This is a genomic window from Acinetobacter sp. AOR43_HL (assembly GCF_027854635.1).
Lineage (GTDB): Bacteria > Pseudomonadota > Gammaproteobacteria > Pseudomonadales > Moraxellaceae > Acinetobacter > Acinetobacter pittii.
Genome location: NZ_JAKTHX010000007.1, coordinates 288,356 through 346,026, shown reverse-complemented (window position 1 = coordinate 346,026; position 57,671 = coordinate 288,356). Strand labels below are relative to the sequence as shown.

Here is a 57,671-nt window from a genome sequence, read left to right as displayed (position 1 = left end):
GGCAACCTCAAAGCGGTAAACTTTGGACGGTGGTTAATGAGCGCGATGAAATCGGTAGTGATCTAGTACCCGATTATATGACTTCGGTTCAAGACGGTGCTTTTTATGGTTGGCCTTATAGCTACTATGGTCAACATGTAGATGTGCGAGTAAAACCGCAAAATCCAGCAATGGTTGCTCGTGCAATTAAACCCGACTATGCGCTAGGTAACCATACGGCTTCTTTAGGCCTTGCATTTTATACAGCCGAACTGATGCCACAATTTAGAGGTGGGGCATTGATCGGTCAGCATGGTTCTTGGAACCGTAAGCCTCACAGTGGTTATAAAGTCATTTTTGTACCATTTAGAAGTGGTCAACCTTCTGGTACACCGCAAGATATCTTGACTGGATTCCTCAGCGATAAAGGCAAAGCGTATGGTCGTCCTGTGGGTGTGGCAATTGATTTCTCAGGTGCTGTGTTAGTTGCAGATGACGTAGGCAATACGATTTGGCGCGTTTCGCCAGTTGCAGAGACGACTTATGAAGCTCCAATGAAACATGCTATTGGAACCCCGCCAGGCACACCATAAAGTGTTTTAACGATCATTTATTAGCATGGGCGGTCTTTAAGCTTTATAAAGGCTCGCCCAAATGGCTATTATTTAATTTTTAAATAATTGAACGAAAAAAATACTAATTGGACTTTATAAGCCAACTTCTCAAAAATGAATATGTGAAAACGATAATGATGTTTAAGGAAGAAACACATGAATACACATATTCGAATTGCCGTGGTCGGTGGTGGTATTGCTGGTCTGGCTTTAGCAAGTAATTTAAGTAAATACGCCCATTTAGATGTCCAAATGTTTGAATCTGCACCTCAGTTTTCTGAAATTGGGGCAGGGATTTCTTTTGGTGCTAATGCAGTTAAAGCCATTGAACTGTTAGGTTTAGCTAACGAATATCATGCAATTGCAGATAAAGTATCGCCACCATTTCAAGATGTTTGGTTTCAATGGCGTAATGGTTATACCGATGAATATTTATCTGCATCTATCGCGACAGGTGTAGGGCAGTCATCTGTTCATCGTGCTGACTTTCTTGATGCCATTATTCCTCACATGCCTACGCAAAATGTCCATTTTTCTAAACGCCTTGAGGCGATTGAAGAACAAGATGATCAGGTGATTTTGCACTTTAATGATGGTGGTCAGCATGAGTGCGATTATTTGATAGGGGCTGATGGTATCCGCTCTGTGGCTCGCCAATATGTTTTAGCTTCTCATCATTTACCACCAGTTCATCCACGATTTTCAGGAACTTGGGCATATCGTGGCATTATTTCTCACGCTTCATTTAAAGAAGCTTTGCAACAAGTAAATGGCGATACAGATTTAGCAGATATTCCCCAAATGTTATTGGGCAAAAACAAACATATTTTAACGTTCCCAATTCGTAAAGGTGAGCAAATTAATATCGTTGCTTTCTGTTCAAACCGCGAAGATACAATACTACCAGCCGATACACCGTGGACTAAGCCTGTCGATAAAGCTCAAATGCTTTCCGATTTTTCAGACTGGAGTGAAAGCTGTCAAACATTACTCAATTTAATTGAACAGCCTACCATTTGGGCCTTACATGAAATTGAAGAACTTTCGACTTATCAAAGTACCTCAGGTCATATCATTGTCATGGGCGACGCTGCACATGCCATGTTACCTCATCAAGGTGCTGGAGCAGGCCAAGGTCTTGAAGATGCATTAATTCTCGCGGCCTTATTGTCGACAAAAAACTTACAAGCAGATCAATTAACTGATGTGTCTTCGATATATGAAAAGCTCCGTTTAAAACGTGCTTGTCATGTTCAGCAAACTTCTCGTGAGTCTGGCGAAATTTATGAGTGTTATTCGACTCAGTACCCAACGTTTGCCGAAATTGGCGAACATCTTGAGCATCGCTTTGACTGGTTATGGCAACACGACCTAGAACAGGATGTTGCAGAAGCACAGCAACAATTACATCAGCTAGGAATGGCAACGATTTAAATAAATTTTTGTTTTACACAATTTGCTAAGGAAAGCAATTATGGAAAAACTAAATGCAAATCAATTGATTGATGATGCAAGATTAACACCATTACATTGGCGAGTGATCTTGCTGAGTGCGCTCATTATTATTTTTGATGGTTATGATTTAGTCATTTATGGTGTTGCATTACCCAAGCTTATGCAACACTGGCAGTTAGATAGTATGACTGCTGGATTGTTGGGCAGTGTCGCATTATTTGGCATGATGTTTGGTGCCATGAGTTTCGGGAGTTTGGCCGACAAATTAGAGTCGTATGGCTTTAGCCGTAAACGTTTAATTATACTGTGTGTCTTCATTTTTAGCGGTTTTACGGTGTTATGTGGTTTTGTCAACAGTCCTAAAGAGTTTGCCATTTATCGATTTATTGCCGGTCTAGGTTTGGGCGGCGTAATGCCAAATGTCATTGCTATAATGACCGAATTTGCCCCAAAGAAATTACGATCAACTTTGGTATCGCTCATGTTTAGCGGCTATGCAATTGGTGGTATGAGCTCAGCGCTTTTAGGTATGTGGTTGGTTCCTAAATTTGGTTGGCAAATCATGTTTATTTTGGCGGGTATTCCACTCATTTCATTACCTATTATTTGGAAATTTTTACCCGAATCAATTGATTATCTGGTACGCCAGAAAAAATGGAATGAGGTGCGTGGTTTACTTCAACAGTTAGCACCAGAACAAAACATAGCTGATCATACGAGCATCATATTACATCAAGAAAATCAAAGAACTGCCACTCGACCTTTGGTTGCTCTATTTACCGAAAACCGTGCTTTAGTCACTGTATTTTTCTGGTTGAGTGTATTTATGGCTTTACTCATGGTGTACGCGCTCGGTAACTGGATACCCAAACTCATGGTCGAGGCGGGATATGATTTATCAACCAGTCTTGTCTTTTTACTGGCGCTAAACTTGGGTGGGATGTTGGGTGCAATCGGTGGCGGTTACTTTGCTGATCGTTTTCATTTAGGCAAAGTAATTTGTTCACTCTTCTTAGCGGGTGCAATTTCACTTTACTTGCTGAGCTATGCTTTACCTATGGTCATTTTATATCTCTGTATTGCCATTGCAGGAGCGGCGTCTATCGGCGGGCAAATTTTATTGCTAGCTTATATGGCTCAGTTTTATCCTTCACCAATTCGCAGTACTGGCATTGGTATGGCTTTGGGTGTAGGTCGTATTGGGGCGATTCTAGGTCCGATTTTATGCGGCTGGCTTTTAAGTTTACATCTACCGATTGAATATAATTTTATCGCGTTAGCCATTCCTTGCGTGCTGGCAACCTTAAGTGTTATTGCCATAAGTATTTGTAATCGAATTAAACTTGTAATGCTGAATTCAAGTATATCTTCATAAAAATTAAGCACTTTTATTCCCATAAAGGAACTAAACTCTAAGCAAAGAAGTTAAAGTCTTTGTTTAGAGTATTTAAAGGATCAGAACCATGGATTTAGGTTTGATTAAAGTTTTTGTCTGTATTTATGAGTCTCGGCATATTAGTAAAGCTGCTGATAAATTAAACTTGAGCCAGCCTTCTGTAACTTATAATTTGAACCGTTTACGCCGTCAGTTAAATGATGAATTGTTTACCCGAAGCAGAGGTGGCGTCGAACCTACAAAAGTTGCACATGAGCTTTATCCGATTTTTCATCAAACAATTTTTAATATTGAGTCAGCGATTGCTCAAGCACAGGAATTTCATCCTGAAAACTCAAATAAAACTTTCCGAATTGGACTCTCGGACGCTGGGGAGATTTGCCTCTTGCCTAGTCTTATGGCTTTTTTGCAGAAAACAGCACCCTATATTCAAATTGACATTGAAGAGATTCAGTCGTCTAAGGTTGAACAGTGGCTTATTGATGGCTTTTTAGATCTAGCCGTATTTAATAGTACGCAGACCATAATGCCTAAAATAGAAACACGTACTTTATTTGAAGAAAGATATGTATGCATTGCTAGAGCTGACCATCCACGGCTACAGCAGCAACTGACGTTAGAGCAATATTTGCAAGAAGATCATGTTGCCATCAAGTCATCGACAGGGCACATCCAAGTTGAGCAATATTTAAAAACATTGGATTTGAAGCGACGAATTCGTTTAGAAGTTCCACATTTTAGCGTTTTACAAGGTGTTTTGCAGAGTTCAGATATGTTGGTGACTTTACCATCGCGAGCAGCTCGGCATTATCTAGCTCATGGTAATGTCCAAATGTTTGAATTACCTTTTACTATGGATTCTTTTAAAGTGAGCTTGAATTGGTTTAATCGTAGTGATGATATTATTGCCAGAAAATGGCTGATTCAATCTGTCGGTCAAATATTTGAAGTTTTATAAGAATAATTTACAGCTATTTAAAATTTAGTTTCAGTAAGCACTTTGATCTGCGAAGTTAAAGTTCTTTCCAATTTATTATTAAATTTTGATAGCATTCGCGTTATACACAATAAGAATTGTATATGAATTATGACCGATCAATTAAGAGCAAAATTTGAAAATTTAGAACTTAACGCAGGTTTAGGGAAAATTAGCGCCTTTATTTCCATGTCACTCAGCTTACTTTGCTTATTTGGTGCATTATGTTTTTTATTTCCCAGTGTATTAACCACCCCAGAACTCCGTCCTATTTACGCAAAACACTATAACCTTTTTTATTATGGCCTCATCACAGGCATTATTATTAGTGCTGGTTTCGGTGCATTTAGTGCCATTATCCGTCAAAATCGTTATGGTTTTTACGGACTATGTTTTTCACTTGTAGCAGCAGTTTTGGGCTGTGGTGTAATTGAAGTACCCGTTTTGCCAAGTGTACCGTTTTATGCAGGTATCGATTATTTTGTACTAACTTTATTTATTTTAGCGTTCATTTTTATCCCCCTTGAAGGTTTTTTTGCTAAAAATCCTGAACAAAAAATATTAAGAGTAGGATGGGTGACCGATATGAAATATTTCATGGTCAGCCATATTGGCATTCAATTATTTAGCTTTTTAACGGTTATGCCAATTCAATATTGGATTACACATCTACCTGATAATCCAATTGTGCTTTATGTACAAGCTCAACCGATTTGGCTGCAATTTATTGAGTTGCTCATCGTGGTCGATTTTACGGTGTATTGGTTACATCGTGCCATGCATGAGGTTAATTTCTTATGGCGCTTTCATGCGATTCATCACTCGACTGAATATATGGATTGGTTAGCATCTTCTCGTTTGCATGTCATTGAAGTGCTCATGACTCGCTTTATTGCTACTTTACCGATTTTCCTGTTAGGTTTTCATACTTCAGCTGTTTTTGCTTATTTAATCTTTATTTCGTTTCACGCTATTTTCATTCATTCCAATGTACGTTTTCGTTTCCCATATTTGCGCTGGATTATCGCAACGCCAGAGTTTCACCATTGGCATCATTCTTCAGAAAAACCAGCCATTGATAAAAATTACGCTGCTTTTATTCCTTTATATGATGTCATCTTCAAAAGTGTATATATGCCAAATCATCTGGCAAGCGTGTATGGCACGGTAGGTTATAAAATTCCAAATAGTTTTATAAAACAATTTACATGGCCATTTAAAAAGTATGTAAAGCGGTTTTTAAAACCTTGGCGTGATCAATAAAATAAAAAAATAGCCTCTATAGAGGCTATTTTTTATAGGCTTATTTACTTTTAAAGTTTTTAAAAATCAGAAGAAGGGCAACAAGCGACAGTAAGACAATAAAACAAATATAACTATTTGCTGTACTCATCAGCCCAATTTTCCCAACAAAATAACCAGCTAAAATTGCAGGAATACTAAATGCTAAATAACTTTCAACAAAAAATGCAGCCATAAGTCCTGCGCGTTCTTCTGGTAAAGCTAGCGGCATTACTGTGCGGATTGCGCCCATAAAAGCTGTACCAAAACCCACACCCGTAATAATAGAACCGAGAAATAAAACTACTGCACTTGTAAGATTAATTGCTAAAAATAAAATGGTTGAACCAATAGCAATTGAAAGAGTACCTGTTAATAAAATACGGTAATTTGTCGACTTTCTAAGCGTCAATATACCTGTCGCACCAGAAAGGGCGAGCGCCATAAACATAATACCGTTTAGCCATGCCGATGAAGTATGGAAAATTTTTGCCAGTAAAGAGGGCATAAGTGATAGGAAGAAACCACTGACCATCCAAAGAGCAATATTAATCGGACTAATACTCAATAAAGCACTTTTTGTTTGTGGGGGAATAGCCATATTGGGTTTTAAAGAAGCAAGTGCACCCGATCTCTTTTGGGCTGTTTCAGGAGTAAAAAAACTTAAAATGAGTTCACAAATAAGAAGAAGACATAAAAATTCAAAAACAAGCTGTAACGGTTGGGCAGAGAATTGCAAAATAGAACAAGTTAGAAATATACCAACAGCCATGCCGACCATTGGTGCGATACTATTAATAAGCGAACCCTGAAGCTTACTAAAATCTAAAATTGCTGCGCCTATAGCCGAGACAGCAAGCCCTGTTGCGATTCCTTGTAAGCCCCGTGCAATAAATAACATCGAAACATCTGAAGCAAATAAGAAAAAGCTCATCGAAATAATTTGCAGAAAAATGGCTGCAATAATAACAGGACGGCGTCCAATATAGTCAGACAAAGAACCAATAATCAGTAATGAACCCAGCAAAGTAAAAGCATAAGTTGCAAAAATTAAAGTCAAAGTGACAGGTGAAAATTGCCAAAGCTGTTGGTATAGACGATAAAGTGGAGTCGGTGCACTAGACGCCGCCATAAAAGTCATGAGCGTGATTGTATTGAGTGTTAATGCATTTGCACTTTCTAACTGAAAAACTGATCCAGACCGTTTTGAACTTGAATTGTTCATATAAGATGAATAACATAAAAGCGAATATTTAGCTTTTATACATTATTTTTACACTAAAGCAAATCCTTAGCTTTAGTATATTTTGTATATAGATATAAATATTTATAAATTTTTTGATTCCTTTTACAGAGTTTATAAATGGCAAAAGTTGTTACTGGCTTACGTCCTGGCGGTCGTAGTGAAAGAATTCAAACTGCGGTGCATCAAGCGGTAAAAGAGCTTCAAAAAACCTTAGAGCAGACCCAAATTACCATACCTATGATCGCTCATGAGGCAGGAGTAACACCTTCGACAATTTACCGCCGTTGGGGCGATATTAATCAGCTATTTTCAGATGTAGCCCTAAATGAACTTAAACCTGATATGGAACCAAAAGATTTAGGTTCATTTCAGCTAGATATCACTGCATGGATTGAACAATATTTTGAGGAGTATTCTTCTGAAGTTGGTCAAACATTATTGCGTGATGTGCTATATACAGCCGACTCTTCAAATGCGAGAAAATGTGAAACCTTAATTATTCAACAACTTGATATTATTCAAGCCAGAGCTAAATCGCGTAATGAAACCACTATAAATAATGAAGAAATTATCGAAGCTGTGATTGCCCCTATGCTATTTCGCATCTTATTTACTGAACATACATTAAGCTTAGATTATGTCCATATTTTATTGGAACGGTTATTTAACCCCCCCTAATTTGAATTAATTATCAAAGCCTATTAGTGTAATTTTTTAACAAGAACTAGACACGTTATCTTGTTAAAAAATTATATATCAATTTTTCTTATTATTCTTAAACTAAATTTTCATAATTTATAATTTACATGTTTTTTATAAAATCATTTATTTAATAAATGTTGTGGTTGCATGAGACAATTAAACTTCTACAGCCATTTTTGTGTATGTTTTTACTTAAAATATTAATATTAAATAATGCTTTATAGCGAATTTTGGTTGTTTTTTTATTTTTTAAACCTAGAAAATTAAAATGATTTTATATAATTTATTGCATGATTATTGAATTTTACATTTTTTAAATTTATAACACAGGCCGTTTTTTATTCTTTACAATGGCTTTTCCTTGATAAAGCAGCTTGTGGTGCACGCTTTATATTTTATTTTTTTATCCCCATCGAAAAGGTATTTAGATAATGGATTTCAATACCCTTGACCAAGAAACGGTACAGAAAAAACAGAAGTTTCACCAAATTTTGTATGTACAGGTCATCTTTGCAATTATTTTGGGCATTTTAATTGGTCATTTTTACCCAGAACTTGGCGAAAGTTTAAAACCGCTTGGTGATGCATTCATCAAGATCGTTAAAATGATTATTGCTCCCGTCATCTTTTTAACCGTTGTTACAGGCATTGCCAGTATGACAAACATGAGCCGAGTCGGCCGTGTAACTGGTAAAGCTATGCTTTATTTCCTTACCTTCTCAAGCTTGGCGCTTGTGGTTGGTATGATTGTGGCAAATATTATCCAACCAGGTAAAGGTCTTAATATTGACCCCGCTACCTTAGTCAACGACAAAGTAAATACTTACGTTGAAAAGGCGCATGCAACAAATATTACTGACTTCTTCATGAATATTATCCCGCAAACTCTAGTTAGCCCTCTGGCAGGTGGCGAGATTTTGCAGGTTCTGTTTGTGGCGGTGTTATTTGGTATTTCTTTGGCTGCATTGGGTGACCGTGCACGTCCAATTACCGACTTCTTAAATAACTTAACAGCTCCAGTTTTTTACCTTGTTGGTATGTTAATGAAGCTTGCTCCAATCGGTGCTTTTGGTGCAATGGCTTTTACCATCGGTGCGTATGGAATCGAGTCAATTGGTAATTTATTACTATTAATTATGACGTTCTATATTACAGCGGTATTGTTTGTCATAGTGATTTTAGGAGCCGTAGCCCGTTACAATGGCTTCTCAATTATTCATTTAATCCGTTATATCAAAGATGAGCTTTGGTTGGTTTTAGGAACAAGTTCTTCTGAAGCAGCTTTACCATCTTTAATGGATAAAATGCAAAAAGCAGGTTGTGAAAAATCGGTGGTAGGTTTGGTGATTCCAACAGGTTATTCATTTAACCTCGATGGTACAAATATCTACATGACTATGGCGGCTCTGTTCATCGCACAAGCATGTAATGTTGACTTATCAATTAGTGAACAAATTGCATTGCTTCTTGTGGCAATGGTAAGTTCTAAAGGTGCAGCAGGGGTGACTGGCGCAGGTTTTATTACTCTGGCTGCAACTCTATCGGTTGTACCGGCGGTTCCTGTAGCAGGTATGGCTTTAATTCTTGGTATTGACCGTTTTATGTCAGAGTGCCGTGCATTAACAAATTTAGTTGGTAATGCTTGCGCAACAATTGTTGTAGCACGATGGGATAAAGCTTTAGATAAAGATCTTTTAGATAAAGCTTTAAAGAACCCTAAAGCAGAATAATCTTATAAAAAATCTGTAGCTGAGGGCAATTTGGGAGAGTAGCCCTGCTACAGATTTTTTGTTTAATGTCTAACAATATATTTTAATTAAACCATTCTAAAGTTCTGCAATATTACTTATCTTTCAAAAAGACAATACTGTAAATCGAGTCGTAAAAAAATTATGCTTTTAAGTGATCCTCAAACTCTTCACCTAATTGCATCGCTAATGAATTACCTGCTAAATCACAAGTCACTAAACCATATTCTTTTTTGAAACTAAAAGTAAAACCTTTTCCATCAGCAAGATTTTTAACTGAATACCCTAACTTTTCTAACCAAATACGAAACGCAATCAAATTTTTAGCTTTAACAACCTTTTTCACGTGAGAACTCCTTCTATCCGTGGCATTACATCTTATTTATTAATAGGGTTTTAATTAGATTTTTTAAAGGGGGAAAACTTTGTTTTATTTTGCAACTTGTAAAAAAAGTAAGATAGAGAAAGAACAGTTTTCATTTTTATAAAAATATGGTGGTGTTATGTAACTAAAAAATAAATACTTTTTATTTAATGGGGGTATTTATTGGCATGTTTTTAAGAAAATATAAATTTGAGAGAATTTTTAAAAAGATGAATAAATATGAAGAAAGTAAATGTAAAAAATAATTACGATCAACGTGCGCTATGCAAAAAGATACAGTTCTTAAAATGAAACTGTATCTCTTAAAAGGAGAAGCTTTAACTTTAAAAGTTATCTTTAAGTGCACGTAAATGAGCAAAGTTTTCAGCACTTTCTGCACGAAGAAAAGGATTGGTGGCTAATTCTAGTTCAATCGTACTCGGAAGGGTGATTGAACCTTGTTTACGTAGCTCACGAACTTCTTCAGCTCGTTCAGATAAGGCATGGTTATGCGGTTCTACCGTTAAGGCAAATTCGGCATTTGAAAGCGTGTATTCATGCGCACAATAAACTTTGGTTTGTGTTGGTAGCGCTGCTAAACGACTAAGTGAGTGATACATTTGTTCAGCCGTACCTTCAAATAATCGTCCACATCCCATTGCAAACAAAGTGTCACCGCAGAATACAGCTTCTAACTCTTCAATAAAATACACAATGTGCCCTAAGGTGTGACCTGGGGTCGCGATAATCTCTACTTTTAAATCATTAAATTTTAAATGATCGTCAAGTTGTAAGGGGTGAGTAATTCCCGGAATTTTTGAGAGCTCATCACGTGGACCATAGACAGTAATATTTTGGCCAGCCGTTAAATCCGCTACACCACCGATATGGTCTTTATGCCAATGAGTGAGCCAGATTTGTTTTAAAGTGAGTTGATAATTTTGACAAAATTGAGTCACAAGATCAGCTTCTGTTGGATCAACTGCAACAGCCTCTTGGGTTTCAGTATCTTCTAAAATCCAGATATAGTTTTGGAGGGCATTCTGTACATCAATAAAATGAATTCTATAACGCATTGTTTTATCCTAAAACCAAATCCAAAGAGTAAGTAATCACTATTTTTGATAATAACAGAAAATGGTAGTAAGCCACTCACTCAACCTTTTAATGAAAATGATGTATATAAAACAAAAAAGCCCCCATTTAGGGAGCTCTTTATATGAGTAATTTAACGGATCTTAGAGAGCCAGTTACCTAGTGTCTGTACAATCTGTACTAAGAGCAATAGAACAATTACTGTTAAAATTACAACGCTTGTATCAAAACGTTGGTAACCATAAGAGATTGCTAAGTCACCAATACCACCTGCGCCCACTGCACCAGCCATTGCTGTTGCACCAATCAAACTGATTGTCGCTGTTGTGAGGTTTAAAATGAGTGAACTGCGTGCTTCTGGCAAAATAAAGCGGTAAATAATTTGCCAAGGTGTAGCACCCATCGCCTGAGCAGATTCAATAATTCCTTCATTTACTTCGAGTAGGGAAGTTTCAATCAGACGTCCCATATATGGACCAACGTAAATTGTTAAAGGAACGATCGCTGCCCACGTACCAATTGAAGTACCTACCAATAACTTGGTAAGAGGAATCACTGCAATAAGTAAAATAATAAATGGGAGAGAGCGTAACGCATTTACAATTGGGTTGAGTAAATGATAGACGAATCTATTTGGCAAAATACCTTCTGGGCGAGTTACAAGCAGGATAACCCCTTGAATGAAACCCCAAATACCACCAAATAACAGCGCAAAAAACACCATGTGAAATGTTTCTTGTAGAGCCGTTACAAACTGGTCAATTGAAAGAGAACTGTGCCAGAAAGGTTGAGTTAGTTCAGTTAACCACTGTACGATTAAATCTCTCATACTTGATCTCCTGATTGAACTACACTCACTTCATTTTTCTCTAAAAACTCGATAGCCTGTTTAATCAACTGTGGCTCACCTAGAAGCTGTACAAACATTTGACCAATGACAGTACCGTTAATTTCAGTCATGTTAGCGAATAAGATATTTAAACTAATATCAAATTGTTTAATCAGTGACTGAATTACAGGTTCTTGAGCAGAACGGCCCAAAAACTGTAAACAGTAGATGCTATGGTGATGCTGATTTTCGAGTTGATTTAAAATATTCACAGGCAACTGTTGATGTAACACAGTTTGAATAAAGTTTTTAGTCGTCGGATGTTGAGGATTACTAAAGATATCAATCGTTGAACCTTGTTCAATGACTTTACCAGCTTCCATCACAGCTACATGATCACAAACAGTTTCAATGACATCCATTTCATGGGTCACCATAACGATTGTGATTTTTTGCTCTTGATTGATTTTCTTGAGTAACTCTAAAACAGACTTGGTTGTTTGCGGGTCTAGGGCAGAGGTTGCTTCATCACACAAAAGAATTTTTGGATGATTTGCCAAAGCACGAGCAATACCGACACGTTGCTTTTGGCCGCCAGAAAGTTCATCAGGATAAGCATCTTTTTTATGCTTAAGATCAATGAACTCCAATAACTCATTTAAGCGCTTTTCACGTTCTGCTTTATTGTAATTCAGCAGACGCATTGGCATTTCGATATTTTCAGCAACCGTTTTGGTTTGTAGCAAATTGAAGTGCTGAAAAATCATACCAATATTTGCACGTTCCTGACGTAATGAACGCGCATCCAAAGCAGTGAAGTCCTTTTGATTAATGATAACCTGACCTTCATTTGGTCGTTCAAGTAAGTTAATCAGGCGGATTAAAGTACTTTTACCTGCACCACTATAGCCAATAATACCAAAAATACTCCCTTCAGGAATTTCCAAATTAATTTGGTCCAGAGCTCGTATGGTTTGGCCTTTAAGCTGATAGTGCTTTGAAATGTTTTTAAATTGAATCATGTCGTCAAAAACTATGCTAAAAAGAAAAAACAGGCAAAGAGTCTTTGCCTGTTTCGCGTTGCAGCTATTATATTACTATTTAGCTTCCGTGAGGTAGCTGATTGGCTGATTCACGTCAACTTTTGTACCACCAAAGTGTTGTTCAACGTATTTTTTAACAGCTTCAGTGTGGTATAGCTGGCCAACTTTCTGAAGAATTGGGTCATCTTTGCGAGATTCAGCTGTTGCAAGGATGTTTACATTCAGTTTAGTGCTTTGGTCAACAGGTTCATAGTAGATAGAATCTTTAAGTACGTTTAGACCACCTTCTAAAGCTAATGTATTACCTAAAACAATTGCATCAACTTCATCTTTTACGCGTACAGCTGTCGCCATTTGGATTGGTTTGATATCAATTTTTTTACTGTTATCGATAATATCGCTTGGTGTGCCTTTAGCAGGGTCGAAGTCAGCTTTAAGTTTAATTAAGCCAGCACTTTGTAATAACAATAATGCACGAGCTTCATTCGCAGCATCATTAGGAATTGCAATGCTTGCACCTTGTTGGAATTCTTCTACTTTTTTATGTTTACTTGAGTAGATCCCCATTGGCTCAAGATAAGTTGTAGCAACTGGAGCAATTTTATCTTTATTTGATGCATTGAAAGCCACCAAATATGCATAAGATTGGAATGCATTTAAGTCAACTTCTTTATTTGCTACAGCTGTATTCATTGCAACATAATCAGTGAAATTTTTCACCTCAAGCTTAACACCAGCAGCTTTAGTTTCTGGTAAAGTCGAAATATAACGCCAGATATCAGCGTCAGAACCAGTTGAGGCAATAACCACAGTTTGAAGTTGTGATGAATCACCACTCTTTCCAGCTTGTGGTTCACTTTGTTGTTTACCGCAAGCTGCAAGTAATAGCACAGACACGCTTAAAAAAAGACTGATCAGCTTTTTCATGTAAAAAAAGTCCTGATTAAGAGAGATATCAACTATTTAGTTGGCTCTCTAGAAAAGAGAATGAGTTTTGTTGTCACGTCACAAAGTTTTGAATGCTAAAAGTTATAGCTTTTAGCTCTTTTCTAATTCCTCAGATACTTGTTTTACCGTTTTTGATCTGTACTAAATAAAACTATTTGCACAACAGTTCTATCATGAGTTGACAGTCTTTAAGCGATTTCTAAAAGTATTCAATGTTAAAAATAACTATTATCCCTAACAGAATTAGATGATGAGCCTCAATATTTAAAGGCACAATAACTTTGTGGAAAGTTCCAACGCTTTATCTAATCATATCAATAAAAACATATTCAATATAGTGGACATGTTTCGATCTTATTGATTGGAAGTGAATAAAAACTGGGATTTATATAAAATTTTCTGATAAATAAGAATGAAATATAAAAAGCCCTCTTTAATAGAGGGCTTTTTATCAGTTGAGAGTTTTTTACTCAGCTTTTTCGCGTGCAATTGCGCGATAGCCAATGTCACTACGATATTGCATACCTGTAAAGGTTACTTGTCCGCATACTTCAAGTGCATTAATTTGTGCTTCAAGCACGCTGTCGCCTAGCGCAGTTACACAAAGAACTCGACCACCAGAAGTCACGATGTGACCATCTTCACGAGTTGCAGTGCCTGCGTGGAAAATTTTAGTATCTTCAGGTGATTGTCCAATACCTGAAATTACATCACCTTTGCGTACGCTATCAGGATAGCCTTCGGCTGCAAGTACGATACCGATTGACTTACGCTCATCCCATTCAGCTTCTTTTGGCAAGTTGCCAGCAATACCAGCTTCTACCAATTCAACAAGAGATGACTTTAAGCGCATCATGATTGGCTGAGTTTCAGGATCACCGAAACGACAGTTGAACTCGATCACACGCGGTTGACCTTGTTCATCAATCATTAAGCCAGCATATAAGAAACCAGTGTAGACATGTCCGTCAGCAGCCATACCTTCAACAGTCGGACGCATGATTTCAGTCATAACACGTTCGAAAATGTCAGAAGTTACCACCGGAGCAGGAGAGTAAGCACCCATACCGCCAGTATTAGGACCTTGGTCACCTTCAAAAATACGCTTGTGATCTTGTGAAGTTGCCATTGGTAAAATATTTTTACCATCAATCATACAAATGAAAGAAGCTTCTTCACCTGCAAGGAACTGTTCAATTACAACACGTGAACCAGCATCACCGAATTTGTTGCCTGCAAGCATGTCATCAATTGCTGCAAAAGCTTCTTCGTTGGTCATTGCAACGATTACACCTTTACCAGCAGCAAGACCGTCTGCCTTAATTACAATTGGTGCACCATTTTTTTCAACATAAGCTTTAGCTGCATCAACTTCCGTAAATACTTCATAAAAAGCAGTTGGAATGTTATGACGCTTTAAAAAATGCTTAGCAAATGCTTTTGAGCCTTCAAGCTGCGCAGCATATTGAGTTGGTCCCCAAATTTTTAGACCTGCTTCGCGAGCAGCATCTACCACACCATTCACTAAAGGTGCTTCTGGACCAACAATAATAAGTTCAACATTATTTTCTTTAGCAAAAGCGATAATGGCAGGGTTGTCTAAAATATCAAGCTGAACATTAACGCATTTATCTTCAGTTGCAGTTCCCGCATTTCCCGGTGCAACGAAAACTTGAGTAACTTTGGTATCTTGCGCGATTTTCCATGCCAAAGCATGTTCACGACCACCACTACCTAAAACTAAAATATTCATTTTTAATTTGTTCCTTAACTTTAATCCTTTTCATCCCCCTCTATTCCTCAAGGTGGAGTTTAGCTCCATTATTGTGGAAAACCCTCCTGAATAAAAGGAGGGTTATTAGGGAGGACTAAATTTAAATTAGTGGCGGAAATGGCGCATACCAGTGAACACCATTGCAATACCAGCTTCGTCTGCTGCAGCGATTACTTCTTCATCACGCATAGAACCACCTGGTTGAATGATGCATTTAATGCCAGCTTTAGCAGCATTATCAATGCCGTCACGGAACGGGAAGAATGCATCAGAAGCCATTACAGCACCTTCAACAACCAAACCAGCATGTTCAGCTTTAATGGCAGCAATACGCGCTGAGTTAACGCGACTCATTTGACCTGCACCTACACCAATAGTTTGGCGGTTTTTAGCATAAACAATTGCGTTTGATTTTACATATTTTGCAACTTTCCAAGCAAAGATAAGATCATCAATTTCTTGTTCAGTTGGCGCACGTTTAGTAACTACTTTAAGATCATCTTTAGTGATCATGCCCAAGTCTTGATCTTGAACAAGTAAGCCACCATTTACGCGTTTATAGTCGAGTTGCGGTGCACGTGCATCAATTGCAGGTAACTCGCCACATACTAAAACACGTACATTTTTCTTAGCGCCAGTTACTTCAAGTACGCCATCAGCAATACTTGGAGCAATAATCACTTCAACGAATTGACGCTCTACAATTGCTTGAGCAGTTGCAACATCTAATTCACGGTTGAATGCAATAATACCGCCAAAAGCAGATTCTGGATCAGTCGCATAAGCTAAATCATAAGCAGCTTTAATGCCGTCTAAAGAAACCGCAACACCACAAGGGTTAGCATGTTTCACGATGACACAAGCAGGTTTTGCGAATGATTTAACACATTCAAGTGCAGCATCTGTATCTGCAATGTTGTTATAAGACAATTCTTTGCCTTGTAACTGTTTTGCAGTAGAAACTGATGCTTCTTTTGCATTAGCTTCGACATAGAAAGCAGCCGATTGATGTGGGTTTTCACCGTAACGTAAATCTTGTGCTTTGTTCAATTGAGTATTGAATGTACGAGGGAATAAGTCAGCTTCACCTTCGGTCTTACCAACGCGAGCGCCTAAGTAAGAAGCGATCATGCCGTCGTATTGAGCTGTATGTTCAAATGCTTTAACTGCTAAATCAAAACGCGTTTCATAAGAAAGCGAACCAGCAGTTTTTAATTCATTAATTACAGTGTCGTAATCAGAAGCATTAACTACAATACCTACTGAAGCATGGTTTTTAGCAGCTGCACGAACCATTGTAGGACCACCGATGTCGATATTTTCGATTGCATCAGGAAGAGTACAGTCAGGTTTTGCAACAGTTGCAGCAAATGGATAAAGGTTTACAACAACAAGATCAATCGGATCGATGTTGTGTTCTTCCATAACTGCTTCATCTAAACCGCGACGAGCAAGAATACCGCCATGAATTTTTGGATGTAAGGTCTTAACACGACCATCCATCATTTCAGGGAAGCCAGTATGTTCAGATACTTCTACAACCGCGATATTATTATCTTTAAGCAACTTATATGTGCCGCCTGTAGATAATAGTTCTACCCCTAGAGCTGCAAGGTTTTGAGCAAATTCGACAATTCCTGTCTTATCAGATACAGAAATCAAAGCACGTTTAATAGTCATGATGTTTAATTCAACAATTTCAAGTCTACGGATTAAAACCAATAAGCATAAAAAAATGCCCACGACGTCGTGAGCATTTTATCATTTATTCACTCATTAAACCGTGAGCTTTTAACTTTTTACGTAAAGTGCCACGGTTGAGTCCAAGAATTTCTGCAGCACGCGTTTGATTACCACGTGTATATTCAAGAACTACAGATAAAAGAGGTTTCTCCATTTCTGCTAGCACCATGTCATATACCTGAGATGGTTGCTCACCTTGCAATTGTGCAAAATAATGGCGAACTGCGCGATCCACGTGGATGCGAAGAGCAACATCAGATTGTGCAGTAAAAATAGGAGATTTGCTATTCATGCGAGTTAATCCGAAAATCAAATACTAGCTTGGGTAAAGTAGTATATAAATGTGGTCTAAAAATACGGAGTCCTGTTTTAGATCCTAAAACAGTGACTCTAAAACATAAGAACAATTAGCTTGCCATATTTCTTCGTATTGAATAAAAAATAAGCGTAACAATAATTAAATATTTGTTACAGCCCCCTCAAAAACAAAAAAAGTTAGGCTATGCGCTTAAAGTAGAAAAGCACACATGCTTAACAGTATTTTTTTTGGATTGAGAGCGAGGAGTATATGAGTCAAAGCTTTCGTGGCGCGTATCATACCATTGTCTAGGAAAAAGTGAGCAAATTAACTGCATTTTTTTTTATTTTTTTTTCACTTTTTTTACATTTTAGGGGTGGACAATTTCTAATCGATAATTTACTAGCCTTTTTTTGCTTTTGTTTAGCTCAAATTGGAATCGGAAAGGAGTGTTTGATGGAATACGTTGAATACCCCTTAAGTTTTCAACTAGATATTGTTGAGGAGTTAATATGATTTCCTCTGTTTTGTCTGGCTCTGTTGCAAAAATCAACTTTAGGTTAGGAAGCTCAATACTTTTATCATTCTGGTTGAGCAATATGCCTGAGAACTGGGTATGGTTCGCATCGATCTTGCGGACTTTTAACTTTTCTATATAGATAAGTTGATAAAGTTCTGCTGATTTGTTGCAGTGTAGTATTTGGCAAACGTAATTAAAAGCATGGCTAACGGTTGGGCTTGCATGCATGAGCTTAGGGTTAAACCAGAGGATTTGAAAAGTAAAGACTAAAATTAAAATAAGGTTGGCAGAGCTCCAGAGCGTATAGTACAACCAACTATGCTTTTTATTATTGTCTTGTTCTTGTGGGGATGCCTGCTCAGCTAAATTAAGGTTTGGTAGAGCATTAATAGGTTCGTTGTGAAAGTAATTTAAGTTGTTGAGATAAGTTAAAAGATCAATATTAGAGTTTTCTACTTTTTGGTCAAAGATATCTAGTACGTGAGAATGCGTCATATATCTTGTCTGCATTGAACCATGGGCTAACGTCGTTGAGTTGACCATAACTGGCTGTTCAATATTGATTAGATGGGTTAAGGCATTAAAGCTTGAATTACATTTAGGGCAACAAACCATACCCTGAGCAACAGTCAATTGAGTAAGAGATACTTTATAAACTGTTAAACATTTAGGGCAGCGGGTTTGTTTTTCATTCATGGGTTAAAAATCTCAATTTATTGTTTTACGTTTTCCTGAAATGCGACACCAGTTTTCTTCGCGCTTTTCGACATCTAATATATCAAAAAAATCAGAATAAACACGTGAAACATCAGCAACTTGCTCTTCAATCACACCAGCAAGTGCGAACTCGCCCTCAGATTTGATTAAATTTGCAAATTCAGGCGCAAGCATCATTAAAGGTCCTGCTAAAATGTTTGCAACTAAAACATCGGCTTGTTTAGGTTTGAATTCTTGATCAAACTCTTCAGGAAGACCTACATATAGTCGATCTAATACACCATTGAGCTCTGCATTTTGTTTTGTTGCTAAAACAGCCTGAGGATCAATATCGGTAGCGTATACTTTTTTAGCGCCTAATAATAAAGCTGCCACGCCTAAAATGCCTGAACCACAGCCATAATCAATCACGATTTTATCTTTAACGTCAGTTTTACCCAGCCATTGTAAGCATAGGAAAGTACTTGCGTGATTACCTGTACCAAATGCAAGACCTGGATCTAACTTAATGTTAGTTGCGTCTGCTTCTGGTGGCTCTAGCCATTCAGGCACGATCCAGAACTTTTCTCCAATCTGAATTGGCTCATAGTAATCCATCCATGCGCGTTCCCACACTTGATCTTCAAGTTCTTCATGACGCATAGGAACATCTGGAAGTTGAGCTTTTAAGAAAGCTTCTAAAGTGTCGACATCAATAGGGTCTTGTTCGTCTTGTTGATAGATGCCTGTCACAATAACTTTGTTCCATAAAGGTGTTTCACCTGGTAATGGTTCAAGTAAAGCCTGATCTTCAGCATCATCCAGCGTTACGCTTACCGCACCTAGAGACATTAAAAGTGTTTCTGTGAACTCAACTTGTTCTTGATCAACGGTAATGTGTATTTGTAACCACTTCACGAAAAGGACCTAAAAATTTTATTTAAAGGCGTATTGTAGCGGACTAGACCATTTTAAAAAAGAAAGCGGCCCATCTTTAATGGACCGTCTTTGAAAATACTGATGAGATATAGCGGAAAATAAATGACTTCTTCTATACCTATGTCAAAACAGATTAAGGAGCAGGGGCCTTAAATTGTAACTTGCCATTTTCGTTTGGTTGGCAAGTACCGTTAAAGGTTACACCGTTGTGATTGTATGAAACCCATTCACCTTGCTGTTTTTTTGCACAGACTCGAATTTGTTTTTGCATTTCAGCTTTGCTCGTGTCAGCAGCATGGGTAAAAGTTACGCCTGAAAAACAAATTAGAGATGCAGTTAAGATTTTTAACATGGTCGTTTTCATTTTGTATTCCTTCTCGTTGCGTTAATTTTAAAGTCATAGAAGTGCTGTACGTTTTTTATTCTAAGATGAATTAATTTTAAAAACATTCACTTTGTATTGAATTCATGAAACAAAATGTCAAATCATGTGGCATAGCGTAAATTATGTGAAGACAATTTTGTAATTATGTACATCAATAAGCAGATAATTTTGCTATAATGTTCCGTCTTTTTTTTCTGGTGTTTTTGTACTCATGCACTATCCTAAAGTTTATGATGTTATCGTTATCGGTGGCGGTCACGCAGGTACGGAAGCGGCCCTTGCTGCTGCGCGTATGGGACGACAGACTTTGCTTTTGACCCATAACATTGAGACTTTGGGCCAAATGAGTTGTAACCCAGCAATTGGTGGTATTGGTAAGTCTCACCTAGTCCGTGAAATTGATGCACTTGGCGGTGCAATGGCTCTGGCTGCTGATAAAGGTGGTATTCAGTTCCGCATTTTAAATTCGCGTAAAGGTGCAGCTGTGCGTGCAACACGTGCTCAAGCTGACCGCGTGCGTTATAAAGCTGCTATCCGTGATACTTTGGAAAATCAAGCAAATCTTGACATTTTCCAGCAAGCAGCTGATGACCTGATTGTTGAAGGCGATACCGTTAAAGGTGTTGTTACCCAAATGGGTATTCGCTTTGATGCTAAAACTGTTGTGTTGACTACAGGTACATTCTTGGGTGGTGTAATCCACGTTGGTTTAGAAAAATCAAGCGGTGGCCGTGCGGGAGATCCTCCTTCTATTGCACTTGCTCAGCGTTTACGTGAATTAAAATTACCAGTAGGACGTTTAAAAACTGGTACTCCGCCACGTATTGATGCACGTTCAGTTGATTTTTCAGTCATGATTCCGCAACCGGGTGATTTCCCATCTCCAGTGATGTCATTCATGGGTGATGCTTCTATGCACCCTGAGCAAGTAAACTGTTATATCACTCATACAAATGAAAAAACCCACGATATCATTCGTGGTGGTTTAGATCGCTCACCAATGTACACTGGTGTTATTGAAGGTGTAGGTCCGCGTTACTGTCCATCAATCGAAGATAAAATTCATCGTTTCGCTGATAAAGACTCACATCAAGTATTCTTAGAGCCAGAAGGTCTAGATACACACGAGCTTTATCCAAACGGTATTTCAACTTCTTTACCGTTTGATGTTCAGTTCGAGCTTGTACGTTCAATCCGTGGTATGGAAAATGCCCATATCTTACGTCCAGGCTATGCAATTGAATATGACTATTTCAACCCGCAAGCTTTGAAATTTACACTTGAAACTAAAGCGATTAATGGCTTGTACTTTGCTGGTCAAATTAATGGTACAACAGGTTACGAAGAAGCTGGTGCCCAAGGTTTACTTGCAGGTTTAAATGCTGCGCGTCGTGCGTGGGAGCAAGAAGAATGGACGCCTAAACGTGACCAAGCTTACATGGGTGTGCTAGTTGATGACCTCATCACGTTAGGTACTAAAGAACCGTACCGTATGTTTACCTCACGCGCTGAATATCGTTTGATGTTGCGTGAAGATAATGCGGATCAGCGCTTGACTTCTATTGGTCGTGAACTTGGTTTGGTTGATGATGTTCGTTGGGCTGCTTATTGCGAAAAAATGGAAGCGGTTGAGCGTGAAACCTCTCGTTTACAACATTTATGGGCAGCACCAAATAACCCTATGGGTAAAAAATTCGTTGAAATGACGGGTGCTGATTTGAGTAAGGAATGTAGCGCGATTGATTTGCTTAAGCGCCCTAATATTACCTTTGGTCAAATTGCTGAACTTACTGGTTCTGAAGTTTCAGAACAAGTGGGTGAGCAAATTGAAATTGCTGTGAAATATGAAGGTTACATTAACCGTCAGCATGAAGATGTTGCTCAATTGAAGCGTCTTGAAGAAACTAAAATTCCTACCGATTTTGACTATGATGCAGTGTCAGGCTTATCACGTGAAATTACACAGAAGTTAAAAACTGTTCTTCCAGAAACTTTAGCTCAAGCAAGTCGTATTCCTGGTGTTACACCAGCTGCAGTTCAACTCGTAATGATCACAATTCGTAAGAATAATATGATTAAGAAAACAGCTTAATCATTTAAATGTACAAAAAGCCCAGTTAAGACTGGGCTTTTTTGTGAGTCAAAATTTGTAAAAATCAGTGATTTGTATTGTAAAAGTATGTGAATTATTAAGACGAAATTATAATTTAAAGTGAAATTTTTAAGTTTTTATAATTAATGTTAAAAAAATTTTATTATTAAATATTTGAAAATTAATATTATTTTTATTTATTTGGTAATGATTATTATTTTCTTCATTTTTTATCCATTTTTCCATGCTTATGGATGAGTAAAATGTATGCGACAAAATCGATAGACATTTGGAATGATCAAGAATGAATCACCTATGAAGAGTGGCAAAGGTGCGGTTGCGGTTTGAGCTTTCAACATATGTGGAAGGGGTAATCAACAGTGCGAGTATTGTGATCAACATATCAGTAAGCATTATTAAACTTACACAGTAAAATAAGCATATGTTAAACGTGCTATTAGTGTGAAGTCTAATATTACTGAAACTGTTATTAACAACAATCCTAAATAATATATCTGATTTTCTTTTTCTTATTTAAGAACAGGAATATTGATAAAAGAAGCGGGCTCATAAATCATTAAGCTTGCTATTTTTGTTTCGATTTTAAAAATATAATTTTTTATATCTTAAGCTATTGAATTTTAATAATTAAATAAAATAAATGAGAACGATTATCGATTTTATTTGTATTTATTTTTTTATTTGTTACTATGCGTTAACTCATTATTTGCAGTTGCAACTCATCATTAATCTCTGAGGGGAGGCATAGTATGTCCGCATTCAATATTCCACGTTCTGTTTTAGCTGCTTCAATTTTATTTAGTATGTGCTCCATAGCTGAGTCGGCAGAGGCAACGGACAAGGAAGTAGAAACGGAAACTGTCAAGTTGAATACCATTGTCGTAACTGCTGAAGAACAGGTGAAGCAATCTTTAGGTGTGTCGGTAGTCACCTCTGAAGATTTAGAAAAAACACCTGTTGTAAATGATATCTCTGAGATTTTACGTCGCATGCCAGGTGTTAATCTCACTGGAAACAGTTCTACAGGCCAACGCGGAAACAATCGTCAAATTGATATTCGTGGAATGGGGCCAGAAAACACACTCATTTTAATTGATGGTAAACCCGCGACTTCACGTAATTCAGTACGTTACGGTTGGCGTGGAGAGCGTGATACTCGTGGTGATTCTAATTGGGTACCTGCCGATGCGATTGAATCGATAGAAGTTTTACGTGGCCCTGCTGCTGCTCGTTATGGAAATGGGGCAATGGGTGGTGTGGTTAATATTATTACCAAAAAAGTCACCAATGAAACACATGGCTCAGTCGAGGTATATACCAATCAACCAGAAGACAGCAAAGAAGGTAGCAGTAGCCGCGTTAGTGCAACACTTAGTGGCCCAATCATTAAAGATGTTTTGTCCTATCGCGTATATGGAAATTTCAACAAAACTGATTCGGATGATCCCGATATTAATCCTGTAACTGAAAGCGGTACTCGAGCAGGGGCGCGTGAAGGAGTAGAAAACAAAGATATTAATGCACGTTTAGCGTGGCAGATGACGGATCAGCAAACCGTTTTATTAGATGTCGCATCAAGTCGCCAAGGTAATGAATATACAGGTGATACTCAAAATAGTAATGTTGATGCAACAGATCCTGAAGCGAATGCTTTATTAAATTCACTATTAGGTACTGAAACCAACACGATGTACCGTGATAGTTATGCATTAACGCATGAAGGGGATTGGACTTGGGGTAAAAGTAAATTTGTAGCTTCGTATGATCAAACGAAAAACAAGCGTTTGACAGAGGGGCTTGCGGGTGGACCGGAAGGGCGTATTAACAGTACTGATCGTTCAACTTCACTTCTGGAAACATTACGTTTTAATGCTGAAGCAAATATTCCTTTTGAAGTTTGGCGCCCACAAAATCTAACTGTTGGTGCTGAGTGGGTTGAAGACGATTTTACCGATTCGGCTAATACTACACAAACCGATGCATCAGGTATTATTAATTTACCAGCAGACCGTACAAAGATGAATTCGCGGATTGCTTCGGCATATGTTGAAGACAATTTACAGCTGACTGATAGTACCAATGCGGTATTGGCGGTACGTTTTGATGATCATAATAAATCTGGCAGTAACTGGAGCCCTAGCTTAAACCTTACTCAAAAGCTTGGTGAATATTTCACTTTAAAAGGTGGTATTGCAAAGGCATACAAAACTCCAAACTTATATCAAACAGCTGAAGGATATTTATTATTTACCCGAGGAAATGGTTGCCCTATATCTGTAGATAGCGGCAGTTGCTATTTATTAGGTAACCCTGATCTAAAACCTGAAACATCTATTAATAAAGAGTTGGGAATCCAGTTTGAGAAAGATATTGTCAATGCTAGCTTGGCATGGTTCCGTAACGATTATAAAGATAAGATTACCTCAGGTACATCCGTATTAGATTCTGTTGAAGTGGGGGGGTCAACATATCGACTTCTACAATGGACAAATATTCCTAAAGCGCTGGTACAAGGTCTTGAAGGAAGTATTGGTCTAGATTGGGGGAATATTCGTTGGACAAACAACTTTACTTGGATGAAAGACTCAATTAATAAAGAAACTGGGAATCCCTTATCGATTGTACCGAGCTACACTATTAATTCTATTCTTAACTATGACATTACCGATGCTTTGGATGTCAATTTCGTATATACCCAATATGGTCGTCAAAAGCCAATGCAATATGAAGAGACTCGTAATGCTTCGCTGAATCGAGAGACTATTAAAAGTTACAGTATTGCTGGTATTAATTTTGGTTATAAATTTAATCAAAATCTAAGCGGTCGTCTTGGTATTAGCAACTTGTTTGATGAGCAGAAGTTGCGCGATACGTCTATAAATCAAACTTATAATGAACCAGGGCGTGCTTATTATGCATCCTTGAAGTATTCATTCTAAACTTATAAAAGCTAGCTATATGTTCTAGCTAGCTTTTTCATATCAAATTGCAAAATGAATATTGCCTCTAAACTAAGATCAAATGGATTAACTGCTACACGTACACGTGTTGTAATTTTCCATTTGCTTATAGAAAATCCGCAAGGTTTAACTGCAGAAGATATGTATGTGCTGCTTGCTGGAAAAGAAAAGATCAGTATAGGTTCTATTTATCGTATTTTAGCCGATCTAGAAAATCATGGCTTAATCAAGCGAATATTCTACGGTAAAAACAAAAGTATTTATAAATCTGCAGATCAACGAGTAGGTATTAATATTTTTGATTCAAAAACAGGCTTATCTGTTTTATTTCATGATGAAAATATTAATAAGAAACTTGAAAAAATACTTGAAGATTTACCTCCGGATATTATAGGTCTAGAACTGACTTTATATAAGCAATAGTTTTAAATTAAAGTTATCTCGGTGTCTCATATGTTAACGACTGAACCATGCAATTTAATTGCAGAAGAAAGTTCGATTAAAAGAAAAGTAAAACATAAAGTAGTTCCTGCAAAATATAGATGGATGATTTTTTATCGATTTATCTTAGCTGGTATCGGTGGATATATTCTTTCGGCTTTAGCCTGTGTTGTATTGAGTTATTTATTCAAAGCTCATCCTGTAGATGCTGTTTTATCTGCAACAATGTTAGCCTTCATTATTTATGTTTCTGTATTTATATGGGTTTTTATAAATCATAGTACGCAAAGAGCAACATGGGGAGTTGTGATTCCATCAGTACTCTTATTTATATTTTATTGGGGATTGAAAGGAATAATATAATGCGTATTGATGGAAATACAGAAAGCCCACGTCAGTCAATGTCATGGTTACATACTTGGGCGAGTCTAATTCTAGGTTGGTTGCTATATGCAATTTTTGTAACGGGAACATTAAGCTTTTTTCAAAATGAAATTTCCATTTGGATGAAGCCTGAACTACATCAGTCCATAAATCGTAAAGATCAGTCTCAGCAATTACAATCAGCTATCGTTTATTTACAGCAAAATGCTCCAAATGCTTCTGCATGGAATATCAATTTGCCAAATGCACGGAGTACCACGACTGATATTACGATTCGTGGTGAAAACGAAGATCCAAGAGCACGTCGAGGTGGTGAGCGTGTCATATTGGATTCAGTCACTGGTGAAAAACTTCAGCCACGTGAAACTCGTGGAGGTAGTTTTCTTTACCGTTTTCATTTTGAGCTTTATGGCCTGCCTCGTAGCTGGGCACGTTGGATTGTAGGTATCGCGACAGTACTTATGTTTGTCGCGATTATCAGTGGTGTGATTACACATAAAAAAATTTTTAAGGATTTTTTTACATTTCGTTCAGGCAAAGGGCAGCGTTCTTGGTTGGATGGCCATAATGCAACAGCAGTACTAGCTTTGCCATTTCATATTATGATTACATTTAGTGGCTTACTATTATTGATGTATTCACTAATGCCTTACGGTGTTTCTGCTTTATTTCCAGAGGGAAGGCTGCATTTTTTACAAGCACAGCGCGCGCAGCTGAATGGAGAAACTATCCGATCTGTTGAATTCGCTTCTAGTTCACAAAAACTTGATAGCAGTAAACGCAATGGACATGGTGAAGGGGAAAAGGGTCGATTAAATAAAGAAAGAAGTCGTTTGGAGGTTAAAAATGTACCTCTTGCTGATTTAACAGCAATGTTAGCTCAAGCACAAAAATTATGGGGTGATAATACAGTTGCATCCTTCAATATCATTTCACCAAACCGTCAAAATAGTGAGGTAGAAATCCGTGCTACATATTCAGAAAGTATTTTAAATCGAGCGATTGTTCCAACACTAATTTTTAATGGTGTTACAGGTGAGTTAATCTCTCAGCCTCAACAGCTCAAAATTAGTTTTCCTATCGGTATTTATAATACTGTTACTGTATTGCATGAAGCCCGCGGCGTTGATTTGGTACTACGTTGGTTATTATTCTTTTCAGGAATTTTAGGAACAATGATGGTTGCATCAGGATTAATTCTCTGGTGTGTCAAACGTGCACCTCAGCAACAAAAGCAGGGCTATAAAAATTTTGGCTATCGTTTGGTTGAGGTTTTAAATATTGCATCAATTTCTGGTTTATTAATTGCGACAGCTGGTTATTTTTATGCAAACCGTTTAATTCCAGTTACCACTGAAAATCGTAGTTTTTTAGAAATTAAAATTTTCTTTATCGTATGGCTGTTAACTCTGCTACATGCAGCTTTACGCCCACATCGAAATGCTTGGTTAGAGCAACTTTTGTTCGGTGCTATTTTATTTTGTGTTATTCCTCTATTAAATGCTTTAACAGGTGGACGAGTAATCTGGAGCAGTATTGCAGAGGCTCAATGGGTGGTAGCAACTTTTGATTTGATGAGTTTGGCTCTTGGAATGATTTTGTTATTTATTTTTTATAAAGTAAAAAATCACAAAGTAGCTGGTATTCACAAAACTAAAAAAAATATAAACCTTGAAAGTGCTGCTATGCGAGGAGAAGGCCAATGATTGATTTTTTCCTTATTTATTTTTTGTGTCTGCTTGGTTTTTTACACATTTGTTTTTCTATGTCTCGTCATCAACAACAAGTGTTTCAAAAAGTTTTGCAAGAAAAATACAATATTTGGTATTTGATCACTGGTTATAGCATTTTAGTAATTGCATTGGCTCTTTCAGTTTATCAGTGGGGAAAGTCTATCGGTATATGTTATTGGATCGGCACACTGAGCTTTGCTGCTTTATTAATTCTTTGGTTATTAAGTTATTATCCTATTCATTTAAAGCTAGTGAATCAGTTTTCAAGAGTGATCATATTGGCTTTATTAGTGTTTAATCTTTTAGCGTAATTTTCTAGCCCAGTTGAGACTGGGCTTTTTTATTTTCTATTCAAAAAATATATGGAAACTTCCTAAGGAAGAAAAGAGATTTCGCTTCCTTTTTTTCTTATTTCACATATTTTAAGTCGCCAGTTATATTGAATTCACGTTCAAACAAGAGGGCTTTAATGATGACAATGAAATCAATTCGCTACAATGGATATGAAATGGCATGCCAATGCTCATGTTCAAAATAGCGCAAAAGAAAGAGTAGATCAGTTTTGGTGGGGGAAAACACATTGGTCTGAAAACAAGTAAAAATATAAGAACAATATAAAATTAAGAAAATTATAATTCAAAATCTAAAGAGAACCTTACGGTTCTCTTTTTTATATCTATTTATTCTCAGTTTCAATTTCTCGCACAGCATTATGTACTTGTACTGGTTCAATATGCAGTAATTTCTTACCAAAACTACGTAGCCACCATACTAGTTGAGATGTAAAAGGTACAGTCGCTGAAACTTCTACAATATTTTCTTCAAGCGGAGTAATTGTTTGGTCTTTACTTAACTGACTTTCATAAAAGGTTTTCGCAGTTTGCTCTGTCATAGTTAGGGTGAGCTGAATTGATTCAGTTGGCTGGTTGTAGTCCACTCTAAAGCCTAAAGCCCCTGAATCAATATAATGATCAATATCAAAATTAACTGGATGCAGTGCTCGGCTGTCTAGTACTTTTGCTGATTTAAAACGGTGCAGAGCAAATGTTTGCACTTCAGTTTTGTCATGTCTTGTGCAAATTAAATAAATGACTGCACCTTTTTGTACCAAAGCCAAAGGATTTAAAACATAAGTTCTATCTTCACCCTGATTGACCCGTGCCCGATAAACACATTCTATTTGCTTGTCTTGGAGCAAGCCTTCATAAATTGCTTGTTGAGCATTTCGATCGACAACAGGTGGAATAAGAGGTTGACTTGCCGGAACAATACGTACACGGTTAATCCACTGTCTCACATTATTTTGTGTAGAGAGGCTACGTTTGGCCAAATCGAACCATGGTCCCATCTCATCAAGCAGGCTCGGGGGAAGGAGGTGCTTAAGGTGCTCCTCAACCATCATAAAAGTTACCGCTTGAGAACTTGTCATGTGAGGTAAGCTTTGAATAGGTGCATCTGATTGCCACCGCCAGCCCTGAGGTACGGCTTTATTGCTCTCTATCGGAAAACGCTGAGCAATTTGATTTAAGTCACGCTGAATAGTCCTTAAACTAATATCAATACCTTCGCGCTCAAGCATTTCTTGCAATTCTCGAGTCCCGATCCATTTGCCGGTCGGTAGGCGAGACAAGATCTGCCATTGGCGATACAAACTATTCGAAGTTTCTTTTTCTATTACAGACATAAGCGTAATACATCTATATCCAATTGCTTTGGTGTCAACACAATAAAAAATCTTTACAGATTTAGCAAGTTTGTCAGATTCAGTTTATAGCCCATTGGGTAAACGATGATAAGATTTAGAAGAAAGTTATAACAATGATGCCGTACAAGTATTACAGATATATAAGTGGCACTGAAATTGCTTATTTAAAAATGAAATATAGATAAATGATAAGACGAGGTGGTTATGTCAGAACAAGAGCATGAATTACATCTAGATAATGATTTTTTTATACAAGAGCAGACAACAACAGCACTCATTAACCCAACCTCTTTTTTAGAACATATTTCTGTGCAAACTAATCTCTTTGAGCAACTTAAATCACAGTTCTTTAATGAGATGCTTGATGATGTAACATCAAATGGTGCAGCTTCTAAAAAAATTGAACAATGGTTGAGCATCCGTACTTTAGATGAGTTAAAGGAGTTAAATACCCAAGCAAAACAGCATTTTCTTTATCATGGGATTACTTTTAATGTTTATGGCGATAAAGAAGGAACGGAGCGCACTATTCCTTTTGATTTAATTCCAAGAGTAATCGAGAAAAAACAATGGGAAAAAATTGCCTCAGGCTGTGCACAGCGTGTTAAAGCATTAAATTATTTCCTAGATGATATTTATCATGGACAACATATTTTAAAAGAACAAATCATTCCCGAAGAACAAATTATGGGAAATGATGCTTTTCAACCCCATATGCTTAAACATTCTTTAAAAGGAAAAATTTATTCACAAATTAGCGGGATCGATATTATCCGTGATGGTGAAGGGGAGTTTTTTGTATTAGAAGACAATTTGAGAACACCTTCTGGGGTGTCTTATATGATTGAGAGCCGAAATATTAGCCAGAAATTAATGCCTGAGCTATGTACAGCTAATAATTTACAGGGGATTGAGCATTATCCAAAACTTTTAAAAGAAATATTGCAAGAAAATTCTTCTGCAGATCAACCTTTTATTGTGGTGCTAACACCAGGGCGTTTTAATAGTGCTTATTATGAGCACGCTTTTCTAGCACGTGAAATGGATGTGCCATTGGTTACAAATCGGGATTTATTTGTAGAAAATGATCAAGTATTTGTCAAAACTATTCGTGGGCGTCAAAAAGTAGACGTAATTTACCGCCGTTTAGATGATGACTTTCTAGATCCTTTAGCATTTCGACCAGACAGTGCTTTAGGCGTAGCAGGTCTTATGTCTGCTTATTTACAAAAAAATGTCGTGATTGCAAATGCACCTGGAACGGGTGTGGCTGATGATAAATCTATCTATCCTTATGTAGATCAAATGATTCAATATTATTTAGATGAAACACCAATTCTAAAAAATGTACCCACTTATCAGTGCCGTAAAGAAGAACACTTAGACTATGTACTCTCTAATCTTGATCAATTAGTCGTTAAGGAAGCACAAGGTTCGGGCGGATATGGCATGTTGATTGGACCTAAAGCAAGCTCATGCGAAATTGATGACTTTAGAAAAAAATTGATTGCGATGCCTCATATGTATATTGCACAACCTACCTTAGCTTTATCTGTCGCTCCAACTTTAACAACAGGCGGAGTAGCGGAACGTCATATTGATTTGCGTCCATTTGTGTTGAGCTCACCTTATCGTACAGAGATTGTACCTGGTGGTTTAACACGCGTAGCTATGCAAGCTGGCTCTTTGGTCGTAAATTCATCTCAAGGTGGCGGTATAAAAGATACATGGGTTGTTGAAACATTACATTCCTGATTGTGGGTTAAAGAGGAACTTTATGGTTTTACTCAATTCGAGTGCGCATCAAATATATTGGTTGGGTCGATATTTGATGCGAGTTAAATTTGCAGCCTCTCATTTACCCTTTACAGAAGATGAGAAAGCAACAAGATTTGCAGCAGCATTTGGTTTGGTCATAGAAAATGCTGAATTACTAAATCACTATATGTTAGACAAGAAGCAAACATTTTCATTACTGAACCAGCTAATTATTGCTAAAGATAATATTCAGGAACTAAGAGGTATTTTGTCATCACATGCTTATGCAGAATTAAATAATGTGATTAATACGCTTCAAGCTCAACCTGATGCATTGAGTAAAGCAGTCGAACAATGCACACGAATACTAGAAGCGGAACATGAAGATGTTCGTTTATTTTTGCATTTAGGCCAAAAAATAGAGCAATTTGATATAGAACTGCGTTTTGGAGAAGATTTATCTGTTCTCATATCAGAGCTAAATACTGTGGTGCAACAGCTTGCTAATTTGAATTGGGAAAATATAAATGAAAATTGGCAAGCACTAAAGCAGCAACTTACGTGGGACGCTTATTATACTTTTACACAGCAGTTGGAAAATATGTTTGAGGGCTGATTATGAAATTGATGGTTAATCATCAAACGCATTATAGCTATACTGAAACTGCTCGGAACAGCATTCAGTATATTAAAATGATGCCTCAAACATCGCCTCACCAACATGTTATGAATTGGGCAATTAGTGTGCCGGGTGATAAAACAATAAAGAGAGATATATTTAACAATGTATGGATGACAGCTAGTCAGCGTTATCCATACCAGCATCTTACATTTATGGCCCAAGGAATTGTTGAGCTTCAAAATGTAGAATTAGGTTGTATAAATCTCTCTACACCTACAAATTTGTTTTTGCAGATGACAGGTGCAACTCGATGTGATTCGGAAATGTTGGACTTTGCCAAACATATTGTAGTGGTCAAGGATCGACAGCATATTGCGTTATTAAGCGAATATATCTTGCAAAAAATACTTTATCAGCCTGAAAGTACTTCGGTTCAGACAACTGCGATTGAAGCATTTCATGCGGGTCAAGGTGTATGCCAAGATCATGCTCACATTTTAATTGCGATGTGTCGTGCGCTACAATTACCTGCACGTTATGTCTCTGGTTATCTATTTGATCAAAACTATCCGCACCTGGCCAGTCACGCTTGGGCGGAGGTATTTTTAGAAAATCAGTGGTATTGTTTTGATGTAAGCAATCAGTTGTTTACACCCAAACATCACATCTACCTTGCAGTAGGACGTGACTATCTCGATGTGGCACCTATTCGTGGCGTAAGAGAGCAAGGTGGAGTTGAGAACATGATGTCTGTGGTTCAAGTGTTGGCATGTTGAATGTAAAGAGAATGAAATGACCTATTGTTGTGCGTTAAGATTGGAACAAGGTTTGGTGTTTATTAGTGACACAAGAACCAATGCAGGAGTTGACCATATTTCTGTGTTCCGAAAACTGCATACTTTCGGCGTTACCGGAGAACGTTTTATTGCCTTGCAAACTGCAGGTAACTTAGCAACAACGCAAGCTGTTATTGGTCATTTACAAAATGCCCTGACTTTGCAGCAAGAGCCTAATCTATATAGTGTTAATACGATGTTTGAGGCGGCTGAACTAATTGGTAAAACCTTAAAAACTGTTTTAGAGGATATTAGTTCGGATACCCAAGAACAAATGAATTATGCCTGTAGTATTTTGGTGGGTGGGCAGATTAAGGGGGGTGACATGCAACTTTATAATGTCTATCCACAAGGCAATTTCATTTGCGCAACTACAGATACACCTTATTTTCAAATAGGTGAGAGTAAATATGGGAAGCCTATTCTGGATCGAGCTTTATATTATGCAATGCCACTAGACGATGCATTACGTTGTAGCCTGATTTCTTTTGATTCGACTTTGCGTTCAAATGTTTCTGTTGGCTTACCACTTGATGCATTGGTTTACATTAAAGATAGCTTTGTTATCCCCATGGGAAAACGAATAACCGAAGATGATCCTTATTTCTCACAGATTAGTAAACAATGGTCAGATACTCTTCGTCGGGGATTACAGGAAATGCCAAAGCCTACAGATGATTACTGGCGATAAATTTTGAATGTTTAAATAAAAAAATCCAAGCATACTTGGATTTTTTTATATTTTATTATTTAAGTGCTTTTACGAGTGGGGCGATTACTTAAGCGACAGAGTAATTCATATCCTATCGTTCCGTTTGCACCCGCAACATCATCAACTAAGCGATGTGGACCCCAGAGTTCAACTGGAGTGCCTAATTTTACTTTCATGCCTGTCACGTCGATTGCAATCATATCCATACTCACTCGCCCTACAACCGCACAGGGTTGTTTATCAATAGCGACATAGTTTTGTTTAATATAAGCTCGTGGATAACCATCACCGTAACCTATAGAAACAATCGCGATATCCATTGCTTGCGTAGCGCAGAAAGTTGATCCATAACCGACATGTTCATTAGTTTGAATATGATTGAGAGCAATCACTTCTGCTGAAAAAGTCATCACTGGTTTTAAGTCAAGATCATGGACTGTTTGATCTGCAAAAGGCGAGGCGCCGTAAAGCATGATACCCGGACGAACATAATCAAAATGTAACTCTGGCCATTTATAAATAGCAGCAGAATTACAGCAAGAAGCTAACACTGGATCACAAGCTTGTTTAACTTGTAGAAATTGTTGTTTTTGTTGCTCGTTAAGTGGATGGTCTACATCTGCATTTGCGAAATGCATCGCAAGTACACAAGTAAATCCTTCAGATTTTAAAGTCTTAATAACTTCAATAATTTCTCGATTTTTAAAACCTAACCGGTTCATCCCACTATTAAGTTTAACCCAGACTTTTAAGCCTTGGCTGATGTATGCTTGTTTGTGTTTAATCAACCATACAAACTGTTGTTGATGGTGAATGACACATTCAAATTTTTGTTCAATCGCAATTGGCATTTCATCTTCAGAAAATACCCCTTCAATTAAAGTGACAGGTTGTTGAAATCCTAATTCACGAATTTCCAAACCTTCTTGTAGGCAGGCGACACCAAAGGCATCTGATGCATTTAAGGCTGCTAAACAGTCTTTGATTCCATGTCCATAAGCATTGGCTTTTACCATACTTACAATTTTTGAATTTGTTGCGAGTTGTTTGACACGGTTTAAGTTATATTGAAGTGCATTGCGGTCAATATAAACTGTTGCTTGGCGCACCCTCATTTACTCCTTTGGGCTAGAGATAGAGCTTATTCTTCATCATCATATTGGCTGTAATACTCAGGAGAGAGATTACTAAATCGAGTATATTGACCTTCAAAAGCAAGACGAACTGAACCAATTGGACCGTTACGCTGCTTACCAATAATAATTTCTGCAGTGCCGGCCTCTTTTGACTCTTTGTTATAAACCTCATCACGGTAAATAAACATAATTAAGTCGGCATCCTGCTCGATCGCACCGGATTCACGTAAGTCGGACATTACAGGGCGTTTATTTGGACGGTTTTCCAGACTTCGGTTAAGCTGAGAAAGTGCAATAACAGGACATTGCATCTCTTTCGCCAATGCTTTTAAGCTACGAGAAATTTCTGAGATCTCGCCTACACGGTTATCACCCATGCCCGGGACTTTCATGAGCTGCAAGTAATCGACCATGATGCAACCGATTTTACCATCATGCATTTTTGCAACACGACGAGCACGGGCACGAAGTTCAGTTGGAGGTAGGGCTGATGAGTCATCAATATACAAATGCATTTGTTGAAGCTGCAAAATTGTACCAGTCACCTTGGTCCATTCATCTGCATCGAGGTTACCAGAGCGTAAATGTCCTTGATGAACTTTACCCATTGCGGAAATAAGACGCATTGCAATCGAGTCTGCTGGCATCTCCATCGAAAAGACCAGAGCAGGTAACTTGTTATATTGCAAAACACTCTCAACCAAATTCATGGCAAAAGTAGTTTTCCCCATCGATGGACGTGCAGCAACAATAATTAAGTCACCAGGTTGCATACCAGATGTTTTATTATCAAGTTCTAAGAAGCCAGTCGTTAAACCTGTAATATTGCCATCTAATTTTGAAAGCTCATCAAGCTTACTAATTACGTCGGCGGTAACAGAACTAATAGATTTAGGACCAGCATCTTTTTTATTGTTATTGTGCTGTTCTGCTAATGAGAAAATACTTGTTTCAGCTAAGTCTAAAATTTCACTAACACCGCGGCCTTTCGTGTCATAAGCATTTTGCAAAATTTCAGTACTAACTTTAATCATGCTACGAAGCGTAGAAAATTCTTTAATTTTAGTGGCATAAGTTTCTAAGTTATAGAAACTTGAAGGTGAGTCAGCCATGAGCTGCATTAAATATTCTTCGCCACCGATAGCATCAAGTAAATTTTGTTTTAAGAGCCAGTCACTTACTAAGACAGCATCATAGGGTGAGTTTTCTTGTGCTAATTTCTCGATTGCACGAAAGATATATTTATGGCGAGTCGCGTAAAAATCATTTTCTTTGAGTACATCGTTAACTTGTTCGAAAGATTCGGCAACTGTCATCAGGGCAGCTAGCACAGCTTGTTCAATAGCTAAATTGTGTGGGGGAGTGCGAAACTCTTTAAGTTGGCCTGATTCACTCGTTTTATTTTCTGTTGGAGATGAAAGCGCTAAAGAAGTGGCATTCGCCTGAGACATAATTAGACCTGATGATAAAGAAAGGTGTACACAAAGAGGCTGTAAAGCCGAGAACTATCTTAAAACAAAATTAAATAAACTACCTAATTAAAAAACCAATTAAACTGAAGAACTGATCAGGAATTAATATATCTTATTTTAAAATTTGAAACATAAAAAAAGAGCATGCAAAAGCATGCTCTTTTTTTTGATGAGAAATTACTCAGATACGATAGTAACGAGAACTTCTGCAACAACATCATGGTGCAATTGGATTGCGATGTTGAATTCACCAGTGTGACGAAGCGCGCCATTTGGTAAACGAACTTCTGCACGGTCAACTGTAAGACCAGCATTCGTTAATGCGTCAGCGATGTCACGAGTACCAATAGAACCGAAGAGTTTACCTTCGTCACCAGCTTTAGCAGTGATAACGATGTTAACTTCATTCAATTGTTCAGCACGTGCTTGAGCAGCAGCTAAAACTTCAGCTTCTTGCTTCTCAAGTTCAGCACGACGAGCTTCAAAAGCAGCAGTGTTAGCTTCAGTAGCTGCAACTGCTTTACCTTGAGGGATAAGGAAGTTACGGCCGTAACCAGCTTTAACTGATACTTTATCGCCTAATTTACCAAGGTTCTTAATGCGTTGTAATAAGATAACGTCCACAGATCACCTCACTTATGGTTGTCAGTGTACGGAATCAAAGACAAATAGCGAGCTTGTTTGATAGCAAGTGCTAATTGACGTTGATAACGAGCTTTAGTACCAGTGATACGGCTAGGAACAATCTTGCCGTTTTCAGTGATGTACTGTTTTAAAGTGTCGATATCTTTGTAGTCGATGTACGCAACATTCTCAGCTGTAAAGCGGCAGAACTTGCGACGACGGTAAAAACGTGCCATTGATGTTCTCCTTATTCAGCTTCTTGAGCAACTTGCTGTGCTTCTTCGCGTTGAGCTTTACGCGCACGCTTTTCTTCAGCACTCTTAGCAAGCAATGACTCTTCAGTGATTGCGTGTTCACGACGGATGATAAGGTTACGAATGATCGCGTCGTTATAACGGAATAATTCTTCTAACTCATCAAGCGTAGTTTGACCACATTCAACATTCATAAGAATGTAGTGCGCTTTGTGAATTTTGTTAATTGGGTAAGCCAATTGACGACGGCCCCAATCTTCTAAACGGTGAATTTGACCTTCAGCTTCTTTGATCTGAGAGATATAGCGTTCAACCATACCTACAACTTGATCGCTTTGGTCTGGGTGTACCAAAAGTACGATTTCGTAATGACGCATTGTCAGCTCCTTACGGTTTAAACAGCCCCTAATAAAAAAATTAGAAGCAAGGAGTCATAACTTAATAAGTTATGTCGCAAAATTTGCGAAGGCTGAATTATAGGTAAAAGTTCGACTAAAAACAAATCTTTTGATCAGAAAAGTAAAACTTCTTTACTATAAAGAGGAAATCCTCTCTTGTTTAAAAGAGAGGAAGATTTGGAGCAGGGGATTGATAGGTAAAGCTAAAGCTCAAACTTAACAGGGTAATTAATATGACCGAGTACAGGAAAAAACGTTTAGCCCACAATTGATCATTTTCGGCTTTAAATCCAATAACTGATAAATATAACCAATATGCAGTCAAAGCATTAAAAGTAATTAAAAAAAATACATTGGTATAGCCAAAACAATATAACCCATTCAAAATAGCTGCAAATAATAGGATATAGATTACACATTCAATTTTCGTACGATAAATAGAACGTGCTACAGGTAAAATTGGAATTCCCGCATTTTTGTAATCATCAAAACGATAAATTGCAATTGCCCAAGAGTGAGGCATTTGCCATAAAGCGTATGCTAAAAACAAAAGCAGGGCTGCCACATCAAATTGATGAGTTACTGCTGCATAACCAATAACAGGAGGGCTCGCTCCGGAGATGCTACCAATGACGGTTTGATGGATTGAGGTGCGTTTGGTCCACAAGCTATAAAAACCGACATAGACAATAAAACCAATCATTGCAAACAAAAATGCATAACCATTTACACCAAACCATAAAATGCTAAAACCAATTACTCCAAGCACTAATGCATATATCAGCGCAACAGTAGGAGAGATTGTTTTTTTAACAAGAGCACGATTTTGAGTGCGCTGCATCTTTGTATCAATATCTTGATCTATAACATTATTAACCACACAACCAGAAGCCACAACTAAAGTTGTTCCAAGTAGGGTGAGGAGTAATAATAAGATGTCTATAGAGCCTTGGGCGGCTAAGAAAAAGCCGCCCAAGGTGGTAATGAAATTACCGAAGAGAATTCCTGGTTTAGTCAGGAATAAATATTTTCTCAACATGACAATCAGTTTAGATCATCATATTGTAGTGAAGGTAATTCATAATCCACACAGAACCGATTAAAAGTACGGCGATACATAGGATTGTGTAGATGAATGCAATCATATTCCAACGTTGTTCAGATGATGTATTCATGTGTAAGAAGTACACAAGTTGTACAAGAACCTGAGCAACCGCAGTGATTGCAATCACTGTAACTAAAAGACCACGACTGAAACCACCCGCCATCACCATCCCGAAAGGGATGATAGTGAGGATAACAGAAAGGATAAATCCAACAGTGTATTGCTTAAAGTTACCGTGTGACGCACCAGCAGCATTATGCTCATGACTACTCATTAGAGGACTCCCAGTAAGTAAACGACGCTGAATACACAGATCCAAACGATGTCAAGGAAGTGCCAGAACAAGCTTAAGCAAGCAAGACGACGTGTATTCGGTAAAGTCAAACCTTTAGTTTTGATTTGATACATTAATACAAGCATCCACACTAAACCAGAAGTTACGTGGATACCGTGTGTACCAACCAAAGTAAAGAACGATGATAAGAATGCACTGTGAGTTGGACCGTGGCCTTCATGTACAAGGTGATGGAATTCATAGACTTCCATTCCAATGAACGATGCACCAAAAAGGAATGTAATAAATAACCAAGTGATAACTTGATTTACATTCTTTTTATAAGATGCAAGTACAGCAAAACCAAAGGTTACCGATGAAATCAATAAGGCAAATGTTTCAGTTAACACGAAGCCTAATGAGTCATGGAATAGGTCATATGCGCTTGGAGTGCCTGCTGGAACATGACTGCTTAATACAGCGAACGCAATGAAGAGTGATCCGAAAAGAATCAAGTCACTCATCAAGTATGTCCAGAAACCAAAAACCGTTAAGTCGGTATCATCATGTTCATGATGACCGTCATGGCCGTGGTTGTCGTGATGAAGTACTTCAGCCATTTCCTTAGTCCTTCTTCAAGTGTTTTTCAAGTAAAGCATAGCGTTCGTTTTCAATACGCTCAACTTCAGCAGCAGGAACGTAGTAGTCAACATTCTTAGTGAATGAGCTTACGATCAAGCTAACAACAGCTGCAACGAATGAAACAACAACGAGCCACCAAATATGCCAGATGAGTGCAAAGCCAAGAAGAGTAATGAACATTGCAATGACAAAACCAGCAGCACGATCAGTCGGCATGTGGATGTCTTCATATTTAGTGTTACGTGCGTATGCTACACCATTTTCTTTGTCAGTCCAGAAACGGTCGATACCGCTTGCATCTGGTTCATGCGCAAAGTTATAGAACGGAGCAGGGGAAGAGGTCGCCCATTCAAGCGTACGAGCATCCCATGGATCGCCAGTAAGGTCCATGTTGTCTTTACGTTGTAAGAAACCAACGATGATTTGCATTAAGAAACATGCAATACCAATCGCAACAAGAACAGCACCAAATAATGCAATCGCAAGGTACGGATCCCATTCAGGGTTGTCATATGTATTCAAACGACGAGTCATACCCATGAAACCAAGGATATAAAGTGGCATGAATGCAAAATAGAAACCGAAGAACCAGAACCAGAACGCAGCTTTACCCCATGCTTCGTTGAGCTTCCAACCAAACATTTTTGGCCAGTAGTAAATGATGCCGGCAAACATACCAAACACCACACCACCAATAATTACGTTATGGAAGTGAGCGATCAAGAATAATGAGTTGTGTACCAAGAAGTCCGCAGGTGGAACAGCCATAAGTACACCAGTTAAACCACCGATACCGAATGTTACAAGGAAGCCAAGCGTCCATAACATTGGAGTAGTAAAGGTGATGCGACCTTTATACATGGTGAATAACCAAGAGAAGATTTTCACACCAGTAGGAATCGCAATAACCATGGTCATGATACCGAAGAACGCGTTAACGTTCGCACCAGCACCCATGGTGAAGAAGTGGTGAAGCCATACAACAAACGCAAGAACAGTAATCGCGATAGTTGCATACACCATAGACTTGTAACCGAACAACGCTTTACGAGAGAAGGTTGCAACGATTTCTGAGTATAGACCAAATGCTGGTAATACCAAGATATATACTTCAGGGTGACCCCATGTCCAGATCAAGTTCACATAAAGCATTGGGCTACCGCCAAGCTCATTTGTGAAGAAATGGAAGCCGAAGTAACGGTCAAGAGTAAGCATTGCAAGAGTACCTGTTAATACAGGGAATGATGCAATGATTAATACAGCCGTACAAAGTGAAGTCCACGTGAAAATAGGCATGTCCATTAATTTCATGCCCGGTGCACGCATTTTGATGATGGTAACGAAGAAGTTAACACCAGATAAAAGCGTACCTAGACCAGAAACCTGAAGTGCCCAGATATAGTAGTCAACACCTACACCAGGAGAATATTGAATGCCAGATAGAGGAGGGTAAGCCATCCAACCAGTCGCAGCAAATTCACCTAGCACAAGTGAAAGCATCATCAAACCAGCAGCACCAGCGAATAACCAGAAGCTTAAAGAGTTCAATAATGGGAAAGCAACGTCGCGAGCACCAATCTGTAAAGGTACAGAGATGTTCATCATACCTACAACGAGACCCATTGCTACGAAGAAGATCATGATTACACCGTGTGCGGTGAAGATCTGGTCATAGTGGTCAGGATGTAGATAACCTTCGCCGCCGCCTTTAGCGAGGAAAAGTTGTAAACGCATCATGATCGCATCGGCGAAACCACGCAGAAGCATGACAACAGATACGATGATATACATGATACCAATCTTTTTATGGTCTACCGTAATAAACCACTCATTCCACAAATATCCCCATTTTTTGAAATAGGTGATACCGCCAAGCACTGCAATTGCACCAATTGCCATAAGGACCATGGTGACAAGTACGATTGGCTCTGTCGGGATAGAGTCCCAACCCAGTTTACCAAAAATCATATCCATGTCTTATTCCCCTTGAGCAGCGTGTTCAGCTGCAGCATGAGTGTCAGCTGTTGCGTTTTCAGCAGAGTGGTCAACACCATGATAGTTACTCATATAGTGGTTGATAATTGTTTCAAACAATTTAGGCTCAACAGTAGAGTAATAAGTCACAGGGTGTGGCTTAGTCGGGAACGGTTTCATAGCTTCAGCTTCAGCAACTGCTTTTTCATCACCAGCAGCTTTAGCACGATTTACTAAATGCTCGATCTGATGCTTAGAACGGTTACCATCACGTAAGGTTGCCAATTCAGCTTGGTCAAGCGTAGTTTTTTGAACTGCTTCTGGGTTAATGGTTGAACCATTACCTGCTTTAACCGCTGCTACCCATTCGTTGAATTGTTGCTCTGTAACACTATGCGCCTTGAAACGCATTTGAGAGAAACCGTAACCTGAGTAGTTAGAAGAGAAACCACGATATACACCAGTTTCATTTGCTAACAAATGAAGGTGAGTTTGCATACCTGCCATTGCATAAATCTGGCCGCCTAACTGTGGAATGAAGAATGAGTTCATTGTAAAGTTAGAAGTGATTTTAAAGCTTAACGGAGTTTTTTCAGGGAAACGTACTTCGTTAACTGTTGCAATGTTTTGTTCAGGATAAATAAAGATCCACTTAAACTGTTCAGCAATAACTTGAATAGTTAAAGGTGCTTTATCTGATTCTAAAGGACGGTATGGGTCATACTTGTGGGAACCCCACCAAGTTAACCAAGCTAAAATACCAATAATAATGACAGGGATACCCCATACTACAACTTCAATTGCAGTTGAGTGTGCCCATGTAGGTTTATAGTCTGCATCTTTATTTGACGCGCGATATTTCCAACCAAACCATAATGCCATGATGATTGAAGGAATCACCACAAGTAACATTAAATAGATCGCAGTCATCATAAGGTCACTTTGACCTTGACCAACTGGACCTTTAGAGTTTAGAAGTACCATATCACCACCACACCCAGTCAAAAGTGCAGCAAGCGTTGATAAAGACAATACAGCTAAAATCGTTTGTCTCATTTTACAACCTCGGTGAAGAGTCCCATTCCCTAATTAAATATGGGATAGCGATTAAAGTGTCGCATGATTGAGAACGCTAATCCTTAAATTTAGACTTCTCAATTATATGACACCGCTACGTTGTAGGGCATTATGCCTCATATCGACAAACTAAGCTATACATAAAGTAGGCTGAAATAATTGTTTTAAAACCCGATTTTTTTTGTAGGGTATCTAATTTCAATAGAGCTTTTATTTAAATATCAACTCACTATAGAAAAAAGGAGGCAGGGTGCCTCCTCTTTTTTTAGACATTAAATGAATGAGTCATTCACTATCATTTGATCACTTTTGTTCTTGCAATTTTGTCATGTAAAGCTTGTCGCTTTTGTCCTAATGCAAAAGCATAGTCAATAATTGTACTGATCGGCATAAACAGTAAGTTTAATATGATAAAAACAATACTTCTTAATAAGAAGATGCGAGTTAAATTAACCTTGCTATTGTCCTCAGCATCTACAATTTTAATTCCAACGATTTTCTTACCTATACTCTGACCAAACTTTGTTAAAAGAACGGCTTGAATTGCAAGCATAATTACGACGTAAAGAAGCATTGAATGCCAAGCTTCTATTGGAATTAAAGTAAAAAGTTGTTGTTGCAATTCTGCAGCTTTAGTCGATGCGACTTCGGCAGATTGCATCTGTTTTTGCAGCTCGAATAATTGCTTATATTGAGCTTCATTAAAGAAAAAAGAAGGAATTGCAGCGATTGGTAACCAAAGCAATAAATCAATAATTTTTGCTAAAGCCCGAGCCGGAATAGACGCAAGTTCATGAACTTTAGGTTCTACACGAATTTGACGAATAGTTTCATTAGTTGATGTATTCGTGTTTATTGTAGGTACAGAATAACCGATAGGTTGATATACAAGTTTACCTTGGGTTAATTCTCCTAAAGCTTTCCATTCTGTCATGCCTTTATGCCAAGCTAAATCAGTTAACAAAATTTGTTGGCTAGCCAACATTTGATTTACTTGTTCTAAAGTATAAGGCCCAGCTTGTTGATTATTACGTGCCAAGTAAATTTGCATAAATAAAAATTCTCTATTCTAAAGATGAAAAAAGACCCACGGATGGGCCTTTTTTTATAACATATTAGATTTGCTTGATTTTTTCTTCAGCAAGGAAGAACCATGTATCTAAAACTGAGTCTGGGTTAAGAGAGACAGATTCAATACCTTGTTCCATTAACCATTTTGCAAGATCTGGATGGTCTGAAGGCCCCTGACCACAGATACCTACATATTTACCTGCTTTACGGCAGGCATGGATTGCCATTGAAAGAAGAGCTTTAACAGCTGCATCACGTTCATCAAATAAGTGTGAAACAATACCTGAGTCACGGTCAAGGCCTAACGTTAACTGAGTTAAGTCATTAGAACCAATAGAGAAACCATCGAAGTGCTCTAAGAATTGTTCAGCTAACAGAGCGTTAGTTGGTAATTCGCACATCATGATTACTTTTAATCCGTTCTCACCACGTTTTAAGCCATTTTGTGCAAGTAATTCAATAACACGTTTCGCTTCAGATACTGTGCGTACAAAAGGAATCATGATTTGAATATTGGTGAGACCCATTTCATCACGAACTTTCTTAAGTGCGCGACATTCTAATTCGAAACAATCACGGAAGTTATCAGATACATAACGGCTTGCACCACGGAAACCCAGCATCGGGTTTTCTTCTTCAGGCTCGTATAACTTACCACCAATTAAGTTTGCGTATTCGTTTGACTTGAAGTCAGACATACGAACGATAACTGGCTTGTCACCAAATGCAGCAGCAAGAGTCGCAATACCTTCAACCAATTTTTCAACATAGAAATCTACAGGTGAAGCATAACCCGCTGTACGAGTTAAAACCGCAGCACGAGTTTCACGAGGGAGGCTATCAATATTGAGTAGGGCTTTAGGGTGCACACCGATCATACGGTTAATGATGAACTCAAGACGAGCAAGGCCAATACCTTCGTTTGGAATTTGAGCAAAGTCAAATGCACGGTCAGGGTTACCTACGTTCATCATAATTTTAAACGAAAGCTTAGGCATAGATTCGATTGAGTTGCGTTGAACTTCGAAATCTAAAGCACCTTCGTAAATGAAACCTGTATCACCTTCAGCACAAGAAACAGTTACTTCTTGACCATCAGTTAATACTTCTGTTGCGTTACCACAACCTACAATCGCTGGTACACCAAGTTCACGTGCAATAATTGCTGCGTGACATGTACGACCACCACGATTAGTGATAATTGCAGCAGCACGTTTCATTACCGGTTCCCAGTCAGGATCGGTCATATCTGATACAAGAACGTCGCCTTCTTGAACTTTGTCCATTTCTTTTATTGAGTTAACAATACGGACTTTACCAGAACCAATACGTTGACCAATTGAACGACCTTCACAAAGAACAGTACCTCTTTGTTTGAGAAGATAGCGTTCCATAGTGCCTACATTTTGGCGGCTTTTTACAGTTTCAGGACGGGCTTGAACAATATAAATTTGACCGTCATCACCGTCTTTTGCCCATTCGATATCCATTGGAGCACCGTAATGCTGCTCAATGATAAGCGCTTGTTTAGCTAACTCTTGTAACTCATGGTCATTTAAAGCGAATTGTTGACGATCTTGTTTTTCAACATCAACAACAACAACAGATTTACCCGCAGAACCTTCTTCACCATAAATCATTTTTTGGTGTTTAGAGCCAAGGTTACGACGTAAAACAGAATGTCTTCCTGCATTTAATAATGGTTTAGATAAGTAAAACTCATCTGGGTTAACGGCACCTTGTACAACCATTTCACCTAAACCGTAAGAGGCAGTGATAAATACAACATCACGGAAACCAGATTCTGTATCAAGTGTAAACATTACACCCGCAGCGCCGGTTTCAGAACGAACCATACGCTGAACACCCGCTGAAAGTGCAACGATGTCATGATCAAAACCTTGATGCACACGGTAAGAAATTGCACGGTCATTATATAAAGAAGCAAATACTTCTTTAATCGCAATAAGTACGTTATCAATACCGCGAATATTCAAGAAAGTTTCTTGTTGACCCGCGAAAGAAGCATCTGGTAAATCTTCAGCAGTTGCAGATGAACGAACGGCAACCGCGATATCAGGGTTGCCGTTAGAAAGTGCTGTAAAAGCGGCGCGAATTTCTTGTTCTAAGGTTGCAGTGAGTGGAGTCTCTACAATCCATTGACGAATTTTAGCGCCTGTTTCTGCAAGAGCATTTACGTCATCGACGTTGAGTTGAGCAAGTTCTGCTTGAATTCGAGCGTTAAGACCACTTTGGTCTAAGAACTCACGATAGGCAGCAGCAGTAGTTGCAAAGCCACCAGGTACCGATACACCAGCATTTGATAAATGGCTGATCATTTCACCCAAAGATGAGTTTTTCCCACCTACGAGTTCGACATCGTGTTTCCCTAATTTTTCTAGACCGATTACGCGCGCTTCCAAAGTTTTCACTCCACTTTTGCAGTATTAATGTCTATCTTGGCATGAAATTATAAAAATAAAGTGCTTAGTTGAGAATTATACTAAGCGACAGTCATGTAAGATCAGTTTACTATAAAGATTATATAGCACTAAGACAAATGTTTAAGGAGAATTTTAATGTCAGAAAGTAAACAATTTAAGCGGAGTGTTTTTTTTATTTCTGATGGAACTGCAATTACTGCCGAGACTCTTGGACATTCGTTATTAGCACAATTTCCCAATGTAGATTTTGATATTCACATCATGCCGTATATTACAACTGAAGAGGCGGCAATGGATGTGGTGGTTGAGATTAATCGATGCCAAACCAAAGACGGTTGCCTACCTTTAGTATTTGATACTTTAGTCGATCCGCATGTGCGAGAGATTATTAACACGGCTAAAGCGGTTAATCTGGATGTGTTTGAAGGTTTAATTAGTAAACTTGAACAAGAACTTGGAACACCACCAACAACATTGGTCGGGCAGACTCATGCGGTAACCGATTCTGAATATTATAAAGCCCGTATCGATGCGGTTCATTTTGCGCTTGATAATGATGATGGGGCACGTACTCGTCATTACGATAAAGCGGATTTAATCTTAATTGGAGTTTCCCGTTCGGGTAAAACACCGACTTCTATTTACTTATCTCTTCAATTCGGTATTCGCGTTGCAAACTATCCATTAACTGAAGAAGATTTAGATGATAACCGTTTACCAGCAGTATTAAGAGCTCATCGTAGCAAGTTATTTGGTTTGATGATTGATGCTGAGCGTTTGGTCGCAATTCGTAGTGAACGTAAAGCGAATAGCCGTTATGCAAGTTTTAGCCAATGCCAAATGGAGCTAAGAGCAATTGAAGGGATTTATATTTCAGAAGGCATTAAATATTTAAACGTGACCGAAATGTCGATTGAAGAGATTTCAACTCGTATTTTACAAATGACAGGATTAAAACGTCGTATTGGTTAATTTAATCAATTGTTTATTTTAACCATTCAATTTTTGTATATTAATTTATAGATAAGTTGAATGGTTTTTTTAATATATATCACAGACAAAAATTAAAGTTTTATATATAAAACTAAATATTATTAAATAGTTTTTATTGGTTATAAGCCCGTAGTTATTTTGAAACTCATTTGTAAATTTAAATAACACTATTGAAAAGAAGTGTATGTTTTTTATTGTGCTGAAAAATAGTAATTCTTTATTTTTTATAAATATTTTTTAAAAGCATTCATGAAAAATCCACAATTTATAAAATGTTAAATGGATCACACTTTTTTGGTATTGTGTGATTGGTTTTTGATTTTAATTATAATTTCCCACCTCGATATGGGACTATCCGATTATCAAAATGCTAAAAAAATGTGTTTTTTCATTGGTATATATCTTGCCTCTTAATTTATATGCTGCTCAAGTAGATAAATTGCGAGAGCAAGCTATTCACACTTATAAAGCTGGACAAACTCAACAAGCAATATTGCAACTAGATCAATTGCTAAATAAATACCCGCATGACCAAAAATTACTAGCTGATTATTTAGTTGTCATGTCAAGTGAAAAAAGAGATTTATTAACCTTTTCTTCTCAGTATTTAGCAAATGTTAATTATGTGACTTTTCCAGAATATGGGCAACTACCATTAATACGTAATTTTCGTGATTTTAAACACTTTAAAGATGCAATTGAGTGGTCGAATAAATTTAATATTCAAAAGACATCTGATGGGCAGATTTTATTAGCGGTTCTATATGCTGAGGCTAAAGACCCTGTAAATGCTAAGGTGCATTTATCAGGTATTAAGAGTAAAAATCTTACAGCTGATCAATTTGTTCAAATTGCTTATGCATATCGACTTATTAATTCACCTGTAGATGCTTTATCTGCAATCGAGCAAGCTTATCAACAACAACCAAAATCTTTTGCGGTTTTGCAAGAATATAGTTATGACTTGGCGGCTATAGGCGCTTATAAAAAAGCTCAGCAGTTGCTGCTTGCCAGCGATAAAAATGCGCAAACAGAATCGTTACAACACTGGTTAAAAGTCAGCGAGTTTTCTCAACGTGTAAATAATGCAATTACTCGCTATAAATATTTGAATCGGGAAGGCATGTCGGACAGTGAAGGTTTTGCTGAGCTTGATGCCGTGTTGAAACAAGGTGAGCAAATACAGCCTTTGATTCAACCGTCAGACCCTAATTATTTAAGATTTCATTATGACTATTTATATGCGTTGGACTTTCGTGGGCATAGCCGTACGGTATTAGATGAATTTACTAAATTAAATGTACCGTTAGAAAAGCTACCGGCTTATGTTCGTCATGCGATTGCTGATAGTTATTTAGCTGAAAGACAACCCAAGCAGGCTGAACTCGCTTTTAAAACCTTACTTACCGAAAAAAACTACTCAGATATGACGGTATATACGGGGCTTTATTATTCTTATATTGAACAAGAAAAATATAAACAAGCTGAACAACTTTTGAATGAAGTTGATCGATTGATTCCTACATATAAATATAGTCAAGCCAAAGGGGTGGATAAATCAAGCCATCCTGATCGTGATGATTATATCGCTTTACAAGGCATGCATTTAGCTTACGCCAATCATTTGGATCAATCAGAAAAGCATTTTCAAAAACAAGTAGATCTTGCACCTGCTAATGAAGGTTTAATTAACAACCTTGCTCGTGTTGAGCGCTGGAGAGATAAACCTTTACAGGCAAAGCAAACAATTGCTCGTTTAAATGGTTTAACGCCAGTTGCTAAAGATACGCGTATTAACCAAATGCAAAATGCTCAGGCTTTAGGGAATATTCCTGAGTGGCGCAAAAGCACAGAAAGTCTTTTGCAATATTATCCTGAAGATAGTGGCGTAGTTAAAAGTCGAAAAGAGTTGGATGATCGTGATAGAGCAACCATCTCGCATTCTACAACTTGGGGCCAGAGTAAAGCAGAAAATAGCGATTCTGTGAGTGGGCAAAATGGCTTAAAAGATCGAGAAATGGAAACTCGTGTTAATAGCCCTTGGATTAAAGATAATTATCGTCTATTTGCTTGGCATCAAGATCGTTACGGTGAATACCGTTTTGGTGATGTGCATGACCAACGTTATGGTGTTGGTGCTGAGTGGCAAGCAAATCGTAAGGCATTGTCGGCAATTTTGTCGCAAAGTACAGATGGTGGCCAAGCAGGTATTCGTCTGGATTGGTCGCAATGGTTAAACGACCACTGGCAATATCAATTGCAATATGACAGTCAGGCTAATATTCCATTACAAGCAATTGATGCTGGTGAGGATGGACAAGCTTACCGTGCTGCTTTGACATGGCAAAAAGATGAGTCACGCCAAATTGGGGCGAGTTATGGCTTAACCGATATAAGTGACGGTAATAAACAACAAGAATTTTCTACTTTTTGGCGTGAGCGATTATTTGATGCGCCTCACCATATTACTTACGGAACCGTTCGTGGATTTTATGGCAGCAATAGCCAAGATCAGACTGCTTACTTTAGCCCAAGCAATCATTACAGTGCTGAGTTGAATTTAAGCCATGACTGGGTCACTTGGCGAGAGTACGAACGCTCATTTAAACAACATTTTGAAGCTGGAGTAGGGCTTTATAAACAAGCAGGTTACTCCGCTCGACCAACATATTCTTTGCAATATCAACATCAATGGCAGCTCTCACGGACTTGGCAACTTAATTATGGAATTGGTTGGCAATACCATCCATATGATGGTCATGATGAACAACATACCTACGGTATTTTCGGATTTGAAGGGCGTTTTTAATGAATAATATGATGTCAAAAATGTTGAGCTGTGTGTTTGCCTTAACATTATTACCCGTACAATTTGCCTATGCCCGCATTGAGACTGAATTACCAAAAAATCATACGGTTTCTTTAACTTTTCATGATGTACGAGATGACGTACTCAAGGAAGGTGATCGTGATATTTATGCGATTCAGACCAATAATCTGGCGCAGTTTCTCGATTGGCTTAGTCAGTCGGACTGGAAACCGATTCGTCTAAAAGATATTGAAGAGGCGCGTAAGCAAGGTAAGGAATTACCTCATAACTCTATTCTACTCACCTTTGATGATGGTGCTTTAAGTAGTTATAGCCGAGTATTTCCTTTGCTGAAGCAATATCAGATTCCAGCAGTTTTTGCACTTCCAACCAGTTGGTTAAATGGTAATACAAAAGCGGGTTATGAAGCCTATGGTCAAGGTAATTTGGTGAACTGGGCTCAAGTTCGTGAAATGCAAGCATCTGGGTTAGCCGAGTTTGCAAGCCATAGCGATGATTTACATCATGGGGTATTAGCCAATCCTCAAGGTAATGAGCAACCTGCTGCAACTTCTTATGCCTATTTAAAATCGCAATCACGTTATGAAACCGATGCGGAATATCAACAACGTATTTTGCAGGATTTAAAAAAATCTTATGCAGTTTTGAAAAAAGAAGTAGGGGTTAACCCTAAAGCAATTATTTGGCCTTATGGCGCCGTGAATGAACAGTTAGAGAAGCTAGCACAACAGGCAGGTTTCCAGTTTTCATTCAGTTTGGGACGTGATGGTATGAATCGCGTGAGTGACTCAACTTTTAAGCGTAGTTTAGTCATTGATAACCCTACAGCCGAACAACTGACAGAAGGCATGTTAAATATTCTGAATTTCGAAGAGTCAGATTTATTTAAGCAATCGCGTCATTTTGTGAGTATGGATTTAAAGCATTTGGCAGCGCACCACAATACCCAAACTGATGAAAAACTTGGGCAGTTATTATCAAAACTGTATAGCTTAAAAAACAACGCTTTAATCTTAAAGCCTTTAGAAGACAAAGATGGAGATGGGCAATATGATGTCGCTTATTTCCCTACAAATAAAATATCTGTTCAACAAGATATTCTAAATCGTAGTTTATGGCAGGCTCAAACTCGTGCTGGTCAATCTGTAATATTAGAGTTGCCTGCTTATCCGCAAAAAGATAAACCATTTTTAGCTGTAGATTTGGCTAAAGATATTGCACGTTTCAATAGTAATTTAAGCGGTGTTCAGCTTAATGCAGGATCATCTTTAAATTGCGCAATGCAAAAAATAACCGTGCAAGAAAGCAGTTGCATTGAACAATCAAAACAGCTCGAACAACTGAGTCAACTGACTAAAAAAGCGGTCAAACCTTATTTAAATATGAGTAATCAGGCGCAGTTTAGTTTATTGCTTACACCTGATTTAGAACATATCGAAAATCTACCTGAGCTTATAAAAACACTTTTAATGCAACATGATTTAGTCAATTTGAAGTTTGATGTGATTGGTAAGAAAAAACAATTTAATCAGTTGTTAATACTTTTAAATACACTTGATGATAATGATAAGCAACGAATAATGCTGACTTTAGAATTACCAGAAAACTCGCAAAAAAATGCTTGGGAAGAGGTTCAGCAAGGACTCTTTTCTATTCAGCGAGTAGGAATCCAGAAATTCGGTATTGATGGCTATAATTTTGAAAAATCAAAAGATGTTCATCAATATTTATATAATCCGCTTAGTCTGAATGCTAGCCCTGTGATGTATCAGCCTTTTGCAGGATTGGTAGAGGGGAAAAAGTAATGAGAGTATTACTCGATATTCTGTTTGCTTTTGCCTTTTTATATCCCTTACTGATGGCATGGACATGGATGGTAGGTGGACTTTGGTTTTTCTTTAAAAGAGAATACCATGAACAAGCACTTCCTGAACCCACAAATGAAGGGTGCAGTATCATCATTCCGTGTTTTAACGAAGAAGCTCAGGTTCGTCAAACAATTCGTTATGCGCTACAAACCAAATATCCTAATTTTGAAGTCATTGCTGTTAATGACGGAAGTAGTGATAGGACCGCCGAAATTCTAGATGAATTGTCAACGCAAGATTCACGTCTTCGGGTTGTACACTTAGCAGAAAATCAGGGTAAGGCTGTAGCTTTAAGATCGGGAGTACTGGTTAGTAAATACGAATATCTTGTTTGTATCGATGGAGATGCGTTGTTGCATCCGCATGCGGTACTTTGGTTAATGCAACCATTTATTAACTTCCCGCGAATTGGTGCTGTAACTGGTAATCCACGAATTTTAAACCGATCTAGTATTTTAGGAAAATTACAAGTTGGTGAGTTTTCTTCGATTATTGGTTTGATTAAACGTGCACAACGTACATATGGTCGTATTTTTACCGTATCTGGTGTGATTGCAGCATTTCGTAAAACTGCACTCGCTCGAGTCGGGTTTTGGTCAGACGATAAAATTACCGAAGATATTGATATTTCATGGAAGTTACAGCTCGACCATTGGGATATTCAGTATATTCCGCAAGCGCTTTGCTATATCTATATGCCTGAGACATTTAAAGGTCTATGGAAGCAACGTCTTCGTTGGGCACAAGGTGGGGTAGAGGTTCTTATAGAATATATTCCACAAATGTTCAAACTGCGTGTTCGCAGAATGTGGCCAGTCATGATTGAAGCGCTAGTCAGTATTATCTGGTCTTATGTCATGATTATGATCTTCACACTATTTTTTGTTGGATTATTTGTTGAGCTGCCTCAGCAATGGCAGATCAAAACGCTTATGCCACAGTGGTACGGTGTAATACTAGGCGGAACATGTTTAATCCAGTTTTTAGTGAGTTTGTGGATTGACCAACGCTATGACCGTGGGCGTTTCTTTAGAAATTACTTTTGGGTCATTTGGTATCCGTTATTTTTCTGGTTACTGACATTGTTTACAAGCGTCGTGGCGGTACCAAAAACTTTATTTAACACAAAAAAACGTGCCCGTTGGGTAAGTCCAGATCGAGGCTTCCGTGGAGATAACCCATGAAACTTGAGAAAAATAAGGATATAGAGACTTTAGATATCCCTGAATATATTGATCAGCCGGAATATGTCAAAAATAAAACAGCAAACTATACATTACAAACCATTGGTTGGATTTGTTTAATGTGGTTGCTATTTCCGTTGGTTTCACTATTTTTATGGGTTTTTGAAGGTCACTTAATTTATGATTACGTCTGGGTAGACCACTTATCAGAAGTTAAGACCTTATTACATTTAGCATTAATGATCGGAATTAGCGCGCTTATTTTAATTTTATGGGCAAGTTATAACTGGATTAGGTTTAGTGGTGAGGACCGACGTGCTAAGGCACCTAATAGTTCTGTAGAATTATTAGCGGCCCAATTTTCAGTTACTTCCGACATGCTAAATGATTTGCAAGAAAAACAGCGCATCATTTTGCATTACGATGATCATGGTAATTTGCAAAAATATGAGTAAATAAAAAAGCATGGCCTAAAACCATGCTTTTTTTTACTTTTATGGCATTGCTCTGATAATAATATCAACGGGTTGTTCTATACCATCCATACTGTGAATAGATCTATTGGTAATTTTAACAATTGGCCATGTTTGCAATTTACAGTTGGATTTCTGAAGTGCTGCATAATAACTGTCGGATTTAAAAAATACTTTTTTGGTGGTTGCAGTATTGGGAGTCAAAAGACGCTTAAGCCATGGTTCGTTTACTTGGGTTTCTAGAAAACGTAATGCCAGAATGCTTTTAACACGATTGTTAAATAACCTGCGGTTTTTGATAATAAGTGGGTGGGTAATTAACTTATGCGTACCCATCTGACTATGGGGCAAAATAAAATGAGGAGTGATTTGGAAGACAGTCACAAATTTTGCTTGCTGACAGATTTTTTCAAGATGAGTCACGCTATCTTGATTTGTACCAATAATCGCGACAGATGAATGTGAAAAGTCAAACTCTTTAATTGATGTTGAGGAAATCACTTGACCAGTAAAATCTTCGAAATCTTGAGAGATATTCTGAAAAATTACTGATTTTGAAGTGTTATTTTTAATATTAATACTCATTTTCCAAAAGTCCTTTTGGTTTTTAAATCATGATGTTTTTATCGTTTTAATATAAATAACCAAGCAGGAAGTTGGGGTAAAGTCTTTTCAGATAGATGGTCATCCCATACTCGAAATCAATTCAAGTATGGGAGCTTGAAGTAGAGTTTAATGTTCTGTTTTTACATTCATAAGTTGTGTAAAACTTTCTAAACGCTTAACTGTATCGTATACATCACATGTAAAAATAAATTCATCAACATCATACGTCGCTAATAACTTTTGTAAGCCAGAGCGAACCGTATCTACAGAACCAATTTGCGCCATTGCATAGAAGTTTTCGACAGAAAGTTGTTCTGCTGTATTCCATAATCCCTGCATTGATTCAACCGGTGGTTTCAGCTTCAAGCTTTCACCACGGATTAAACCTAATACACGTTGGTAAGCACTAGTTGCTAAAAATTGTGCTTCTTCATCTGTATCTGCAACAACAACAGGCACACCCATTGAAACATACGGCTTATCTAGGTACTCAGAAGGTTCAAAGTTCTCTCGATAGAGTTGAATCGCTTGACCTAACATACGTGGTGCAAAATGTGATGCAAATGAGTAGGGAAGTCCAAGCTTTGCCGCGAGTTGTGCACTAAATAGGCTAGATCCAAGTAACCAAACAGGAACATGGGTGCTTTGCCCTGGTGTTGCAATAATTTTTTGTCCTGCTTGAGGTACATCGAAATATTTTAGGATTTCGACAACATCTCTTGGAAACTGATCTTCTGTTTCTTGATGGCCACGACGTAAAGCTCGCATGGTGAGTTGATCTGTACCGGGAGCACGGCCTAAACCAAGTTCAATACGATTTGGATATAAAGTAGCAAGCGTCCCGAACTGTTCTGCGACAACTAAAGGGGCATGGTTAGGAAGCATAATTCCGCCTGAACCTAAGCGAATATGCTGTGTATGTGCTGCAATAAAACCGAGTAAGACAGCCGTAGCTGAACTTGCGATTCCATCCATGTTGTGATGTTCAGCAAGCCAGAAACGTTCATAACCTAGTTTTTCTGCATGTTGTGCCAATTCTAATGCGTGACGTAATGAGAATTCGATGGTTTTATCATTACGAATAGGAGCAAGTTCCAAAATGGAGAACTTGGTATCTTGAAGTGATCGCATGCGATATTCTCGAATAAGGATATATCGAAATAATACGATATATAGGGTGTGATGTATATCGTTTTTTTTCGATATTAATTTTTAGCTATAAATAAAAAAGCACCCGAAGGTGCTCTTTTGATTTATCTGTGAATTAGCGGTTTTTATACCAACCACGGTGTAAGCCATTGTCATGGCGACGGCTACCACCTTTATAATAACGACGGTCACCATCGTAATATCTGCGGTCATCACGATCGTAACGATCACGGTCATAACGGTCATCGTAGTTACGATCTTCAGCAACTTTACGACCTAATGCAGAACCACCAGCTGCACCTACTGCTGCACCGATGTATCCACCGTTGGTACCGCCCATATTTTTGCCGACTGTATAACCAGCACCACCACCTAAAGCACCACCAATTGCAGCTTCTGTACGATTACGACGATCACTTGCTGCAGCTGCGCCACCAGCACCACCTAAAGCAGCACCGATTGTTGCACCTGAGGTACCACCAATACTTTTACCAATCGCAGTACCCACTACACTACCTAAAGCAGAGGTTGCAGCAACACGTGTGCCATTGTCAGCATGTGCAACTGTTACCATTGAAGATGTTGCAATTAATGCACTAGCCAACCAAATATTCATTTTCATCGTAGAACTCCATGTCCTTTTTACTGGAAGGACAGTTATCTTTATCTTGGGGTAAATGTAATAAAAAATTTCGTGATAATTATGGAGAACCCCAAGGGTGATACAAGTGTTTTGTGTCTGTTTGTAGTGTTTGTATTAATTTGTGGATAAATCATGAGCATACGAAATATGAGTGTATAACTTCATCACAATAAAAAAGCACCCGAAGGTGCTTAAAATTGTTTCATCAGCTTAATTAGTGATGACGACGGTGTTTTTTCTTCCAGTGCTTAGAAGATCTGTCTGCATCACGGTCTTTAGAGATTTTATTACCCAAAGCAGAACCACCCGCAGCACCTAAAGCAGCGCCTACATAACCACCATTTATACCGCCCATGCTTTTACCAACCGTATAACCAGCACCACCACCTAAAGCACCGCCAATCGCAGATTCAGTACGGTTACGACGATCGCTTGCAACAGCTGCACCACCAGCACCTCCTAAAGCAGCACCAATTGTTGCGCCAGATGTACCGCCCATGCTTTTACCAATTGCAGTACCTGCTACGCTACCTAAAGCAGAAGCGGCTGCTACATGTGTTGTATTGTCAGCATGTGCCACAGTAACCATTGAAGTTGCGAGAACAGCGCTACATAACCAAGCATTTAATTTCATTTTTGACTCCGTGTCCCTAGTTGCAGGACCCTATATCTTTTGTTACGGCAAATGTAACAAAACACTTCTCCTCAAATATGGAGAACCATCTTTTGATTATTGCAGTTTAGTGTCTGGTTTGTATGTTTTCTATTAAAATAGAATATTTAATACTCATATAGATAAATTAAGCTTTATTTAGTTTTAACGGGGTTACTCATGATCAGAACATAGAAAATTTATTAAAGCTCTTGTCGCAGACGACATATGTTTATGTTGTGCGTACAGTAAAGAAAAGGGCCGTGTGTGACCTGCATAACCCTCAAGTACGGGCTGCAATTTTCCTTGCAGGATCTTTTCATTAACAATAAAGCTATAACTCTGACATATTCCTAATCCACTTTCAGCAAGAGAAACTACTCCCAAAATATCTTCTTTTACTAAAATCCGATTTGATGGTATCCATTGAATTTCATTATCACCATTTTTAAAAAACCATGGAGTGACCTTACCTGTGCTCGGTAATTCAAAGGCAATACATTGGTGATGGTTTAAGTCTTCCAAGATTTGAGGAACACCCATACGTTTTAAATATTCGGGTGAAGCAACAAGTTGAAGAGGGGCAAGCTCCAAAGGTCTGGCAATGAGAGTGCTACTAGGAAGCTGACCTTGACGAATAGCTAAATCAAATCCTTCCGCAATTAAATCGACGTTTCGATTAGAAATACTGACTTCTATTTGAATATCTGGATATTGCAAAAGAAATTTTTGTAGTAATTCTGGAAGGCGATAGTGTCCATAGGTGGTGGGTACGCTTAATTTAATTTTGCCGGAAATTTGCAGTTGCTTACCTTGAATAGCACGCTCTGCATGGTCAATTAGCTGAAATGCATGTTGCATCTTTTCATAATAAAGTTGACCAGCTTCAGTCAGGCTCAAATGACGAGTTGTTCTTCTAAAAAACTGAATGCCAAGTTTTTTCTCTAGCCGCGTAATTGTTCTACTAATGACTGAAGGAGTTGTTGCTAAATAAATTGCAGCTGCACTAATAGAAAGCTTCTCAGCCACAATTAAAAACACTTCAATATCGGCAAGATGGTCAAATTGGCGAGACATTTTGTCCTCAAACGCAAAAAAGATTTGTGAAATGAGTTGTTTTTCTACCTCTGGGGTAAAAATAGAATATATCTATCCAAAATATAAATCCAGCAAATGGTTGGAATGAAGGTCGAATAATGAAGAAGTTAAATCAAATAATGTTTGCAATGATTGCAGCTTCGGCAGCATTAAGTGCAAATGCCGCTCATGTATTGGTTGTATTGTCTGATGAAGGACAGTTAGAGCTAAAGAATAAGCAGGTTTTTAAAACGGGTTTTTATCTTAATGAGTTGATGCAGCCTACAAAAATGCTTTTAGATGCAGGTCATACAGTAACTTTTGCTACTCCAAAAGGTAAAGCTCCAACATTAGATGAATCATCAAATAATGCGATGTATTTTAACCAAGATGAAAAAGCATTAAAGCAATATGCTGGTTTATTGCATGA

53 protein-coding genes (2 of these 53 running past the window's edge) are annotated in these 57,671 nt (G+C 38.0%); 23 read left to right on the top strand and 30 right to left on the bottom strand.

The window, feature by feature from the left end; all coding sequences use genetic code 11:
- From MKL33_RS04110 to MKL33_RS04090, 5 genes are all read left to right on the top strand, one after another.
- Nucleotides 1-572, top strand: partial view of a PQQ-dependent sugar dehydrogenase gene (locus MKL33_RS04110; RefSeq protein WP_270906504.1) — the end only. It extends 802 nt beyond the left edge of the window; 572 of the gene's 1,374 nt are visible here — the last part of the coding sequence; its start codon lies beyond the left edge, outside the window; the stop codon is at nt 570-572.
- Between the two features lie 177 nt (nt 573-749).
- Entirely contained in the window at nt 750-2,027 is a 1,278-nt protein-coding gene (salA, locus tag MKL33_RS04105; protein WP_270906503.1) for a salicylate 1-monooxygenase, read from the top strand.
- 40 nt (nt 2,028-2,067) lie between these two features.
- Nucleotides 2,068-3,423, top strand: coding sequence for an MFS transporter (locus MKL33_RS04100; protein WP_270906502.1), 1,356 nt, complete (start codon nt 2,068-2,070; stop codon nt 3,421-3,423).
- A gap of 88 nt (nt 3,424-3,511) precedes the next feature.
- On the top strand, nt 3,512-4,402 hold the full coding sequence (locus MKL33_RS04095) for a LysR family transcriptional regulator (RefSeq protein WP_270906501.1): 891 nt from the start codon (nt 3,512-3,514) through the stop codon (nt 4,400-4,402).
- Nucleotides 4,403-4,531: 129 nt separating this feature from the next.
- Nucleotides 4,532-5,683, top strand: a complete 1,152-nt coding sequence (locus tag MKL33_RS04090; RefSeq protein ID WP_270906500.1) for a sterol desaturase family protein — start codon at nt 4,532-4,534, stop codon at nt 5,681-5,683.
- 40 nt (nt 5,684-5,723) lie between these two features.
- Here MKL33_RS04090 and MKL33_RS04085 read toward each other — a convergent pair whose 3' ends face one another.
- Entirely contained in the window at nt 5,724-6,926 is a 1,203-nt protein-coding gene (locus MKL33_RS04085) for an MFS transporter (RefSeq protein ID WP_270906499.1), read from the bottom strand.
- Between the two features lie 138 nt (nt 6,927-7,064).
- Here MKL33_RS04085 and MKL33_RS04080 point away from each other — a divergent pair, with 138 nt between their 5' ends.
- Entirely contained in the window at nt 7,065-7,625 is a 561-nt protein-coding gene (locus MKL33_RS04080) for a TetR/AcrR family transcriptional regulator (RefSeq protein ID WP_270906498.1), read from the top strand.
- A gap of 455 nt (nt 7,626-8,080) precedes the next feature.
- Nucleotides 8,081-9,379 (top strand): dicarboxylate/amino acid:cation symporter, encoded by a 1,299-nt coding sequence (locus MKL33_RS04075; RefSeq protein ID WP_002119617.1) that lies wholly within the window; start codon nt 8,081-8,083, stop codon nt 9,377-9,379.
- Nucleotides 9,380-9,539: 160 nt separating this feature from the next.
- Here the strand turns inward: MKL33_RS04075 and MKL33_RS04070 are convergent, their stop codons facing one another.
- The 11 genes from MKL33_RS04070 to MKL33_RS04020 form a co-directional block, all read right to left on the bottom strand.
- Nucleotides 9,540-9,743 (bottom strand): hypothetical protein, encoded by a 204-nt coding sequence (locus tag MKL33_RS04070; protein ID WP_002119766.1) that lies wholly within the window; start codon nt 9,741-9,743, stop codon nt 9,540-9,542.
- Between the two features lie 362 nt (nt 9,744-10,105).
- The gene (gene gloB / locus MKL33_RS04065; RefSeq protein ID WP_270906497.1) at nt 10,106-10,837 is read right to left on the bottom strand and encodes a hydroxyacylglutathione hydrolase; all 732 of its coding nucleotides are present in this window, start codon (nt 10,835-10,837) and stop codon (nt 10,106-10,108) included.
- A 152-nt stretch (nt 10,838-10,989) separates the two neighbouring features.
- Entirely contained in the window at nt 10,990-11,685 is a 696-nt protein-coding gene (locus MKL33_RS04060; RefSeq protein ID WP_002119707.1) for a methionine ABC transporter permease, read from the bottom strand.
- A complete protein-coding gene (locus MKL33_RS04055; protein WP_002119636.1) occupies nt 11,682-12,707 on the bottom strand; it encodes a methionine ABC transporter ATP-binding protein in 1,026 nt (341 codons plus the stop codon). Before MKL33_RS04055 ends, MKL33_RS04060 begins: the two co-directional genes overlap by 4 nt.
- A gap of 75 nt (nt 12,708-12,782) precedes the next feature.
- Nucleotides 12,783-13,655, bottom strand: a complete 873-nt coding sequence (locus tag MKL33_RS04050; protein ID WP_002119639.1) for a MetQ/NlpA family ABC transporter substrate-binding protein — start codon at nt 13,653-13,655, stop codon at nt 12,783-12,785.
- Between the two features lie 487 nt (nt 13,656-14,142).
- Entirely contained in the window at nt 14,143-15,429 is a 1,287-nt protein-coding gene (purD, locus tag MKL33_RS04045; protein WP_002119643.1) for a phosphoribosylamine--glycine ligase, read from the bottom strand.
- Nucleotides 15,430-15,555: 126 nt separating this feature from the next.
- Nucleotides 15,556-17,130, bottom strand: coding sequence for a bifunctional phosphoribosylaminoimidazolecarboxamide formyltransferase/IMP cyclohydrolase (gene purH / locus MKL33_RS04040; protein ID WP_025465553.1), 1,575 nt, complete (start codon nt 17,128-17,130; stop codon nt 15,556-15,558).
- Between the two features lie 85 nt (nt 17,131-17,215).
- Nucleotides 17,216-17,485 (bottom strand): DNA-binding transcriptional regulator Fis, encoded by a 270-nt coding sequence (gene fis, locus MKL33_RS04035; RefSeq protein ID WP_001086304.1) that lies wholly within the window; start codon nt 17,483-17,485, stop codon nt 17,216-17,218.
- Between the two features lie 376 nt (nt 17,486-17,861).
- Complete coding sequence (locus MKL33_RS04030; protein WP_069037234.1) at nt 17,862-18,707, bottom strand: zinc-ribbon and DUF3426 domain-containing protein; 846 nt, start codon at nt 18,705-18,707, stop codon at nt 17,862-17,864.
- A gap of 12 nt (nt 18,708-18,719) precedes the next feature.
- A complete protein-coding gene (gene prmA / locus MKL33_RS04025) occupies nt 18,720-19,625 on the bottom strand; it encodes a 50S ribosomal protein L11 methyltransferase (protein ID WP_017480823.1) in 906 nt (301 codons plus the stop codon).
- A gap of 154 nt (nt 19,626-19,779) precedes the next feature.
- Nucleotides 19,780-20,010: a hypothetical protein gene (locus MKL33_RS04020; protein ID WP_002119672.1), complete on the bottom strand. Its 231-nt coding sequence runs from the start codon at nt 20,008-20,010 to the stop codon at nt 19,780-19,782.
- 232 nt (nt 20,011-20,242) lie between these two features.
- On the opposite strand from MKL33_RS04020, the gene mnmG reads away from it, so the two are divergent.
- The 6 genes from mnmG (at nt 20,243) to MKL33_RS03990 (ending at nt 27,973) form a co-directional block, all read left to right on the top strand.
- The gene (mnmG, locus tag MKL33_RS04015) at nt 20,243-22,123 is read left to right on the top strand and encodes a tRNA uridine-5-carboxymethylaminomethyl(34) synthesis enzyme MnmG (RefSeq protein ID WP_069037233.1); all 1,881 of its coding nucleotides are present in this window, start codon (nt 20,243-20,245) and stop codon (nt 22,121-22,123) included.
- A gap of 770 nt (nt 22,124-22,893) precedes the next feature.
- Nucleotides 22,894-25,083 (top strand): TonB-dependent siderophore receptor, encoded by a 2,190-nt coding sequence (locus MKL33_RS04010; RefSeq protein WP_161282377.1) that lies wholly within the window; start codon nt 22,894-22,896, stop codon nt 25,081-25,083.
- 54 nt (nt 25,084-25,137) lie between these two features.
- On the top strand, nt 25,138-25,527 hold the full coding sequence (locus MKL33_RS04005; RefSeq protein ID WP_064785205.1) for a Fur family transcriptional regulator: 390 nt from the start codon (nt 25,138-25,140) through the stop codon (nt 25,525-25,527).
- A gap of 30 nt (nt 25,528-25,557) precedes the next feature.
- Nucleotides 25,558-25,908: a hypothetical protein gene (locus MKL33_RS04000; RefSeq protein WP_064785204.1), complete on the top strand. Its 351-nt coding sequence runs from the start codon at nt 25,558-25,560 to the stop codon at nt 25,906-25,908.
- Complete coding sequence (locus MKL33_RS03995; protein WP_032035541.1) at nt 25,908-27,635, top strand: PepSY-associated TM helix domain-containing protein; 1,728 nt, start codon at nt 25,908-25,910, stop codon at nt 27,633-27,635. The genes MKL33_RS04000 and MKL33_RS03995 overlap by 1 nt, the downstream gene beginning before the upstream one ends.
- Nucleotides 27,632-27,973, top strand: a complete 342-nt coding sequence (locus tag MKL33_RS03990) for a DUF3325 domain-containing protein (RefSeq protein WP_050688037.1) — start codon at nt 27,632-27,634, stop codon at nt 27,971-27,973. The genes MKL33_RS03995 and MKL33_RS03990 overlap by 4 nt, the downstream gene beginning before the upstream one ends.
- 365 nt (nt 27,974-28,338) lie before the next feature.
- Here MKL33_RS03990 and MKL33_RS03985 read toward each other — a convergent pair whose 3' ends face one another.
- Nucleotides 28,339-29,346: a helix-turn-helix transcriptional regulator gene (locus tag MKL33_RS03985; protein ID WP_002119763.1), complete on the bottom strand. Its 1,008-nt coding sequence runs from the start codon at nt 29,344-29,346 to the stop codon at nt 28,339-28,341.
- A gap of 225 nt (nt 29,347-29,571) precedes the next feature.
- Between MKL33_RS03985 and MKL33_RS03980 the strand changes: the two genes are divergently transcribed.
- The 4 genes from MKL33_RS03980 to MKL33_RS03965 are packed head-to-tail and all read left to right on the top strand — an operon-like array spanning nt 29,572 to nt 33,274.
- Entirely contained in the window at nt 29,572-31,122 is a 1,551-nt protein-coding gene (locus tag MKL33_RS03980; protein WP_032005405.1) for a circularly permuted type 2 ATP-grasp protein, read from the top strand.
- A gap of 22 nt (nt 31,123-31,144) precedes the next feature.
- Nucleotides 31,145-31,741 (top strand): alpha-E domain-containing protein, encoded by a 597-nt coding sequence (locus MKL33_RS03975; protein ID WP_270906496.1) that lies wholly within the window; start codon nt 31,145-31,147, stop codon nt 31,739-31,741.
- Between the two features lie 2 nt (nt 31,742-31,743).
- Entirely contained in the window at nt 31,744-32,523 is a 780-nt protein-coding gene (locus MKL33_RS03970; RefSeq protein WP_161282374.1) for a transglutaminase family protein, read from the top strand.
- 16 nt (nt 32,524-32,539) lie between these two features.
- The gene (locus tag MKL33_RS03965) at nt 32,540-33,274 is read left to right on the top strand and encodes a proteasome-type protease (protein WP_002119721.1); all 735 of its coding nucleotides are present in this window, start codon (nt 32,540-32,542) and stop codon (nt 33,272-33,274) included.
- 59 nt (nt 33,275-33,333) lie between these two features.
- Here the strand turns inward: MKL33_RS03965 and alr are convergent, their stop codons facing one another.
- The 12 genes from alr to ppsA all read right to left on the bottom strand — a co-directional run bounded on the left by alr (nt 33,334) and on the right by ppsA (nt 45,754).
- The gene (alr, locus tag MKL33_RS03960) at nt 33,334-34,404 is read right to left on the bottom strand and encodes an alanine racemase (RefSeq protein WP_270906495.1); all 1,071 of its coding nucleotides are present in this window, start codon (nt 34,402-34,404) and stop codon (nt 33,334-33,336) included.
- A gap of 32 nt (nt 34,405-34,436) precedes the next feature.
- Complete coding sequence (gene dnaB, locus MKL33_RS03955; protein ID WP_002119718.1) at nt 34,437-35,882, bottom strand: replicative DNA helicase; 1,446 nt, start codon at nt 35,880-35,882, stop codon at nt 34,437-34,439.
- A gap of 198 nt (nt 35,883-36,080) precedes the next feature.
- Nucleotides 36,081-36,527 (bottom strand): 50S ribosomal protein L9, encoded by a 447-nt coding sequence (gene rplI / locus MKL33_RS03950; RefSeq protein ID WP_000382591.1) that lies wholly within the window; start codon nt 36,525-36,527, stop codon nt 36,081-36,083.
- A gap of 8 nt (nt 36,528-36,535) precedes the next feature.
- Complete coding sequence (rpsR, locus tag MKL33_RS03945; protein WP_000090661.1) at nt 36,536-36,763, bottom strand: 30S ribosomal protein S18; 228 nt, start codon at nt 36,761-36,763, stop codon at nt 36,536-36,538.
- Nucleotides 36,764-36,774: 11 nt separating this feature from the next.
- The gene (rpsF, locus tag MKL33_RS03940) at nt 36,775-37,158 is read right to left on the bottom strand and encodes a 30S ribosomal protein S6 (RefSeq protein WP_002119610.1); all 384 of its coding nucleotides are present in this window, start codon (nt 37,156-37,158) and stop codon (nt 36,775-36,777) included.
- Between the two features lie 181 nt (nt 37,159-37,339).
- Complete coding sequence (gene cyoE / locus MKL33_RS03935; RefSeq protein ID WP_161282372.1) at nt 37,340-38,218, bottom strand: heme o synthase; 879 nt, start codon at nt 38,216-38,218, stop codon at nt 37,340-37,342.
- A 10-nt stretch (nt 38,219-38,228) separates the two neighbouring features.
- Nucleotides 38,229-38,558, bottom strand: a complete 330-nt coding sequence (locus MKL33_RS03930; protein ID WP_000094534.1) for a cytochrome o ubiquinol oxidase subunit IV — start codon at nt 38,556-38,558, stop codon at nt 38,229-38,231.
- Nucleotides 38,558-39,178, bottom strand: coding sequence for a cytochrome o ubiquinol oxidase subunit III (gene cyoC / locus MKL33_RS03925; RefSeq protein ID WP_002119759.1), 621 nt, complete (start codon nt 39,176-39,178; stop codon nt 38,558-38,560). Before cyoC ends, MKL33_RS03930 begins: the two co-directional genes overlap by 1 nt.
- A 4-nt stretch (nt 39,179-39,182) precedes the next feature.
- Nucleotides 39,183-41,174 (bottom strand): cytochrome o ubiquinol oxidase subunit I, encoded by a 1,992-nt coding sequence (gene cyoB / locus MKL33_RS03920; RefSeq protein WP_005068497.1) that lies wholly within the window; start codon nt 41,172-41,174, stop codon nt 39,183-39,185.
- 3 nt (nt 41,175-41,177) lie between these two features.
- On the bottom strand, nt 41,178-42,230 hold the full coding sequence (cyoA, locus tag MKL33_RS03915; RefSeq protein WP_270906494.1) for a ubiquinol oxidase subunit II: 1,053 nt from the start codon (nt 42,228-42,230) through the stop codon (nt 41,178-41,180).
- 316 nt (nt 42,231-42,546) lie between these two features.
- The gene (locus tag MKL33_RS03910) at nt 42,547-43,302 is read right to left on the bottom strand and encodes an RDD family protein (RefSeq protein ID WP_270906493.1); all 756 of its coding nucleotides are present in this window, start codon (nt 43,300-43,302) and stop codon (nt 42,547-42,549) included.
- Nucleotides 43,303-43,366: 64 nt separating this feature from the next.
- The gene (gene ppsA / locus MKL33_RS03905) at nt 43,367-45,754 is read right to left on the bottom strand and encodes a phosphoenolpyruvate synthase (protein ID WP_005803576.1); all 2,388 of its coding nucleotides are present in this window, start codon (nt 45,752-45,754) and stop codon (nt 43,367-43,369) included.
- 147 nt (nt 45,755-45,901) lie between these two features.
- Between ppsA and ppsR the strand changes: the two genes are divergently transcribed.
- The 5 genes from ppsR to pgaD all read left to right on the top strand — a co-directional run bounded on the left by ppsR (nt 45,902) and on the right by pgaD (nt 53,096).
- Entirely contained in the window at nt 45,902-46,738 is an 837-nt protein-coding gene (gene ppsR / locus MKL33_RS03900; RefSeq protein ID WP_002119749.1) for a posphoenolpyruvate synthetase regulatory kinase/phosphorylase PpsR, read from the top strand.
- Between the two features lie 388 nt (nt 46,739-47,126).
- On the top strand, nt 47,127-49,568 hold the full coding sequence (gene pgaA, locus MKL33_RS03895) for a poly-beta-1,6 N-acetyl-D-glucosamine export porin PgaA (RefSeq protein WP_270906492.1): 2,442 nt from the start codon (nt 47,127-47,129) through the stop codon (nt 49,566-49,568).
- Entirely contained in the window at nt 49,568-51,394 is a 1,827-nt protein-coding gene (gene pgaB / locus MKL33_RS03890; RefSeq protein ID WP_270906491.1) for a poly-beta-1,6-N-acetyl-D-glucosamine N-deacetylase PgaB, read from the top strand. The genes pgaA and pgaB overlap by 1 nt, the downstream gene beginning before the upstream one ends.
- On the top strand, nt 51,394-52,641 hold the full coding sequence (gene pgaC / locus MKL33_RS03885; protein WP_270906490.1) for a poly-beta-1,6-N-acetyl-D-glucosamine synthase: 1,248 nt from the start codon (nt 51,394-51,396) through the stop codon (nt 52,639-52,641). Before pgaB ends, pgaC begins: the two co-directional genes overlap by 1 nt.
- Nucleotides 52,638-53,096 carry a poly-beta-1,6-N-acetyl-D-glucosamine biosynthesis protein PgaD gene (gene pgaD / locus MKL33_RS03880; RefSeq protein ID WP_270906489.1) on the top strand — a complete coding sequence of 153 codons (459 nt, stop codon included), beginning with the start codon at nt 52,638-52,640 and terminating at the stop codon, nt 53,094-53,096. The genes pgaC and pgaD overlap by 4 nt, the downstream gene beginning before the upstream one ends.
- 39 nt (nt 53,097-53,135) lie before the next feature.
- Here the strand turns inward: pgaD and MKL33_RS03875 are convergent, their stop codons facing one another.
- The 5 genes from MKL33_RS03875 to MKL33_RS03855 all read right to left on the bottom strand — a co-directional run bounded on the left by MKL33_RS03875 (nt 53,136) and on the right by MKL33_RS03855 (nt 57,241).
- Nucleotides 53,136-53,699 (bottom strand): flavoprotein, encoded by a 564-nt coding sequence (locus tag MKL33_RS03875; RefSeq protein WP_270906488.1) that lies wholly within the window; start codon nt 53,697-53,699, stop codon nt 53,136-53,138.
- 147 nt (nt 53,700-53,846) lie between these two features.
- Nucleotides 53,847-54,851 carry an LLM class flavin-dependent oxidoreductase gene (locus MKL33_RS03870; protein ID WP_270906487.1) on the bottom strand — a complete coding sequence of 335 codons (1,005 nt, stop codon included), beginning with the start codon at nt 54,849-54,851 and terminating at the stop codon, nt 53,847-53,849.
- A 133-nt stretch (nt 54,852-54,984) separates the two neighbouring features.
- Complete coding sequence (locus tag MKL33_RS03865) at nt 54,985-55,491, bottom strand: hypothetical protein (RefSeq protein ID WP_002119687.1); 507 nt, start codon at nt 55,489-55,491, stop codon at nt 54,985-54,987.
- A 235-nt stretch (nt 55,492-55,726) separates the two neighbouring features.
- Complete coding sequence (locus MKL33_RS03860; protein ID WP_270906486.1) at nt 55,727-56,146, bottom strand: hypothetical protein; 420 nt, start codon at nt 56,144-56,146, stop codon at nt 55,727-55,729.
- 192 nt (nt 56,147-56,338) lie between these two features.
- Entirely contained in the window at nt 56,339-57,241 is a 903-nt protein-coding gene (locus MKL33_RS03855) for a LysR family transcriptional regulator (RefSeq protein WP_270906485.1), read from the bottom strand.
- A 119-nt stretch (nt 57,242-57,360) separates the two neighbouring features.
- On the opposite strand from MKL33_RS03855, the gene MKL33_RS03850 reads away from it, so the two are divergent.
- On the top strand, nt 57,361-57,671 hold the 5' portion of the coding sequence (locus MKL33_RS03850) for a type 1 glutamine amidotransferase domain-containing protein (RefSeq protein WP_270906484.1). 529 nt of this gene lie beyond the right edge of the window; the window shows 311 of its 840 coding nt (coding positions 1-311); it begins with the start codon at nt 57,361-57,363; its stop codon lies beyond the right edge, outside the window.

Excerpts from the sequence above, each read along its gene's own strand:
- salA (WP_270906503.1), top strand. The coding sequence starts at position 750 with ATGAATACACATATTCGAATTGCCGTGGTCGGTGGTGGTATTGCTGGT.
- MKL33_RS04100 (WP_270906502.1), top strand. The coding sequence starts at position 2,068 with ATGGAAAAACTAAATGCAAATCAATTGATTGATGATGCAAGATTAACA.
- MKL33_RS04095 (WP_270906501.1), top strand. The coding sequence starts at position 3,512 with ATGGATTTAGGTTTGATTAAAGTTTTTGTCTGTATTTATGAGTCTCGG.
- MKL33_RS04090 (WP_270906500.1), top strand. The coding sequence starts at position 4,532 with ATGACCGATCAATTAAGAGCAAAATTTGAAAATTTAGAACTTAACGCA.
- MKL33_RS04085 (WP_270906499.1), bottom strand. The coding sequence starts at position 6,926 with ATGAACAATTCAAGTTCAAAACGGTCTGGATCAGTTTTTCAGTTAGAA.
- MKL33_RS04080 (WP_270906498.1), top strand. The coding sequence starts at position 7,065 with ATGGCAAAAGTTGTTACTGGCTTACGTCCTGGCGGTCGTAGTGAAAGA.
- MKL33_RS04075 (WP_002119617.1), top strand. The coding sequence starts at position 8,081 with ATGGATTTCAATACCCTTGACCAAGAAACGGTACAGAAAAAACAGAAG.
- gloB (WP_270906497.1), bottom strand. The coding sequence starts at position 10,837 with ATGCGTTATAGAATTCATTTTATTGATGTACAGAATGCCCTCCAAAAC.
- MKL33_RS04060 (WP_002119707.1), bottom strand. The coding sequence starts at position 11,685 with ATGAGAGATTTAATCGTACAGTGGTTAACTGAACTAACTCAACCTTTC.
- MKL33_RS04055 (WP_002119636.1), bottom strand. The coding sequence starts at position 12,707 with ATGATTCAATTTAAAAACATTTCAAAGCACTATCAGCTTAAAGGCCAA.
- MKL33_RS04050 (WP_002119639.1), bottom strand. The coding sequence starts at position 13,655 with ATGAAAAAGCTGATCAGTCTTTTTTTAAGCGTGTCTGTGCTATTACTT.
- purD (WP_002119643.1), bottom strand. The coding sequence starts at position 15,429 with ATGAATATTTTAGTTTTAGGTAGTGGTGGTCGTGAACATGCTTTGGCA.
- purH (WP_025465553.1), bottom strand. The coding sequence starts at position 17,130 with ATGACTATTAAACGTGCTTTGATTTCTGTATCTGATAAGACAGGAATT.
- fis (WP_001086304.1), bottom strand. The coding sequence starts at position 17,485 with ATGAATAGCAAATCTCCTATTTTTACTGCACAATCTGATGTTGCTCTT.
- MKL33_RS04030 (WP_069037234.1), bottom strand. The coding sequence starts at position 18,707 with ATGAATGAAAAACAAACCCGCTGCCCTAAATGTTTAACAGTTTATAAA.
- MKL33_RS04020 (WP_002119672.1), bottom strand. The coding sequence starts at position 20,010 with ATGAAAACGACCATGTTAAAAATCTTAACTGCATCTCTAATTTGTTTT.
- mnmG (WP_069037233.1), top strand. The coding sequence starts at position 20,243 with ATGCACTATCCTAAAGTTTATGATGTTATCGTTATCGGTGGCGGTCAC.
- MKL33_RS04010 (WP_161282377.1), top strand. The coding sequence starts at position 22,894 with ATGTCCGCATTCAATATTCCACGTTCTGTTTTAGCTGCTTCAATTTTA.
- MKL33_RS04005 (WP_064785205.1), top strand. The coding sequence starts at position 25,138 with ATGAATATTGCCTCTAAACTAAGATCAAATGGATTAACTGCTACACGT.
- MKL33_RS04000 (WP_064785204.1), top strand. The coding sequence starts at position 25,558 with ATGTTAACGACTGAACCATGCAATTTAATTGCAGAAGAAAGTTCGATT.
- MKL33_RS03995 (WP_032035541.1), top strand. The coding sequence starts at position 25,908 with ATGCGTATTGATGGAAATACAGAAAGCCCACGTCAGTCAATGTCATGG.
- MKL33_RS03990 (WP_050688037.1), top strand. The coding sequence starts at position 27,632 with ATGATTGATTTTTTCCTTATTTATTTTTTGTGTCTGCTTGGTTTTTTA.
- MKL33_RS03985 (WP_002119763.1), bottom strand. The coding sequence starts at position 29,346 with ATGTCTGTAATAGAAAAAGAAACTTCGAATAGTTTGTATCGCCAATGG.
- MKL33_RS03980 (WP_032005405.1), top strand. The coding sequence starts at position 29,572 with ATGTCAGAACAAGAGCATGAATTACATCTAGATAATGATTTTTTTATA.
- MKL33_RS03975 (WP_270906496.1), top strand. The coding sequence starts at position 31,145 with ATGGTTTTACTCAATTCGAGTGCGCATCAAATATATTGGTTGGGTCGA.
- MKL33_RS03970 (WP_161282374.1), top strand. The coding sequence starts at position 31,744 with ATGAAATTGATGGTTAATCATCAAACGCATTATAGCTATACTGAAACT.
- MKL33_RS03965 (WP_002119721.1), top strand. The coding sequence starts at position 32,540 with ATGACCTATTGTTGTGCGTTAAGATTGGAACAAGGTTTGGTGTTTATT.
- dnaB (WP_002119718.1), bottom strand. The coding sequence starts at position 35,882 with ATGTCTCAGGCGAATGCCACTTCTTTAGCGCTTTCATCTCCAACAGAA.
- rpsR (WP_000090661.1), bottom strand. The coding sequence starts at position 36,763 with ATGGCACGTTTTTACCGTCGTCGCAAGTTCTGCCGCTTTACAGCTGAG.
- rpsF (WP_002119610.1), bottom strand. The coding sequence starts at position 37,158 with ATGCGTCATTACGAAATCGTACTTTTGGTACACCCAGACCAAAGCGAT.
- cyoE (WP_161282372.1), bottom strand. The coding sequence starts at position 38,218 with ATGTTGAGAAAATATTTATTCCTGACTAAACCAGGAATTCTCTTCGGT.
- MKL33_RS03930 (WP_000094534.1), bottom strand. The coding sequence starts at position 38,558 with ATGAGTAGTCATGAGCATAATGCTGCTGGTGCGTCACACGGTAACTTT.
- cyoC (WP_002119759.1), bottom strand. The coding sequence starts at position 39,178 with ATGGCTGAAGTACTTCATCACGACAACCACGGCCATGACGGTCATCAT.
- cyoB (WP_005068497.1), bottom strand. The coding sequence starts at position 41,174 with ATGGATATGATTTTTGGTAAACTGGGTTGGGACTCTATCCCGACAGAG.
- cyoA (WP_270906494.1), bottom strand. The coding sequence starts at position 42,230 with ATGAGACAAACGATTTTAGCTGTATTGTCTTTATCAACGCTTGCTGCA.
- MKL33_RS03910 (WP_270906493.1), bottom strand. The coding sequence starts at position 43,302 with ATGCAAATTTACTTGGCACGTAATAATCAACAAGCTGGGCCTTATACT.
- ppsR (WP_002119749.1), top strand. The coding sequence starts at position 45,902 with ATGTCAGAAAGTAAACAATTTAAGCGGAGTGTTTTTTTTATTTCTGAT.
- pgaA (WP_270906492.1), top strand. The coding sequence starts at position 47,127 with ATGCTAAAAAAATGTGTTTTTTCATTGGTATATATCTTGCCTCTTAAT.
- pgaB (WP_270906491.1), top strand. The coding sequence starts at position 49,568 with ATGAATAATATGATGTCAAAAATGTTGAGCTGTGTGTTTGCCTTAACA.
- pgaC (WP_270906490.1), top strand. The coding sequence starts at position 51,394 with ATGAGAGTATTACTCGATATTCTGTTTGCTTTTGCCTTTTTATATCCC.
- pgaD (WP_270906489.1), top strand. The coding sequence starts at position 52,638 with ATGAAACTTGAGAAAAATAAGGATATAGAGACTTTAGATATCCCTGAA.
- MKL33_RS03875 (WP_270906488.1), bottom strand. The coding sequence starts at position 53,699 with ATGAGTATTAATATTAAAAATAACACTTCAAAATCAGTAATTTTTCAG.
- MKL33_RS03870 (WP_270906487.1), bottom strand. The coding sequence starts at position 54,851 with ATGCGATCACTTCAAGATACCAAGTTCTCCATTTTGGAACTTGCTCCT.
- MKL33_RS03865 (WP_002119687.1), bottom strand. The coding sequence starts at position 55,491 with ATGAAAATGAATATTTGGTTGGCTAGTGCATTAATTGCAACATCTTCA.
- MKL33_RS03860 (WP_270906486.1), bottom strand. The coding sequence starts at position 56,146 with ATGAAATTAAATGCTTGGTTATGTAGCGCTGTTCTCGCAACTTCAATG.
- MKL33_RS03855 (WP_270906485.1), bottom strand. The coding sequence starts at position 57,241 with ATGTCTCGCCAATTTGACCATCTTGCCGATATTGAAGTGTTTTTAATT.